Consider the following 57,671-nt stretch of genomic DNA (forward strand, 5'->3'; position numbering starts at 1 on the left):
GGGGCCTGTCCGTGACGTACGGGGCACCGGCCCCCAACGGGGAGACCGCCGGTCGACGCGGCGTACTGCAGCAGACGGGCACCCGACGGGCCTGACGTCGGCGTGACCGGTGACCGGCCGGCGTGACCGGTCGGGTCACCGGTCCGGCGCCGGCCGGCCCGTCGGGCGAGTGTCGATCTGTCGACTGTCCAGCCGTTCGGCGCACCGGCTGCAGCCGACCTGTACCTGGGCCCGGCCGCCGCAGCCGTGGTGCGTCAGCGCCCGGCCCGGCCCGTCGGCACCGAGCTGCTGCGTTCCCCAGTCCATCAACGACATGACCACCGGTGCCAGCGCGCGGCCCCGCTCGGTCAACTGGTACTCGTAGCGCGGTGGCCGTTGCTGATAGACGACCCGGTCGAGCACGTCCGCCTCGACGAGCGTCTGCAACCGGTTCGACAGCACGTTGCGCGCCACGCCGAGGTTGGCCCGGAAGTCGTCGAACCGCGTCGTGCCGAACAGCGCGTCCCGGACGATCAGGATCGTCCAACGCTCACCAACGACTTCCAGCGCTCTCGCTACCGGACAGGTCTGGTTGTCGTACATGCGGCCGAGCATCTGCCGATCGTACGAGGGCCGCCCCCGGCGGAGTTCGCTGAGACGAGGAGGTAGCACATGCGCGGCTGGCTCATCCGCAGCGGTGTCGAACGGTCGCTGGCCGAGGTGCGGTACGTGTCGCCCGTGGCCCGTACCGCCGCCCAGGGACTGGTCGCCGACACGTACCGCCAGATCGACCGGGAGTTCGGCATCCTGGCGCCACCACTGGTGCTGCACTCGCCGAACCCCACCGTACTGGCGGCGTCGTGGGCGATGCTGCAGGCCACCCTGGTACGGCCCGGGGTGGCGCCCCGGGCGGAGAAGGAGGCGGTGGCCGCCGCCGTCTCGCTCGGCAACCAGTGCCCGTACTGCGTCGAGGTGCACAGCTCGGTGCTCGGCGGGCTGGGCGGTGGCCGGGCCGCCATGTTGATCAGCCAGGGTCGGCTCGACGAGCTGCCACCGGGCCGGTTGCGCCGGCTCGCCCGCTGGGCACGGGACACCACCGGGCCCGGCGCGGCGTCGGCCCCGCTCCCGGTGCCCGCCGACGCCGCCGCCGAGTACGTCGGGGTGGTGGTGACCTTTCACCTGCTCAACCGGATGGTCAACATCTTCCTACGGGAGTCACCGATGCCCGTCGGCGCGCCGCCGATGGTGCGTCGAGCCATCCGGCGTGGGCTCGGCCAGGTCATGCGCCTTGCCGCGGCGCGCCTGCCCGGCGGTGCTGACGACGCGCTGCTGCCTGCGGCGGCGCCGCCGGCGGATCTTGCCTGGACGGCGGGTCGGGCCGACATCGCGGACGCGCTCGCCCGTGCCGTCGCCGCCATCGAGGACGCCGGCCGCCGCGCGGTGCCGGTCACCGTACGGGACCTGATCGTGGACCGGGTGTCCGGCTGGCACGGCCAGCACCCCGGCCTGAGCCGTCGGTGGATCCAGGACCTCGTCGCGGGGCTGCCGGCCGGTGACCGCCCGGCGGGCCGGCTCGCGGCGCTCGCCGCTTTCGCGTCGTACCAGGTCGACGACGAGGTCGTCGCGGCCTACCGCAGCTCGGGGGCCGACGACGCGGCTCTGATCGCGCTCACGTCGTGGGCCAGTCTGCAGGCCGCGCGTCGGGTCGGCGGCTGGGCCGCCACCTCGCTGCCGCCGCCGGCTGCGGTCTGAGCCGGCTGCGGTCTGTGCCGGCTGCGGTCTGTGCCGGCTGCGGTCTGTGCCGGCTGCGGTCTGTGCCGGCACCGGGCGGGCCGGGTCAACCTGCGGCCCGTCCGGCCTGCCGGGCGGTCAACCGGCCGGTCCGGTGCAGCCAGCGGACCGTGTCGGTCAGGGTACGGGCGAGGGGGATGCCGGGATCGCCGAGCAGGCTCTCGGCGGCCGTGTTGTCGACCTGGACGCCGCTGGCGATCCGACAGGTGTAGATCGCTCCGTACTCCGCCGGGATGTGCACGGGGACCATCCGCTGCGCGGCCGTGGCCAACCGTCCGACCGGCAGCATGCCGGCGGCGGGCAGGGTGATCGACGGTAGGCGTCGGCCGGTGACCGCGCGAAGTGCCGCCCGGTACTCCCGGGTGGACACGTAGCGCCCGCAGGCGAGCAACCGTCGGGGCGCGCTGTCTGCGGTGAGTACGGCGGCGTGCAGCCGGGCGACGTCCCGGACGTCGCCGATCGGGAACCCACCGTCGGGCCACATCGGCATCAGGCCGAGCAGCGTGGCACGTAGCCGGCCGACCTGGTCGCCGACGTGCGGATCGTACGGGCCGAGCGTGGCCAACGGATAGGTGATGATCACGGGAGCGCCGTCCGCCTGGTGGCTGCGGGCGATCGAGTCCGCCTCGGCCTTGCTCCGCAGGTACGTCTCCCGTGGGTGGCCAACCGGGGCGTCCGCGGAGATGGTCGCCGAGTCGGCGGGCAACAGCGCCCCGAACGTCGACACGTGGACGATCCGTTCCAGACCGGCCTTGCGGGCCTCGCCGAGGACGACGGCGGTGCCGGTCACATTGGCGGCCCGCATCGTCGCGTGACGTCGGCTGTCGAAGCTGTAGGAGCCGGCCGCGTGCAGCAACGCGTCGGCGCCGGTGACCGCTCGGCGTACGGCGCCGGGATCCGAGATGTCCCCGCTGACGTGTTCCACGTCCGCCGGGTCGACGCCGAGTGGCTGCAGCGCCGTCGCCAGCCGGGCCGGGTCGCGGACCAGCAGGCGTACCTGGTGACCGGCCCTTCGGACCGCCGCGACCGAGTGGGCGCCGAGATACCCGGTGCCGCCGGTGATCACCACCAACATGGCTGCTCCTCGCTCGCGTGCGGCCGAAGATTCAGGGACAGTCGTCCGTTTTGCTGGCTTCGTTGAGTCGAGTGGCGATGATGTGCTCATGTGCCATACCGCGAAGAGTGCACCAGGCGACCTCGAAGAGCACGGTCCGGGCGACCAGCATCACGGCGGCCTGCTCGTCGTCGGCGTCGACCGGGATGGTGTCGAGTTCCCGACTGGCGATCTGCGCGGCGGCCTGTTGGTACGGGGTGAACACGTCGACGTCGTCCTCCCAGCCGAGCAGGCGTAGCGCGGTCAGCACCTGAGTCAGGGTGGACCGACCTGGTGCGCCCGGCTCGACGCTCCAGTCCAGGCCGTCGACAAAGGCGTCGACTTGCTTGCGCGCTGTCGTTCCTATCGCGCCGGCCTTCTCCTCCTGGTCCAGTGGAACGAGCGCGTTGTTGATGACACGACACAGTCCATCGAGTTTGGTGCCCCGGTCATCGACGGCAGCGGTGATCTGCCGGACTGCGGAGAGGGGAAGTCGGCCCACAACCGTCAGCGTAGAAATGAGGTACAGCCGGCTGAGATGTTCGTTGCCATAGTCCGCCTGGTTGCGGGCCGTACGTTTGCCTGGCGGCAGCAGACCCTCCCGTAGGTAGAACTTGATGGTGGCGACCGGGAGCCCACTCTGCTGGCTCAGTTCTGAGATGCGCATCGCGCTCCGTGGCGTAGAGGGGCAGTGATATTGGTCAGTCTTCCATACGTCCGGACCAAGGGCCTACTTGTTGCATGCCTGGATTGGTTCCAGAAAGGCACTGCGCTAATCCGACTTAATATCTATATCCGTTAGCAGTGTCTAGCGGCTTATGTCGGCTATGGTGGCTATGGTACTGAGAAGGGCTTCTTCAGGATTGCCTTAAGTGTAACTTGCAGTTACTAAAGGTGACCTAAGGTTGATTTTAAGGTCGCTGCGGAGTGTGAAGACGGGGAGTGATCGATGCTGCTTCCGGGTGATGGCGGACCCTGCCGCGCTCGATCACTCCTTCCGTTCACTGGCCCTCGTTTGGAGATATTGGTGCCTGTCATGCTCTTTGGGCGGCGACCGAAGTCGTTCATTGCGTAAACATGAAGACGCTTTGTCCGATCGGTCCGGTATGAAACACTGGTTGCGAACCGTGCAATACGATTGTTTGCTCCGTCAATCTTTGATGGATAGTGGGGATATCCACCAGCTAGATCTGACCCGTTGTGAATGCGTCTGGTGACGTCGGCCTTTAGGTGCCTCGGTTACTCATTGTGATCGGTCGATCGGGTAATCGTTGCTCCGTTGCTGTTGATGGGCTAGCATCGATCTTGGCTGCGGTGACCGGCGGCCGAAATCGGACCAGTTACCCTTGTTTCTTCGGTGATGTTTCTGAAGTTCTCGTGGAAGGATGAGCCAGGAGCCATCTTTCCTGCGTCCTTCTTGGTCGTCATTCAGGATATTTTGTCGTCGCGGGCAGATGGGGAGTCGCGGTGGGAGAAGCAATCGAGAAGGCGGCAGAGCGGGTAATCGAGTACATGCAGGAGAATCTTGGTGAGCAACTGACGGTCGATGACATGGCGCGGGCTGCGCTGTTCAGCAAATTCCACTTCTCCAGAGCATTTCAACGGGTGACAGGTGTCTCGCCCGGGAGATTTCTGTCCGCGCTTCGCCTGCAACGCGCCAAGCATCTGCTCCTGTCGACCTCCCTCAAGGTCGCCGACATCAGCATTCAGGTCGGCTATGCCAGCGTCGGGACTTTCAGCTCCAGGTTCTCGCGTAGCGTCGGGCTGTCTCCGACCGCCTATCGCCGTCTCGGTGGCTTCACCACCGATGTGCCCACCGCTGATCGGTACATCCTGGCCCGCCGTTCCACCGGTTCGGTGTACGGCGAGATCCGCACCGAGGACCACGGCCGACAGGGCAAGGTCTTCGTGGGACTGTTTCCGGACCGGATACCGCAGGGTCGGCCAGCGCAGTGCGCGGTGCTCGACCGGCCCGGCCCCTACCGGCTCGAGCCGGTGCCCACCGGGGTCTGGTATCTCCTCGCGTACTGGGTGGCCGACGAGGATACCGGCGGCGACGGCCCCACCTGGGTCGGCAGTGGCGGGCCGGTCGTGGTGTACCCGGACGCGCCGGTTCCCGTCGACGCGACGCTCGCCCCGATGACCAGTCTCGACCCACCGGTCCTGCTCGCGTTGCTCGACGTCAGGCAGGCTGCGCTGACCGCCGTGGGTCTGCGCCGGGTTTCAGCCGGTGCCGGCCAGGCGAACTGACCGTCCCGTCAGCCGGAGCCGGGCCGCCCGCCTCGGCCGTAGCCGAGGTGGGCGACCTCAGGCGGGTAGCCGTTGGGGCAGGTGGAACGCGGCGAACATCGGCGGGTCTGCGAAGGCGGTGACGTGCGTGATGCTCGCCTGCGCCAGTGTCAGGACCTGGAGGTTCACCAGCCGGTAGCCACCGTGTGCCGGGTCGGGCAGGTAGGTGCCGAAGGCACGCTGTCCGTTGGCCGAGGCGGGCACCAGCCGTACCGGACCCGGCCCGGACAGGCAACGTGCCGCCAGATGCCGGACGATCTGGTCGCCGCCGCGGTACCAGCCGACGTACGGCGGCATCTCCCAGACCGCGTCGGCGGTGAACAACTCGACCAGGGCCGAGATGTCCTTGGACTCGAACGCGCGGACGTAGCGCTCGACCAGCTGGCGCTGTTCGGGTGCGCTCGGCTCGACGGTGGTGTCCGGCGAGGGTGCCAGCTGGTTGATGCTGGTCCGGGCACGCTGGAGCATGCTGTTGACGGCGGTGGTGGTGATGCCCAGCGATTCGGCGACCTCCGCCGCCCGCCACTGCAGGACGTCCCGCAGGATGAGAACCGCGCGTTGCCGCGGCGGCAGGTGCTGCAAGGCCGCGACGAAGGCGAGCCGGATGCTCTCCCGGCTCGTCACGATCGTCGCCGGATCGTTCCAGTCGGCCTGGAGCAGATGGTCCGGGACCGGTTCCAACCAGCTGAGGCCGGGGCGGCGGTCCAGGGAGTCGGCCGGGTCCGCCGCCGGCGAGCCCAGCCCGACCGGCAACGGTCGCCGTTCCCGGCTCTCCAACGCGGTCAGGCAGGCGGTGGTGGCGATGCGGTAGAGCCAGGTGCGCAGCGACGCGCGGCCCTCGAAGCCGGTCCAGCTCCGCCAGGCGCGCAGGTAGGTCTCCTGGACGAGATCCTCGGCGTCCTGCACGGAGCCGAGCATCCGGTAGCAGTGGACGAACAACTCACGGCGGAACGGAGCGGACAGGGATGGAAAGTCCGCCGGGACGGCGACCTTCGTCCCGGGGGTCTGGGTCACCGGGGCCTCGGTGACGAGGGCCTTCGTCATCGCCATGGCCATCCCTTCCCTGCTGACCACGTCGAGTGTAGGCGACCAAGGTCCACCAGCGCTCCCGATGGCGCGCCCAACCGCACGATCCCGACAGCCTTTCGCGGATTCACCCAGGATGACCGGCCGTTCACCGATGAGTTTGCCCCGGCCGGCTGGTCTGTACGGGTGACCAGATTCGACGTGGAGACCAAGATCGACGTGGAAGGATCTGCCATGCAGGACACCGCTACCAGCGGCCCTGGCCAGCGGGCGACCGGACGGGAGTGGCTCGGGCTCGCCGTGCTCGCGCTGCCGACGCTGCTGCTCTCACTGGACCAGAGCGTGCTGTACCTGGCCTTGCCGCACCTGAGCGCCGACCTCGGCGCGGACAGCACGCAGGCGCTGTGGATTCTCGACATCTACGGGTTCATGCTCGCGGGCTTCCTCATCACCATGGGTACGCTGGGGGACCGCATCGGGCGGCGCCGGCTCCTGATGATCGGCGCGGCGGCTTTCGGGGTCGCGACCGTCGTCGCGGCCTACTCACAGACGACGGAGATGTTGATCGCCACCCGGACCCTGATGGGGATCGCCGGCGCCACCCTCATGCCGTCCACTCTCGCGTTGATCAGCAACGTGTTTCACGACGCCAGGCAGCGCGGTGTCGCCATCGCCGTCTGGTTCAGCTGCCTGATGGTCGGCGGTGCGCTCGGCCCGGTGGTCGGCGGCGCGCTGCTGGAGGCCTTCTGGTGGGGCTCGGTGTTCCTGATGGGAGCCCCGGTGATGGTGTTGCTGCTCGTCCTCGGGCCGATCCTGCTGCCGGAGTACCGTGACCCGGACGCCGGCCGGCTCGACCTGCCGAGCGTACTGCTGTCGTTGGCCGCCATCCTGCCGGTGATCTACGGCGTCAAGGAGTTCGCGCAGCACGGCGCCGGCCTGGCGGCGGTCCTCGCCGTCGTGATCGGTGTCGTCTTCGGAACGATCTTCATCCTCCGCCAGGGTCGGGTCGCCAATCCGCTCGTCGACCTGCGACTGTTCCGCAGCCGCAGCTTCAGCGCGGCGCTGACCATTCTGATGTTCGGCTCGGTGACCACCGGTGGCATCTACCTCCTGGTCAGCCTCTACCTGCAGACGGTCGAGGGCCTCTCGCCGTTGCGTGCCGGCCTGTGGCTGGTGCCGTCCACGCTGGCGATCATCGTCGGCTCGATGATGGCACCGGCCCTGGCGCAGAAGGTCCGCCCGGCCTACCCGATCGCGGCCGGGCTGGTCGTGACGTCGATCGGTTACCTGTTGCTCACCCAGGTTGGCGCGAGCGGCGGCCTGCCGCTGCTGGTCGCCGGCTTCGTCCTGGCCTTCTTCGGTGCGGGCCCGATGGGCGCGCTCGGCACCGACCTGGTCGTCGGATCCGCGCCGCCGGAACGGGCCGGGTCGGCGGCGTCGTTGTCCGAGACCGCCAACCACCTGGGTATCGCGATCGGTATCGCGGTGATGGGCAGCATCGGTGCTGCCGTCTACCGCGACCGGATCAGCGACACCGTGCCCGCTGGCGTACCCGACGCTGCGGCGGACACCGCCCGGGAGAGCGTCACCGGTGCCGCCAGTGTGGCGAGCGAACTGCCGACCGGTGTGGCCGACCAGCTGCTCACCGCGGCCCACACCGCCTTCACCGCCGGCCTCAACGCCGCTGCGGTCGTCGGCTCCGCGCTGTTCCTGCTACTGGCGGTCGTCGCCCTGGTGGCCCTGCGCCACGCGAAGGCCGGTGGCGACGCCGCGGCACACGGCGCCGCGACGCCGGGCGGGCCGGGCGGGCCCGGGTCCGACGGCGGTGACCCGGTCGCCGTCTCCGTTCCCGCCACCGACGGCAGCCCCGCCGGGCGCGGCTGACCGGCCCGGGCACGGACGAGGGTGGGGTGGCGGCACGACCGTGCCGCCACCCCACCCTCGTCCAGCGACCGGTGGTCGGGTCGTCGCGTCGAGGCCGCCCCCGGGTCAGGCCTCGGGCAGTTCCGGGCCAGCCCTCGGGCCGACTCCGGTCAGGCCTCGGCCAGGTGGAGCGCTTCCTGCGCCAACCGCTTGCGGTCGACCTTGCCGTTGAGATTCAGCGGCAGCGTGGTCATCCAGCTCAGCCACCGGGGGATCATGTAGGGGGGCAGATGGGTTTCCAGGTGCGTCTGGAGCGCGTCCCGGCAGGGTCGCTCGCTGACGTAGAACCCGGCGAGTTCGACGGTGCCGTCATCCGCCGTGCAGGCGACCACGACGGCGTCGTCGACGCTCGCGCAGCGCCGCATCACCGCCTCGATCTCACCGGGCTCGATCCGGTAGCCGTTGACCTTGACCTGGTTGTCGAGCCGGCCCAGGTAGGCGTACCGACCGTGCTCGAGCCGGACCCGGTCACCGGTGCGGTACCAGTGCGCTGGCGTGAGGTTCGCGCTGGTGTCCGGCCGGAACGCCTGACCGTCCCAGACGACGAAGCGGCCGTCGTTGTCCGCCGGGTCGAGGTAACCGTCGAAACGTTGTGGGCCACGGACCAGCAGTTCGCCCTCGGCGTCGGGCCGGCCCAGGTCGTTCATGACCGCGCACTCCACGGTGGGGTACGACGGACCGAGCGGGACGGCGCCGAACGCCACGACCGGCCAGTCCGCCGGGTCGTCCGGCAACCGGTAGGTGAGGCAGGTGACGGTGGTCTCCGTGGGGCCGTAGACGTTGGCGATGGCGCTGTTCGGCGCCGCCTCCCGCCAGGCCTGCGCGTTGTCGACGGTGAGCGGCTCGCCACCGAACAGACTCCAGCGCAGCGAGGGCATGCGGCCCGGGACGAGGTCGCCGAGCCAGCGGGCCATGTTGATCGAGGCCGGTGTGGAGAACCAGTGGGTGATTCCGTCCTCGTTGATGTGCCGGGCCGGTGCCAGCAGGTCGGTCCGTGCCGGCACCACGACGGCGCCGCCGGAGCCCCAGGCGACGAAGACGTTGAAGACCGACAGGTCCCAGGACAGGTCCGACGTCTGCGAGATCCGGCAGTCCGGGCCGGCGTCGAAGTATTCGACTACGTAGGACAGCCAGGGGGCGACGTTGCGATGCCGGACTGGGACGCCCTTCGGGGTGCCGGTCGACCCCGAGGTGAACACGACGTAGGCGAGATCGTCGAGGCCGGGACCGGCCGTGGCGAGTTCGTCCGCGGTACGGATCGGCAGGTCCCGGGGATCGTCGTCGACCTGCCAGCTGCGGATCCGGCTGCGGCCCGCCAGCTGGCGGGCCTGGTCGTGGTCGCCGGGCGTGTGCAGCAGCAGGTCGACGCCGGCCATCGTGATGATGCGTTCGTGCCGGGCGGCCGGGGCCTCCGGGTTCAGCGGCACCACCGGTACGCCGAGTCGCATCGCGGCCAGGTATCCGATGTACGTCCCCGCCGTACGGGAGCCCAGCAGGCCGATCGCCCGGGGCGGCGCTGCGGCGTCGTGTCGGACGAGCCGCTCCGCCAGCGCGGCGACGGCTGTCGCGAGCTGGCCGTACGTCAGATCCACACCGTCCGCCCGCAGTGCCAGGTTCGTCGGATGACGACGCGCCGACGCGGCGAACCACTCGTACATGGTCTGGCCTGATGTCACGTCTCGGACTCCTTTGCCGTCGTGTCCGTCGCGACGAACAGTTGGTAGACGCCGGCGACCGTCTGTTCCTCGAACAGCCGTCCCACCGGTATCCGCCGCCCGGTCTCCTTCTCCAGGGCGGCGTAGAGGCGCACCCGCTGCACGCTCCGCCACCTGATCGGCTGGTCGAACGCCTGCTCAAGGTCGGGATCGGTCAGCGGCAGCTTGAGCTCGTCACGCACGATGGTGATGAACCGGTCACGGGTCAGCACGTCGGTCTCCCTTCTCGGCGCGGTTCCCGCGCCCGGTCAGCCGGCGCTTGCCGGCCACTGCGGCTGGGTGAGGATCTCCACCACGGCCGAGGTGAAGGTGAAGCCGGTGCCCGCGCCGTGCAGCAGGATCCGCTGACCGGGGCGGGTGGCGCCGGACTCGATCAGGTGGGCCAGCCCGGCGAACTGGTCGCCGGCACCGAGGTGACCGGTGCGCCGCCCCCATTCCCAGGTGCTGCGGGCCTGGTCGACCCCGATCGTCGCGCGGGCGTCCCAGTCGGTGAGCGACAGCCCCATGTTGGGAAAGACCCACCAGTCGATGTCGTCGGCCCCGAGCCCGGCTTGCGCCAACGCGCCGACGACCGACTCGCGCTCGGCGGTGAAGATCGATCGCACGAGTTCGACGAAGATCTCCGGGCCGTGCTGTTCGACGTATCCCGCGACGCGGGCGTCAGTGTCGATCGGCCAGCCGTTGCCCCCGTTGACGTTCGTCCACGGCTCGGCACCACGCTGCAGTCCCTCATGGGTGGTGTCGGCGACCGACACCGTGCTGAGCAGACGTGCCACACCGCCGCCCCGGGCCAGCACGAGGGCGGTGCCGCCGTCGCCGTTGAGCGTGCCGCTGGTGCCGTACCGGTCGTAGCCGGGGGGCGCGAACACGTCGCTGGTCGTCAGCAGCGCGGCCGCCGCCGGTGGGCCGGCGGACAGGTGGCCGGCGGCCAGTTCCAGTGCGGTGAGGCCCCCGTTGGACGCCTGCCGGATCTCCACCGCGTTGGTGCGCCCGCCGGTGGTCCGGCGTTGGACGTAGGCCGCCGGAGCGAAGTCGTCGAGGCCTTGAAACGCGACACTGGAATGGGTGACGATGGTGAATCGATCGGCCGGCAGGTCCGCCCTGTCCATTGCCAGCCGTCCCGCTTCGACCGCCAGATCGACCGGAGGAACGGTTTCCGAGACGCTGACGGAGAGGAATCCGCTCGCCTTCATCTCGTCTGCGTCGTAGCGGCCGTCAGCGACCGCCGCAGCGGTGCTCTCCCTACGTCCCAGAGACGCCGCAACCGCGTTGACGAATACATCGTCCCAGCGCACCGACGGTCCCCCTTCGTGGTTGCAGATCTGGCTTTCGAGGGTGCGGGCCCGATTCCCGACACCGATCGATTGTGGCGCGACATATGTTTCTGTCGCGACTCCGAGAATGCGCTTGTCCGGTGCCTCCGGGTCATCGTGGGTCGCGGTGGAACGCCGGCGCGGCGAACACATTGGCGTGGTACGTTAGGTCGTATACACGAGGTTGAGTCCTGGTTGACCGGTTAGAGCAACTATCTGGAGGTATCATGGGAAAAGTCATCCTCGACATGACGGTGTCGATCAATGGGTGTGTCGCCGGGGCCAACGATGAGCCCGGCGGCCTGCACGACTGGTTCTTCATCCCGTCCGAGGTGAACCAGGCGGTGATCGAGGAGCAGATCAAGAGCACCGGCGCACTCGTGATGGGGCGGCGCACCTACGACATGGGCGCAAGTCAGGACGGGTTCGCCGAGAACCCGTTCCAGGTCGATCACTTCATCGTCTCCCACAGCGAGCCGGACAGCCGGCCCAAGGGCGACACCAGCTTCACCTTTGTCTCGACCGGGGTGCCGGACGCGGTCCGGCTGGCCCGCGCCGCCGCAGGCGAGCGCAACGTCGTGGTCGGCGGTGGCGCCAGCATCGCCCAGCAGTGCCTTGCCGCAGACCTGGTCGACGAGATCCGGCTCGCGGTGCGTCCGGTGGTGCTCACCGGCGGCATCCCGCTCTTCGGCGGCGACGCCGGGATGATCGAGCTGGAGCGGCTCGCTGTCGTCGACACACCGGAGGTGACCCACTTCCGGTTCGCGGTCGTGCGGTAGCGGCAGCGCCGGTCCGGCCCGATCGCCGACGACCACCGGCCAGGCGACGGCCGTGCCATCCAAGGACGCTCGCGTCCTTGGTGGCACGGCCGTCGCCTTTCTGGTTTTCCCTGCCCATCCTGATTGGCCGGATGGTGGCGGCGCACGACGGGAGATGCCAGTCGGCAGAAGGGCGCGCACGATGGTGATGGCAATATGCGGCACGGGAGAGCTTGTCGGAGATGGAGAGATTCTATGGAGATCGAAGACGGCATCCGGCGGATCCTGAATTCCGAGATCATGGTCGAGTCGTCGCCCGACCAGATTGGCGTGGGGGACAGCCTGCGGGCCGTTCACGGTTTGGATTCTCTGGCGTTCGTGGAACTTCGTGTCCAGTGCGAGGACATGTTCGGCGTGAAGATATCCGATGAGGATTTCTCGCCGGAGAACTTCCACAGCGTGCAGTCGGTCGCGGCACTCGTCCGGCGGCTTGCGCAGGGGCAGTCGTGACCGGTGACCGGATCACCGCCGCGGAGCTGGAGCTCCTGCGCCGGGGACAGGACCTTCATCTCGACCACTACCAGGGCGGTCGGCTGCCGTACGCGGTGCTCAGCGGTGCCGGCAACCGGGCCCGGCTCGCGCTGCTCGACGGACCGGACGCCGGACGGGTCCACCCGGTGCTGGATGCCAGCGGCTCCTACGCCAGTGCCTGCCTGGGCGCCGGACACGAGGCCATCCGGGCGGCGCTCGACCACGGCGTCCGGCAGGCCGGTCAGGCGACGGACGAGATCGGCTCGCTCGAGCGGGCCCGCCTGCTGCAGGAGACGCTCGGCCCCGACGGGCTGTGGACCGACCACTTCCCGTACGGCGAGTACCACGTCAGCGCCCGCAACTCCGGCTCGGAAGGGATGGAACTGGCGCTGCGCCTGCTGCTCGAGTCCCGGTTCGACCGCCACACGTTGCGGCCGGCGCAGGGCCGGGCGCAGCGGGACCTGATCGTGGGGTTCCAAGGCGCCTGGCACGGCTGGACCAGCGGTCTGGTGCCGATGCTGAACCGCCGCCACTACCGCACCGGGCTGCCCCAACTGGACACCACCGGTCCGTACGGAGTCAGCGTCGTCCACCTGCCGTTCGGGGAGCCGGAGGCGCTCGCCGAGTTCTTCGACGCCAACGGCCACCGGATTCTGGGCGTCGTCGTGGAGCCGGTCCAGGGCGACGCGGGCATCCTCGTGCCGCCGCCGGGCTACCTGCGTGACCTGAGCGAACGCTGCCAGCGACACGGTGCGCTGCTGATCGCCGACGAAGTGCTCACCTTCGCCAAGACCGGCAGGTTCTTCGCCATGGCCGACGAACTCGGGCCGGTGCCGACCGATGTCACGGTCATCGGCAAGAGCATCGGCATGGGGGCGTTCTCCCTGTCCATGGTCATCGCCCGGCGCTCGCTGACCGTCCGGTCCTCCGGAGCGGTGGCGACCTCCGATCTGCGTCCACTGGCCTGCGCGGTGGTACGCGGCGGTCTCGAGGTGATGGCGGCCGAGAAGCTGGTGACGCACGCCGAGTCCCTGGGCCAGCAGCTCACCGCGCTGTTGCGCCGTGAGCTGCTGGATCAGTTCCCGGCGTTGTACCAGGACGTGCGGGGGACCGGCGTCATGCACGGCGTCGAACTGACCGAGCGGGCCGCGGCCCGGCTGCGTGAGCTGCGCGCACACGTCATCCAGGCGGGTGTGTACGTGGAGTTCATGGCCGGCGCCGGCCGGCGGACCAACGGTCTGCGCTACGTGTTCCCCACGATGCGCATAGCGCCGCCGCTGATCACCACCGCGCTCGACGTGGACGAGATGATCGGCCGCATCGCCGACGGGTCCCGTGCCTTCCTGAAGAGCCAGCCGTGACCGGGTTGCACGACGTCCGGCGCCGGGTCGAGCACGTCGACACCGACGCGGGCGGGGTCGTCCACTTCAGCCGCTATGCCTCGCTGCTGGAAACCGCGTTGCTCGACAACCTGGAGCGACTCGGTGTGGGCGTGGGCGCGCTGGTCGATGCGGGGCTGGATCTGACGGTGACCGAGCTGCAGGTGCGCTACCGGGCGCCGGCGAAGTTCCCCGACCCGTTGCGGATCGCCGTCCGGGTGCAGCGCCTCGGGGGCGCGTACTGCCAGATCGCCGGTGCCGTGCACCGGGAGTCGGGCGGCGTTCGCGGCGGGGACCTGCTCGCCGACGGCAGCCTGCGGATCTGTGTCACCCGTCGGAGCGACGGCGCTGCCACCGCTCTACCCGACCCGTTGCGCGCGGCGCTGCGGGACTGCCTGAACGGAGATCCAGATGGCTGATGAGCAGACCGACACCTCGTTGGGCTTCACCGAACTCAAGCAGTGGCTGCGGCACCGGCATCCGATGATCTACATCGACCGGGTGCTCGACTATCGGGCGGGTTCGCATCTGCGCAGCCTGATGTCGGTCTCCGGCACGATGGACAGCATCGCCGGGCACTTCCCGGAGCGGGCGGTGTTCCCCGGCAGCCACCTCATGCAGGCCTTCGCCCAGTCCGGCATCATCCTCTACCAGCTGAGCACCAGCCCGCTCGCCGACGACGAACTGACGCTGATCGGCAGCTCCCAGAGCCGGTTCATGCGGGTCGTCGTACCCGGCGACCAGGTGGTGTTCGACGTGCGGTGCGACCGGCTCTACGGCACCTCGTTCCACTTCTCCTGCCGGGCGTCGGTCGACCAACGGCCGGTAGCCGCGTTCCGCGGCTCGCTGGTGCGCACGAAGGTCGCCGAACTGGGGCGTCAACTGTGGTGAACCGCACCGTCGTGGTCACCGGCATGGCGTGGTCGACAGCGTTGGGCAGCGAACTCGACGCCGTCTGGCGGCGTCTGCTCGCCGGCGACAGCGGACTGCGGCCGGTGTCGTCGCCGTACCCGTTGCGCAACCTGCGGGCCGCGGCGCTACCTGGACCACCGGACGGTTCGCCGCCGGACCGACGCCAGGTACGACTCGCCGTGCGCACCGTCACCCGGGCGTTGACCGACGCCCGGCTCGACGCCGGCGAGCAGTTGCTGGTCGCCGGGACCAGCTACGGCGCCCACCTCGACGACGACGGCGTGCCGGGCCTGCACCAGTGGGCCGCCGAGACGGCGGCGCAGGTCGGGCTACGCCGGTCACCGGTCTCGCTGTCCACCGCGTGCTCGTCGGGCGCGGACGTGATCGCCGCCGGTGCCGCTCTCATCCAGGCCGGCGAGGCCGACACCTGCGTGTGTGCCGGCGTCGACATCCTGACCGAGGCCAAGCGGCTGGGTCACTCCGCGCTGGGCACCATGTCGCCCAGTACGCTGCGTCCCTTCGACCCCTCCTGCGACGGGACCCTGCTCGGCGAGGGCGCGGCGGCGGTCGTGCTGGAAACGGCGGCCGCCGCCCGGCGCCGTGGCGCCGAGGTCCACGCGACGTTCCGTGGCGCCGGTGCGGCCAACGACGCGGCCGGGCTGACCGCCCCCGACGTCTCCGGCGACGGTGTCGTCCTGGCGCTTTCCCGGTCGCTGGCGGCCGCCGGGGCGGACCCTGACGACGTTTCGGTGATCAACGCGCATGGTTCCGGCACCCCGGTCAACGACACGGTCGAGGCGGCCAGCCTGGACCGCGTCTTCGCCACGGGCGGCCGGCGGCCGGTCGTCTTCGCGACCAAGGGCGCCTTCGGACACACGCTCGGGGCGACCGGCGCGATCGAGGCGGTTGCGTTGATCAAGGCGTTGCAGAGCGGGCAGGTGCCGCCGGTCGTCGGGCTCGGTCAGGGCGTACCGCCGCTTTCGGTCCTGCCGGTGCCGGCCGGCGTGCCGCGCGGGATCGCCAGCGGGCTCGGCGTCAGCCTGACTCTCGGGTTCGGCGGCTTCAACACCAGTCTCGTGTTCGAAGGGACCACCGGTGCTGCGCACTGAGACCATCCCGCTCGAGGTCGTCGGCCACGGCGCGCACCGGGCGGTACCGCTGCCGACCGGGCCACGGCGGACCGCGTCCGGGTACGCCGACCCGGTGGCGTGGCTGGTCGCCGACACGGTCGCCGAGGCACTGCGCGACGCCGGCCGGGTGGTCGTCGGCAGCGGCCGGGACATCGGCGTGCTGGCGGTCAGCGAGTACGCCACCCGACCGACGATGGGGCTGGTCGCCGCCGGGGCGGGACGGGGACGGGTGTCGCCGATGCGGTTCGCGGCCGCCAACCCGGGCTCGATCGCCGGTCTGGCCTGCATCGAGCACCGGCTGCGTGGTCCGAGCCTGATGCTGTCCATGCCACCTGGCGCGGCCCGGCCGGTGGCGACCGCGTTGCTCTGCGGCTGGCTGTCCAGCGGTGCGTGCCGATATGCGGTCCTGAGCGAACACGAACGCCATCCAGCCGGGACACACAGCGTCCACAGCTGGGTCTTCCGGGATCGGTCCAGGTGAGGACGATGCCTGTCTCGTCAGCGTTTCCAGTGACCATCGACGACGTCCGGGCGCATCTGGCGCACGCGGTCGACCTGACGCCGGAGTACAGTGCCGAGCGGCTCGACGAGCTGATCGTGGACGGGCTCGAGCCGGCCGGCGTCGAACCCGGCGAGATCGTGCTGATCGAGAGCACGAACGGGACGGCCCTGCTGCGGTGCTTCTACGGAGTGCTGTTCGCCGGGGCCGTGCCCGCGCTGCTCGCCCCGGGCACGCCCGCTGCCCGGATCCGCGAGATCGCCGAGCGGTTCGGCGCCCGCACCCTGCTCACCCTCGCCCGGATTCCGCAACTCGAGTACACCGACGTGACCCGGCTCGGACCACTGTGTCTGCTGCGGCTGTCCGGGATCGAGCCGCACCGGCACAACCCCGGCGACGTGGTGATCCTGACCTCCGGCACCTCGGGCGCGGCCAGCGGGTGCCTGCACCGGTGGTCGTCGTTGCTGCGCAACGGAGCCCGGCACGCCGCCTCGGTCGGGCTGCGCGACAGCGACAGCGTGCTGGTCAACCTGCCGCTGAATTTCTCGTACGCGCTGGTGGCGCAGGCCATGGCGAGCCTGCAGACCGGAGCGCGGCTGGTGATCACCGGTCCGCCGTTCTCCCCGCGCGGCTACACCGAGGCGCTGGCGCGACACCAGATCACCAGCTCGTCGCTGACGCCGTTCATGGTGCGCCACCTGTTGCGGGGAGACTGGCGACCGCCGCCGACGCTGCGCATGCTCAGCGTCGGCGGCGAGTCCATCGAGCCGGCGGCGGCCGAGACCCTGCTCGGCCGGCGGGCAGGGCTCGAGCTCTACCTGACCTACGGGCTGACCGAGGCCGGGCCGCGGGTGAGCACCCTGGCCGCGCATCTGGAACCGGCGCACCGGCTCGCCTCGGTCGGTCGGGCGTTGTCCGGGGTACAGGTGTCGCTGCGCAACGTCGGCCCCGACGGAGTCGGTGAGCTACTGGTCACCTCCGACACCGTCCTGCGGCGCAAGATCGGCGTGGCGGAGGGCCGGGCGGGCGCGTGCCTGGTGGGTCCGGACCAGATCGCGACCGGGGATCTGTTCACTCTCGACGACGAGGGCTACCTCTTCTTCCGGGGCCGGCTGAGCGACTTCGTCATCAGCGGTGGGATGAAAGTGTCGCTGGCCTCGGTCCGGCGGATCGCGAACTCCCTGCCCAACGTCGTCACCTCGGTCACCCGCTCGTACGGCACCGAGCAGGGCACCCGCTTCGATCTGGATCTCTACCTGCGGGACACCGGAGCGGACGCCGTGGCGCAGGCGCGGCGCACGTTGCTCCGTCAGCTGGTCCGGGCCGAATGGCCGCACCGGATCCGTGCGCTGTCGATCCATCAGATGGGGCACAAGTAGATGAAGTTGCTCTGTCTGGGGCATGCCGGCGGATCCGGCAGCCGGCTGTCCCGCGCCCTGGCCCGGAAACTGGGCCGGGTCGGTGTCGTCGCGCTCGACCTGCCCGGCCGTGGCCGTCGCTGGCGGGAACCGACCCACGCCCGCTGGCCGGGGCTGCGCCGGGACCTGCTCGAGCAGGCCCGCCAGCACCTGGACGGAGAGCCGTACGCGGTTCTCGGACACAGCCTGGGAGCGTTGCTGGCGTACGAGCTGGCGATCGCCCTCGACGCGGCCGGCACCGTGCGGCGGCCCGAGATCGTGGTGGCCGCCGCACGGCACCCGCCGCACGCGCCGCCGGCCGGACCGCCGCTGGCCGATCTCGACGACGAGCAGTTGCTCGGCGTCATCGGCCAGCTCGGCGGGCTACCCGAGCGGGCCGGTGGCACGCTCCTGCGGCAGCAGTTCCTGCCTGCCCTACGCGCCGATCTGGCGCTGGCCGCGAGCTACCGGGCGCCGTCCGGACGGCACCCGCTGTCCGTCCCGCTGGCAGTGCTGATCGGCAGGTCCGATCCGCTGACCACGGAGCCGGTGGCGGCCGGCTGGCGGGAGTACACGCGGTCCACGTTCACGCTGCGCCCGATGGACGGCGGCCACTTCTTTCTCACCGACGACCCGGGCGCGACGGCTGCGGTGCTCGGCGAGCTCTTGACCGTGGCGATCACCGAACGCGACCGCTGACCGCGACCACCGAATGCGACCACTGACCGCAGACCGTGGCGGCACCGTGACCAGGGGGCGGAGATGGCAGACACCGGCTCGACCGGTACGGCGTCCAGACGTGCGTGGCTCGGGCTGGCGGTGCTCGCGTTGCCGACACTGCTGCTCGCGCTGGATCTGAGCGTGTTGTTCCTCGCCCTGCCGAGGATCAGCGTCGACCTCTCGGCAAGCGCCGAGCAGCAGCTGTGGATCGTCGACATCTACGGTTTCATGATCGCCGGGTTCCTGCTGACCATGGGCGCGATCGGTGACCGGGTGGGACGCCGCCGGCTGCTGCTGGTGGGGGCGGCCGTCTTCGCGGCCGCGTCGGTCGCCGCCGCGTTCGCCCCGAGCGCGGAATGGTTGATCGTCGCCCGGGCACTGCTGGGCGTGGCCGGGGCGACCCTGATGCCGTCGACGCTGGCGTTGCTGACCACCATGTTCCGCGACCCGGGCCAGCGGGCGTTGGCCGTCGCCGTCTGGATGAGCTGCTTCATCGCGGGTACCGCGTTGGGTCCGCTGGTCGGTGGCGTGCTGCTGGAGTTCTTCTGGTGGGGGTCGGTGTTCCTCATCGGCGTACCGGTGATGGCGATCCTGCTGGTCGCTGGCCCCGTCCTGCTGCCGGAGCAGCGTCACCCGCAGGCCGCGCGGCCGGACCCGCCGAGCGTGCTGCTGGCCCTGGCCGCGGTGCTGCTGGCGGTCTACGGCGGCAAGGAACTCGCGCGGACCGGGTCGTCGCTGGTGGCCTGGCTGGCGGTGGCGGCCGGGGTCGGGCTCGCCGTCGGCTTCGTGGCACGACAACGCCGTCGCGACGACGCGCTGCTCGACCTCGGCATCTTCCGGCACCGGGCGGTGCCGCCGGCGCTCGCCGTCCTGGTCGTCGGCGGAGTCGTGCTCGGCGGTACGACGTTGGCGGTGACGCAGTTCCTGCAACTGGTCCAAGGGCTGTCGCCGCTGTGGGCCGGCGTGTGGTTGATCCCGTCGACGGCGGCCATGATCGTCGGATCGCTGACGGCGCCGGTACTCGCGCGTCGGATCCGACCGGGATTCGTGATCGCGGGCGGGTTGGTGATCGCCGCGGCCGGCTACGCCCTGCTCACCCGACTCGACGGCACGGGCGCGCTGCCGGTTCTGGTGATCGGCTGGTCACTGGCCATGTTCGGCAACGGCCTGCCGGCCGGTCTCGGAGTGGACCTCGTGGTCGGGTCGGTGCCACCGAGACAGGCGGGGATCGCCTCCGGGACCTCCGAGACGGCGACGGAACTGGGTCTGGCGACCGGAATCGGCCTACTGGGCAGCGTCGTCACAGCCACGTACCGCGCCGAGTTGGCCCGTGACATGCCGGCAGCGGTGCCGTCCGACCTGCATGCGACGGTGCTGGACAGCGTGAACACCGCCCTGGTGACGTCCGGTTCCTTCCCGGATCTGCTCGCCCCGGCCCGCGACGCCTACGCCAGTGGCTTCGTCACCGTGTCCCTGCTCAGCGCGATTCTGTCGATCGGGCTGGCGGTTCTCGCCGCCGTCGCGCTACGCCACGTCCCACCGTACGGGGACACTCCGGCTGCTGCGATTCAGGATCCGGCAGAGTCCGCCGACGTCGGCCCGGCGGGATCCGCATCCGCTGGTTAGAGATGGTGAGCGCAATCCCAAAGATGATCTGATCCGGGGGGACCTGGATCATGGACTTACGCCGTCCTGGGAACAGCCCTGGCGTGCTTGTCGTCCGCCAACCTGAAATGAGGTGAAGTGGGTCTGTCATGAACGTCGAGAACGCGGGAAGTTGGGTCACCTGGTGCAGCAAGACGACGATTTGTCTGGAGGATTCATGCGCCGTTTCCGTGCGCTGACAGCATCGCTGATGACCCTTGCGGTCGCACTTTCACTGATTACTGCAGAGAGTCTCACCAGTGCGTCGGCAAGTGCACACGGAAGAACTACGGTCATCAAGGTGTGGCTGGCCGACTACCCATTCCCTGGATACCTCGATCAGCGGCTTCAGCTGGCGGAAGAGTTCAACCAGAAATACCCCAGGTACCAGGTGGAGATCGAGGCCGTCTACCACACGGAACTTCCTGCCGAGGTCTACCGTGCGGTCCAGGAGGGAAACCCGCCGGACGTAGCGAACTACTACTACAACGCTACTCAAATTGCTCGCGACATGCGGGCGAAGAACGGCAGACCGCTGTTCGTCTCGGTCGAGCAGGCCATCGGTAACCGGAAAAAGATCCTGGACGAAAAGGTCGTACTCAAGGATCTCGTACCGCATTTCGCCTCGTACTACGAGTACCGCGGCGACATGATGTCGATGCCGGTCACCGCGATGACCAGCCTGGTCTACGCCAACACCACGATCCTGGACGCGGCCGGCGTGTCGCAGGTGCCGCGTACCTGGCAGGAGCTGGAGCGGGCGTGCGCCGCGATCGCGGCCTTGCCGGACGGGCCGCAGCACTGTGTGACCTGGCCGAACCACAACTGGTTCTTCCAGCAGGCGGTGGCCCAGCAGGGCGGGCACCTGACCAACAACGGCAACGGCAGGTACGCGCGGGCCACTCGGACCAACCTGCTCTCCCGCGAGATGTTGGAGTACGTGACCTGGTGGCAGCGCATGCACGAGGTCGGCTACTACCAGTACTCCGGCGTGCCGGAGGACTGGGGGAGCTCCTTCGAGGCGTTCGTCGGGCAGCAGGTAGCGTTCACGTTCGACTCGGCGAACCAGGGCGACACCTTCGTCGAGTTCGGCCGGCAGTCGGGGTTCGAGGTGGCCGCCGGGGAACTGCCGTACAACGGCCAGGCCCGCCGTCACGGCAACGTGAACTCGGGTGACTCGCTCTTCCTGCGCGCCGGCCTCGACCGCCGGACCCAGGACGGCGCACTGGCCTTCATGCAGTTCGTCAACAGCCCGGAGAACTCGGCCGGGTGGCACCAGAGCAGCAGTTATCTTCCGATGAACCGGAAATCGGTCGACCTGCTGGAGCGTGCAGGTTGGTTCGCCGACCATCCTGCGCCGGGTGTGGCGCTGGACCAGATCGCGGCCAGTAGGAATTCGCCGGCCGGGCTCGGCGTGGTCACCGGTGCCTTCGACGCGATTCAGAACGAGATGGTCGTCGCCATGGACGATGTGCTGGTGCGGGGTGCGAATCCGTGGTGGCGGTTCAAGCAGGCCGACGCCAACGCCCAGCGCCTGCTGAACACCTACAACCGGGAATGTGTCGGACCTGGCCTGCGGGACGCGGAGTGCTTCCGGGTCGGCATGTGGGGTTGATGAGGCGTCGCGTGCACGGACAGCCGTAGCGACGGTTCCGGTGGGCTCGTTGTCCGTGGCCGATCCTGGCCACGGACAACGAGCCGCAACCACAAAGATGCCGGCGATTGCGATCGATGCGACGGTGGACAGGGCGCAACAACAGGAATTGGTCAGCCCTCGATTGTCTAGGAGGAGCCCATGTCCAATCCATTCGATGATGACGGGGCAGATTTTTCGGTGTTGTCGAACGCGGCGGGACAGCAGTGCCTGTGGCCGGCGAACCTCGCTGTTCCGGGCGGCTGGGAGGTCGTGCACGGGCCGACGTCCCGGGCCGAATGCCTGACGTACGTCGACGCCACCTGGACCGATCAGCGCCCTCGTGAACTGGCCGAGTACCTGAGCTCGGGCAACTGACCGGTCGACAGTGAGGAGTAGGGGACAGTGACCGCGCAGGACTGGGTCTTCGAGGACATCCAGGTCGACCACGTCGGGTTCTACGTCGACGACGTGGCGGCCAGCGCCAGCTGGCTCGTCGAGGGCTACGGCTTCGAGGTGTACGCCGAGAGCGTCACGGACACCACGGCCGAGGCCCGTTCCGTCGGGCTCGGCCGGGAGCAGATTCGGTTGGTCCTCACCGAGCCACTGGTGGGCGACCATCCCGCCGCCGCGTACGTGGACCGGCACGGCTGGGGGGTCGCCGACATCGCGCTCGGCGTACGGGACGTGCCGGCGGCGTTCGAGCGGGCGGTCCGGCGGGGTGCCCGGCCGGTGGCACCACCGGCGCGGGCCAACGGCGTGACCCACGCGACGATAATGGGCTTCGGCGACGTCGCGCACACCTTCGTGCAGCGACCGGCCGGGGTCGACGGGCGGGAACTGCCCGGGCTCACCGCAGTCACCGAGGTTCGGCCGTCCTGGGCGAGCGGCCTGCTGGGCGTCGACCACTTCGCGGTCTGCCTCGAGGCCGGCCAGCTGGAGCCGACGGTCGACTTCTACTGCGAGGTCCTCGACTTCAACATGATCTTCACCGAGCGGATCGTGGTCGGTAGCCAGGCGATGAACTCCAATGTCGTGCAGAGCCGGTCCGGTGCGGTCACCCTGACGCTGATCGAGCCCGACGTCTCGCTCAGCCCCGGACAGATCGACGATTTCCTCAAGAACCACGGTGGTGCCGGAGTCCAGCACATCGCGTTCACCGCGACCGACGTCATCGGATCGGTGGGCGCGATGCGTGACCACGGTGTCGACTTCCTGCGTACCCCGCCGGCCTACTACCGCCTGCTCGGCGAGCGGATCAACCCGATCGGGCACCCGGTCGAGCAGTTGCGTGACCTCAGCGTGCTGGTCGACGAGGACCATCACGGCCAGCTGTTCCAGATCTTCTCCCGATCGGTGCATCCGCGGCGGACGTTCTTCTTCGAGGTCATCGAACGGATGGGGGCGCGGACCTTCGGCAGCAGCAACATCAAGGCCCTTTACGAGGCCGTCGAACTCCAGCGGCAACAGGACCAGGCCGGTGGCTGAGCCGGGTCGGGCAGAGTAGGGAAGCAGCGAACATGTCACAGGTCTCCGCCGCTGGCGAGCTCGGCCGGGTCGATGTCAACCTGGCCGATCCAGCGACCTTCGCCGATCCGGGCATCGAGGACGTCTGGCGGCGGCTGCGCCGGGAACAACCGGTCTTCCGGCATCCGGCCACCCGGCACGGGCCGGCGTTCTGGGTGCTGACCAGGTACACCGACGTGCTGTCGGTGTACCGCGACGCCGAGACGTTCAGCTCGGCCCGGGGCAACATGTTGACCTCGCTGCTCGACGGTGGCGACAACGCCGGCGGCAAACTGCTGGCGGTCACCGACCCGCCCCGGCACACGGCGGTCCGGATGCTGCTGCTCCGCTCGTTCTCGCCGCGGGTGCTGAAACCGGTGCTGCAGGCGGTACGGCAGCGGGCCGACCGGCTGGTCGGCGCGGCGGTGGATGCTGGTCGTTGCGACTTCGCCCCGGCGGTCGCCGACCAGTTGCCGATCGGGACGATCTGCGACCTGCTCGGGGTGCCCCCGACCGACCACGCGGAGCTGTTGCGGCTGAGCAAGCAGGCGCTCAGTTCGGACGAGCCGGACGCACCCGCGCACGAGACCTGGCTGGCCCGCAACGAGATCCTGCTCTACTTCCGAGGGCTGATCGAGAAGCGTCGGGCCGATCCGCGCGAGGACGTGGTCAGCGCGCTGGCCCTCGGCGAGGTCGACGGCGCCCCGCTGAGCCTGGAGGAAGCGGTACTGAACTGCTACGGCCTCATCCTCGCCGGTGACGAGACCAGTCGCCTGGCCATGATCGGAGCGGTGTGGAACTTCATCCAGTTCCCGGACCAGTGGCGGGCGCTGCGCGACGGCGAGGTGGCGCTGGAGACGGCGGTCGAGGAGATCCTGCGGTGGAACTCGCCGGCGATGCACCTGGGGCGGACCGCCCGCCGGGACGTCACGATCCGCGGTGAGCTCATCCGGGCGGGCGAGCTGGTGACGGTGTGGAACGCGTCCGCCAACCGGGACGAGGAGGTCTTCGCCGATCCGGACACCTTCCAGCTGGCCCGGACACCGAACAAGCATCTGACCTTCGGCCATGGGCCGCACTTCTGCCTCGGTGCCTTTCTGGGGCGCGCCGAGGTGACCGCTGTCGTCGACGCTCTGCGCCGGCAGGTCGTGGAGATCGCAGCCGTGGGCGAGCCCCGACCGGTCTACTCGACCTTCCTGCGCGGCTTCAGCAGCCTGCCGGTCGCTTTCACCCCGAGCGGCTCCGGCACCGGCTGACCCCGTTGCCGGGCGTATCCGGTGCACCTGCTGCCGGCCGCGCCCGCCACCCGCCAGACGACCTGGCACAAGACCCCGCCCGTACCGGTCAGGAGTGATCATGGCTTTCTCCTCCATCCACGCGGCCTTCGCGCACCGGGCCGCCATCGATCCGGACGCTCCGGCGATCTCCGCCGGGACGGTTCGGCTGACCTACCGGCAGCTCGACGAACGCGCCAACCGGTTGGCGCACCGCCTGCTCGCACTCGGTGTGGGACCGGAGACCCCGGTCGGCATCCTGATGGAGCGGTCGATCGAGGTGGCCGTGTCGATGCTCGCCGTCCTCAAGACCGGCGGTTGCTACCTGCCTCTGCACAGCGCCTATCCGATGGACCGGTTGCAGTGGATCACCGATCGGCTCGGCGGCCCGGTGCTGCTGGTCGACGAGACGATGCGCCGGCGCGGGCTGCCGCGTAGCGGCCCGGTCGTGCAGGTCGAGACCGACGCGCAGCTGTCGATGATGCCGGTCACCGACCCGGCCGTCGAGGTGCATCCGCAGCAGGCGGCATACCTCATGTACACCTCGGGATCCACCGGGTTCCCCAAGGGAGTGGTCCTCACCCACGGCGGCGTCATGGGCCTGATCGGTGACCGGGCGTGGCAGGGCGACCAGCACCGGAAGGTCCTGATGCTCGCCCCGTACGCCTTCGGCGTGTCCACCTTCGAACTGTGGGTTCCGCTGCTGCACGGCGGAGAGGTGGTCGTCGCCCCGGGCGGCGATCTGGAGATCAGCACCCTGCGCCGGCTCATCGCCGAGGAGCGGATCACCGGCCTGCACCTGACCGCGGGGCTGTTCCGGGTGGTCGCGGACGAGGCACCGGACAGCCTCAAGGGCGTCCGGGAGGTGATGACCGGCGGCGACGTCATCGCGCCGACGGCGGTGCGTCGGGTGCTCGACGAGTGCCCGGGCATCACGGTCCGGGCCATGTACGGCTCGACCGAGTCGACGCTGTTCACGACGCACCATCCGATGGCCGAACTCGACCAGACGGCACCTGCGGTACCGGTGGGCCGGCCGATGGACGGGATCCGGGTGTACGTGCTGGACGAGCGGCTCCAGCCGGTCGCGCCGGGGACACCGGGCGAGCTGTACGTGGCCGGCAGCCGGCTCGCCCGCGAGTACGTGGGGCGGCCCGACCTGACCGCCGAACGGTTCGTCGCCGACCCGTTCGTCCCGAACGGCGAGCGGATGTACCGCACCGGAGACGTCGTGCGACTGACCCCGGACGGCCTGATCGACTTCCTGGGGCGGGCCGACGACCAGGTGAAGATCCGGGGCTTCCGGGTGGAGCTGGCCGAGGTGGAGGCGAAGCTGTCCGGGTTCGCCGGGGTGTCCGATGTCGCCGTCGTCGCCCGCGAGCTCGATGCGGGCAGCAAGTCGCTGGTCGCCTACGTCGTCGCCGGTCCGGACGGGGTCGATCTGGGCGCGCTGCGGGCCGCCGCCATCACCACCTTGCCGGACTTCATGGTGCCCGCCGCGTTCGTTCCGCTCGTCGCGCTGCCGCTGACGGCCAACGGCAAGCTCGACCGGCGCGCGCTGCCGGCACCGGACTTCGACAGCGTCGTGCCGTACCGGGCACCGCGCACGGTCACCGAGGAACTGCTCTGCGAGCTGTTCGCGGAGGTGCTGGGCATCACCCGGGTCGGCGTCGACGACGACTTCTTCGCGCTCAACGGCCAGTCGTTGCTGGCGATGCGGCTGATCAGCCGGGTGCACGCCGTGCTGGGGGTGGACCTGCCGTTGCGGCTGTTCTTCGACGCGCCGACGCCGGCGGGACTCGCCGTTCGGCTCGACCGGGCCGCCGACTCCGCGCCCACCACGTCCGGCTGAGGCGCCCTCGGGTGCCTCGGCTCAGCCAACCCGTGATGACCGAAAGGTGTGCAGCTCATGAGCATCTCTGAACTCGGGGCGGTGCCCGATGGCCGTGTCCGGCAGGCGCCGCTGTCGCTGAACCAGGAATTCCTGTGCATGTACGACCGCGGTGACCAGGAAGGTCCGTTCGGCCCGGCGTACCACATCGTGCACGGCTGGCGGGTCCGTGGCCGGATCGACGTCGACCTGCTGCGGGCGGCGTTGACCGACGTCGTGGCCCGGCACGAGGCGCTGCGGAGCCTGGTGGTCCGGGGCGAGCACGGCCATCAGGAGATCCACCCGCCGGCGCCGCCGGAGCTGGAGGTGCGCGACCTCGGCGCCGGGGCGCCGCAGGAGCGCGATCAGCGCGCGGAGGAGTTGCTGATCCAGATCGAACAGGACGACTTTCCGGTCCGCGTCCCGCTGCTGCGGGCGGTGCTCGGGCGGTTCGACGCCGATGACGCCGTCCTCGTCCTCGTCTCGCACCACTCCGCCACGGACGGTTGGTCGATGCGTCTGATCATCCGCGAGGTGGCCGCGCGGTACGCGGCGCGCGGCGGGCATCCGGTCGACGACCTCGACCCACCCCGGCAGTACGCGGAGTTCGCCCGCTGGCAACGGGACCTGGTGGCCGACGCCGGGGCGACGCGGACACAGCGGGCGTACTGGCGCGGTCAACTGGCTGGCGCCGAGGTCTTCACGATCGGCACGGACCGGCCCCGGTCCGCTGGCGTGGCCCAGTCCACCGGCGTGCACCGGTTCCTCATCGAGGCCGACGTCGTCGACGCCGCCCTGCGGGTCGGCAAGCGGACCCGTAGTTCGCCGTTCATGGTGTTCTACGCGGCCTTCGCGGTGCTCGCCCATCGGATGAGCGGCGACCCGGACGTGGTGGTGCCCACGTTCACTCCCGGTCGCGGCGGCGACCTGTTCGCAAACGCGGTCGGCTCGTTCTTCAACTTTCTTCCGCTGCGCACCGATCTGACCGTGTGCCGGACGTTCCGCGACGTCGTCGGACAGGTGCGGGACAACTGCGTGGACGCCTACTCGAACGACTTTCCGCAGATTCTCGCCGAGGCACCGGCTCTGATGATGCCGGCGATCTCGGACGACCGGGCGCCGTGCGTCTTCCAACTGTTTCCGTTTCCGTTCCTGATGGACGGGGAGAAGGTCGGTGACCTGGAGTATTCCGAGATCCGCCGTCGTCTGACGTCCCAGCAGCTCGGGTCCGACGTGCCGGATGGAGCACTATGGACGTTGAACCTGGACTCGGCTGGTGATGTGATCGGCAGTGTGTCCTACAAGAACAATCTCTTCGACGCGGACACCATCGCCGCGATGGTGCGGGAGTACCGCGAGGTCCTCGCCGAGGCGGTGGCAGTGCCGGACGCGCCGTTGCCGGTGCGCGACGCCCGTGGATGAGTCCTGGCTGTCGACGCCGCGACCACAGTCGGCCCAGGCGGTCCAGCTGGATGTTCGAAATCGACCAGGAGGTATGGATGGAGACCACCGCAGCGCCAGCCCGTGCGGAGCTCGTGCAGCGTGTCACGGAACTGCTGCCGACTCTGCGCAAGAACGCCCTGTGGGGTGAGGAGAACCGGCGGCTGTCGGACGAGACGATCGAGGCGCTCACCGCGTCGGGCATCCTGAAGATGCGGGTACCCCACCGGTACGGTGGCTACGAGTCCGACATGCGCAGCGTCGTCGACGTGGTGTCCCAGCTCGGCCGGGGTGACGGAGCGACCTCGTGGACCGTGGCGGTCTGGATGATCAGCGCCTGGATGGCCGGAATGTTCCCGGACGAGGTGCAGGACGAGATCTTCGCGACGCCGGACGTACGGATCAGTGGGATTCTCAGCCCGAGCGCTCTCGCCGTGCCCGCCGACGGCGGCGTGGTCCTCAACGGCAAGTGGTCGTTCAACACCGGTGCCCAGCAGAGCCACTGGAACACCAACGCGGCGGTGCTGGCCCAGCCGGACGGCACTCACGTCCCGATCATGGTGGCCATCCCGATCTCGGACCTGGCCGTCGTGGACGACTGGCACACCTCCGGGCTGCGTGGTTCGGGCAGCATCACCACGATCGCGGAGAACCTGTTCGTCCCGCAGGCCCGGGTGCTGCACATGGGTCCGGTCCTGCAGGGGCAGCACCAGTCGGTGGCCAACGCGGCCTCGGTGATCTACCGGGCGCCGTTCATGTCCACCGCCTGTACGACCGTGGGGGCGGTGTCGCTCGGGATGGCGCTCGCCGGTCGGGAGGCGTTCCTCGACCGGCTCCCCGGGCGGAAGATCACCTACACCGACTACGCCAACCAGGGTGAGGCGCCGGTGACCCACCTGCAGGTCGCCGAGGCGACCGTCAAGGTCGACGAGGCACGGTTCCACGCCTTCGGTGCCGCCGAGATGCTGGACACCAAGGCGGTCGCCGACGAGCCGTGGACGATCGAGGAACGGGCCCGGATCCGGCTGGCTCTCGGTGCCACGACCCAGCGAGCCAAGGAGGCGGTGGACATCCTCAACGCCGCCAGCGGCGGCTCGTCCATCTACCACGATGTGCCGATCCAGCGGATCTTCCGCGATGTGCAGACACTGAACCTGCACGCGATCATGAACCCTTCCACCAACCTGGAGCTGTACGGCCGGATCATCTGTGGTTTGGAGCCGAACACGCTCTACATCTGAATCGGAGTCCGGGTCGGACCCGGAGAACCCGCGACGGACGAGGTGCCATTCCTGGCGCCTCGTCCGTCGCGCATCTGGCGTACCTGATCTTTCTCGCACGATCAGAGATGCCCACCGTGCGTGACGCGGGAAAGAATCAGAGATGCGTGGCCTCCGCTTTCTGGTGTTCGTGCAGGCGGATCACGTCGTCGAAGGAATCGCATCGTACGGAGAGGAAGCATCATGACCAGTGAGGCGACCGTAACCATTTCCGCCGAAGACCAGGCAGCGGTTGCGGCTGTTCCGCAGCGCATCACCGCCGCGTGGGCCGAGCACGACGCCGCGGCGTTCGCGGCGGCGTTCGTCGAGGACGGCACCCTGATTCTGCCCGGTGTCTCGCTGGCCGGCCGGGCCGAGGTCGAGTCCTTCATGGCGCGCGGCTTCGCCGGGCCCTACAAGGGGACCCGGGTCACCGGCACCCCGTTTCGGATCACCGGGCTCGCCGACGGTGTCGTGCTGCTGCTGACCAAGGGCGGCGTACTGGCACCGGGGGAGTCCGAGGTCGCCCAGGAACGGGAGATCCGGGCCAGCTGGCTGCTGGTCAGGCGCAACGGTGAATGGCTGCTTGCCGCGTACCAGAACACTCCAGCCAACCTGGCCTGATCATTCGTACGTCGACGACGTCGGCCGAACGCGGGAGTGACCTATGAATCGTGCAGTCGTGCTGGGCGGAAGTATGGCCGGACTGCTGGCAACGAGAATTCTCGCGCAGCGATTCGACACGGTCGTGGTCATCGACCGTGACGAGCTGCGGGGGGTGTCCGGATATCGTCAGGGCGTGCCGCACGGACGGCATGCGCACGGGCTCGTCGCACGTGGCCACCAGATCCTGGAAAGGCTCTTTCCGGGGCTGACCGACGAACTGGTCTCCGCCGGCGTCAGGCCCGGCGACTTCAGCGGTGACATCCGCTGGTACTTCAACGGTGCGCGGATCCAACCGTCGCGGTCCGGGCTGATCTCGGTACCGGCCACCCGGCCGGTCCTCGAGGACCACGTCCGGCGGCGGGTGTTCGGCCTGCCGAACGTGGAGGTCCGGGACGGAACCGACATCCTCGACCTGGTCACCACCGACGACCGGCAGCGGGTCACCGGGGTACGGGTCCAGCGGCGCGCCGGCGGCGAGCCGGAGACGGTGCACGGCGACCTGGTCGTGGACACCACCGGCCGGGGCTCCCGTACCCCGGCCTGGCTCGACGGTCTCGGCTACTCCCGGCCCGGCGAGGACCGGGTGAAGATCGGGCTCACGTACACCACGCGGCACTACCGTCTCGACGCCGATCCGTTCGGCTCGGACCTGGCGATCATCCCCGCCGCCACCCCCGACGCACCCCGGGGTGCCTTCTTCTACCGGGTGCCCGGCGACGACGGCCGGGTGGAGCTCTCCCTGACCGGAATGCTGGGCGACCACGCGCCCACCGATCCCGAGGGCTTCCTCGCCTACGTCCGGTCCCTCCCGGTGCCGGACATCTACCGGGCGGTTCGCGACGCCGAACCCGTCGACGATCCGGTGATGTTCCGGTACCCGGCCAGTGTCTGGCGACGCTACGAGCGGCTCGACCGGTTCCCCGGCAACTTCCTGGTGATGGGCGACGCGGTCTGCAGCTTCAACCCCATCTACGCCCAGGGGATGACCTCCGCCGCGTTGCAGGCACTCGTGCTCGACCGGCATCTCGACGACGGCACGGTGCCGGACCCGCTGGCGTTCTTCCGCGACGTGGCGGCCGAGATCGAGACACCGTGGACGTTCTCGGCCACGGCGGATCTCGGATACGCCGGGGTGGCGGGCCGCCGCACGATGAAGATCCGTTTCATCAACGCGTACGTGGCGAGGCTGCAGGCGGCGGCGGTCCACGACGCGCGGCTCACCGACGCGTTCATCCGGGTGGCCGGACTCGTCGACGAGCCGACGGCGCTGCTGCGCCCGGCGAACGTGATCCGGGTGCTGCGCCAGCTTCGGCGCGGCACCGGCGCGCCCTCGACTGCACAGCGCGGCGAACTGCTCGGCGGTAGGTCCGAGTCACCGGCCAGGTAATCCACTCTCATCGGAGATGCCATGATCCGACCGTTTCGTATCGAGATACCGGACGCCGACCTCGAAGACCTGCGCCAGCGGCTCGCCGCTGTCCGGTGGCCGGCCGAACTGCCCGGGGTGGGCTGGCACCGCGGCGTGCCACTGGACTACCTGACCGAACTTGTCGAGTACTGGAAGGACGGGTTCAACTGGCGGGCCGCCGAACGGCGGCTCAACCAGTACCCGCAGTTCCTGACCGAGATCGACGGCACCCAGGTGCACTTCGTGCACGTGCGGTCGAAGGAGGCGTCCGCCCGGCCGATCATCCTCACCCACGGTTGGCCCGGCTCGTTCGTCGAGTTCGTCGACCTGATCGGGCCACTCACCGATCCGGTCGCGCACGGCGGTACGCCAGCGGACGCGTTCCACGTGGTCGTCCCGTCGATCCCCGGGTACGCCTTCTCCGGGCCGACGAACGACACCGGCTGGGACACCCGGCGGGTGGCGCGGGCCTGGGCGGAGCTCATGCGCCGGCTCGGCTACCACGACTACCTGGCCCAGGGCGGCGACTGGGGGTCGCCGATCTCGCTCGAGCTGGGGTTGGCCGCACCCGACGAGGTGGCCGGTGTGCACGTCAACATGCTCGCCACCTTCCCGCCCGAGGACCCGTCGCTCTTCGTCGACCTGCCGGAGGCCGACCTCGCCCGGTTGTCCTTCGCCGCCCAGTTCGAACAGGACGGTGCCGGCTGGCGGAAGATCCAGTCCACCCGCCCGCAGACCCTGGCGTACGCGCTGACCGACTCACCGGTAGGTCAGCTCGCCTGGGTGGTGGAGAAGTTCAAGGAGTGGACCGATTCCGGTAAGTCACCGGAGGACGCGGTCGACCGGGACGCGATCCTGACCAACGTCTCGATCTACTGGTTCACGGCCACCGCCGGGCCGAGCGCGCAGCTGTACTACGAGTCGAACCGCCTGGACGCCGACTTCGTGCGTACCTGGGCCGGCCCCTGGCCGCTGGCGATGCCGGTCGCGGTAGCGCTGTTCCCGGCCGACGCGGTACGACCGGTCCGGCGGTTCGCCGAGCGGATCCTGCCGACCCTGCACCGGTGGACCGAGTTCGACCGGGGCGGCCACTTCGCCGCGCTGGAGCAGCCGCGCCTGCTCGTCGACGACATCCGGGCATTCGCCCGCTCGCTGCCTCGTTAGCCGGCCAGCACACCTCGTCTGGGAGAACAATGCTGACTAGAAGGAATCTGTTCATCGCCGGCGCCGCCGCTGGCGGCTCCCTGCTGATCCCGGCCGGCAACGCGGTCCTCGCCGGCACCGCCCGAGGTGCCGAATCCGGTGTGCGGCCGGCGACCGGGCACGTCCACGGCTCCACCGGCGCCGGCCCGGCAACGGCGCCGGGCACGGCCCCGATGGTCGACCCGTTCACCGTACGGATGCCGATCCCGCCCGTGCTCGCTCCGGTGCGCTCGCTCGGCGCGACCCACTACTACCACATTCCCATCCGGCCAGCGAACGTCGAGATCTTCCCCGGGAGCCGCACCTCGGTCCTGTCCTACGGCGGCGGTTTCGTCGGGCCGACGATCCGGGTGCGCCGGGGCCGCGCCGCGAAGGTCAGATTCGTCAACGAACTCGGTATGCCGGCCAACGTCCACCTGCACGGTGGTCACGTCTCGCCGGACAACGACGGCCATCCGATGGACCTGATCGGGCCGGGACACAGCCGGGTGTACGAGTACCCGAACCAGCAGCACGCCACCACCCTGTGGTACCACGATCACAGCCACCACATGGAGGCCGAGCACGTCTACCGTGGGCTGCACGGCTTCTACCTGATCGAGGACGAGGCCGAACGCCGGCTACGGCTGCCGTCCGGCGCGTACGACGTCCCGATCATGCTCCGCGAGGCGCGCTTCGACGAGCAGGCGCAGCTGCACTTCGACCCGTTCGACTTCGAACGTCCGACGGTCCTGGTCAACGGCAGGCCACAGCCGTACTTCCCGGTCGCCGCCAGACGCTACCGGTTCCGCCTGCTCAACGCCTCCACCCATGGCAGCTACACCCTCTCCCTCGACGGGGCCAAGATGGTCCAGATCGGGTCGGACGGCGGGTTGTTGACCGAGCCGGTCGAGCTCGCCGAGCTGGTGCTCGGGCCCGCGGAGCGGGCCGACATCGTGATCGACTTCTCCCGGCTGCGTCCCGGCCAGCGGGCCATGCTGGCCAACGCGGCCGGCCCGGTCCTGCGCTTCGACGTGATCCGCCGGGCACGCGACGACAGCCGGGTCCCGGACCGGCTCAACTGGCTCGCGCCGCTGCCCCGGGCGAGCCGGCACCGTACCGTCACGTTCAGCACCGACTTCGAGAACATCCGCAGCCTGATCAACGGCAAGGAGTACGACCCGGAGCGGATCGACTTCCGGGTCAAGCACGGAACCTCGGAGATCTGGACCATCGAGAACGTCGACACCGACTTCGGCGGGGTCGACCACACCTTCCACATGCACCTGGTGCAGTTCCGGGTGCTGGAACGCAACGGGGCCCCGCCGGCACCGTCGGAGGCCGGTCTGAAGGACACCGTGTTGCTGCGTCCCGGCGAGCGGGTACGCATCATGGCCCACTTCCGCGGCCAGCTCGGCCGGTACGTCTACCACTGCCACATGCTCGAACACTCCGCGTTCGGCATGATGGCCCAGTTCGAGGTCGTCAGGTAACGACCGCAGGGCAGCCGGTGCGGCCGGTCGGGAAGCTTCCCGACCGGCCGCACCGCTGTCCGGTGGGGACGCCGGTCGGCATCCCCGCAACAGCAGGACGTCCCTACCCAGACGACCGGGCCGTTGGTCGACCGACTGGTCGACCAACGGCCCGGGGGCGTGCGGGTCAGGCGGCGGACTCGACGGACATCGGCAGCCCGCCCCGGATCCGCAGCGACAGCATCGGTTCGGGCACCACCCGGTACGACTCCGGCTTCACCAGCCGCAGTTCCCGGCTGACCATGGCGATCACGAACACCGCCTCCATCATCCCGAGGTGGTTGCCCACGCAGAAGCGTGGCCCGGCCCCGAACGGCACGTACGCGTACCGGGGTCGACTCACTGTCCGGGTCGGGTCGAACCGTTCCGGGTCGAAGCGGTCCGGGTCGGGCCAGAAGCCCGGATGCCGGTGCAGGGTGTACGGGCAGATCAGCACATGGGCCCCGGCGGGCACCGGGAACCCACCGATCTCGTCCGGCCCCTGCGCGATCCGCGAGAGCATCCAGACCGGCGGATACAGCCGCATGACCTCCTCGACCACCATCGAGGTGTAGGTCAGCCGGCGCAGGTCCTCGTAGGTCGGCAGCCGGTCACCGAGCACCGCCACGGCCTCGTCCCGGAGCCGCTCGCGGACCTGTGGATGCTGGTCGATCAGGTAGAAACTCCACCCCAACGTGCTCGCGGTGGTCTCGTGGCCGGCCAGCAGCAGGGTGACCAGCTCGTCACGCATCCGCTGCTGACCGCGCCGGGGGTCCGGCTCACGCCGGGTCGAGACGATCAGCCGGGACAGCGCGTCGTCGCCGGTCGCGTCGTCGCCGTCGCGGGCGGTCCGCTCGGCCACCATCCGGTCGACGATGACCTGAAGGTCCCGACGGGCCCGCCGGAACCGCAGCTGCTGCGGTAACGGCACCCACATCGGCACCATGCTCATCGACGCCAGCTCGAACATCGCCTGGTCCTGCATGACCTCGAACGAGTGCCCGATCGACTGGTACCGGCTCAGATCGGTGTCCAACAGGGTCCGGCCGAGCACCCCGAGGGTCAGCTCGGTCGCCTCCTGCAGCACGTCCACCGGTGCCCCGCCCCGGTGGCCGCGCAGCCGCTCGACCAGGCCGGCCGCCTCCTGTGCCACCGTGGCGGCCTGTCCGGCGATCCGCTTGGCCTGGAACACCGGCTGCATCGCCCGGCGCTGTTCCCGCCACAGCTCACCCTCACTGGTGAGCAGCCCGTCGCCGAGTGCCCGACGGGCATGCACCAGCCCGATGCCCTTGTGATAGTTGCGGCTGTTCTCCGCGAGCACGTACTTGGCGTGGTCCGGATGGTTGAAGAAGTAGAACGGCCACGGCCAGGTGGCCAACCGGACGGCGTCGCCGTGGCGGCGCGCCGCGGTGCTCATCACACCCAGCCGGTCCCGGCCGAACTTCCACAACGTACCCAGCGACGCCGGTCCGGTCGGGCCCGGCGGGGCCTGGCCGGTCCGGGCCGGCGTCACGTCGGCACCTCGTCGCGTCGCGGGTCGAGCTGGCGGAACCGTCCCCGCAGGAACAACACCGGCTCGTCGTCACCGTGACGCCTCGCCGACAGCAGGCGACCGGTGAAGATGGTGTGGTCACCGCCGTCGTAGGCGCGCCACAGCCCGCATTCCAGGTGGGCCAGCGCCCCGTCGATCAGCGGCGCCCCGCTGGCCGGCCCCGGCCGCCAGGCGACCGCGTCGAACTGGGCCTGGCCAAGTGGCCGCCACCGGTCGGCGAAGTGGCGGGCCACCGCCTCCTGGTCGGCGGCGAGCACCGACACCGCGAACGCGCCGGCGCTGACCAGACACTCGTGCATGACCGCCTGCCGGTCCACGCAGATCAGCACCAGCGGTGGGTCCAGGGACACCGAGGCGAAGGAGTTGGCGGTCATCCCGTGCGGTTGGCCGCCGCCGACGGTCACCACGGTGACGCCGGTGGCGAAGGTGCCGAACACCTGGCGTAGGGCGCCCGGGTCGAGTACCTCCCCGGGCGGTGGATGGTCGACGTTCATTTCGTCCTCCTCCTGCCGTGCTCAGGCACGCGCCAGCGCGGAGTACGGCGCCAACGCCCGTACCAGCGCCTCGGGGACCCGGGTCGGAACGGTCCTGGTGTTCGGCCCGCGCATGCAGGCCACCCGTTGCCGGCCCCGGGCCACCGGCAACTCGCCGTCGGCACCCAGCCGGATGTAGTCGAAACTGAACTCCAACTGGGTCTGCGCCAGATCCACCAGCCGCATCCGGATGGCGAGGTCGTCGAAGGCGGTGATCTCGGCGAAGAACTCGCAGTCCACCCGGAGGGTGAACAACTTGAGGTCGGCCTGCACCTCGGCGAGCACACTCGGCGCCCGTTCCTTGAGGAACATCTCCCGGCACCGCCCCTGCCAGCGCAGGTAGTTGACGTAGTAGACGTTGCCCACCACGTTGGTCTCCTCGAAGCCCACCGTGTGGCGGTACTCGTAGTAGTCCGACATCCGGCTCACCGCCCCTGCGCCAGGACGGCGACGACGACCGGGCCCGGGTGGTCACGCAACGTGGTCGCCATCGTGGCGATCCGTTGACTCCCGCTGGCCAGCACCACCCAGCCCGCCGGTCCGCCGGCGAGCTGGGACAGCGGCGTCGGCTGCGGCCGGCCGATCTTCTGCAGACACTCCACCGCGCTCCACACCCGGGTCGCGGCGACGTCGAGCGGCTCGGCGAGCTCGCGGGCCAGCAGTTGGGCCAGCGGCAGGTGGTTGCCGAGCAGGTCACGCCACTCGTCGTCGGAGCGGGCCGCCACCGCTTCGACGTCGCAGCCCAGGTCGCCCGTACCGGTCACACAGAGGGTCACCCCGGCGCTGTGCGCGGCCGAGACCGCCGTACCGGGCAGTTCGGGCCGACCGTCCGGGCGGTGGGTGACCGACACCGGCCGGCCGAGTGCCCGGCCGGCGGCGCGCCCGGTGCGCCCCCGCCGGGTCGTGGCCTCGTCCTCGTCCGGCAGCGCCGGTTCGACGACCACCGCGGTGTCGCTGCCGAGCAGGTCCTGCACGGTGCGCTCCAGGTACGGGCCGAGCAGCGGGGCGACCCACGGTCCGGCACCGCCCTTCTTGCGGACCGCGCGCAGCCGCAGCCCTTCCCACCGCTCGACGACTCTGCCGTCGCCGTCGCGTACCGCGATGTCGTAGTGGTAGGTGTCGCCGTCGCGGCTGCGTTCGACGGCGCAGAACCGGAAGTCGCCCGGACCGACCAGGTCGGCCCCGCCGGGGTGGACCCGGTCGATGCCCTGCGGCAGCAGCGTCGCGTCCGGTACGCACACCTGGTTGGCGTGCATCAGCGCGTCCCGCAGCCCGGGGTCGCCGAGCAGCAGGTCGCCCGGCAGGTACGGGGCGAACCACGCGATCTGCGGGTCGGCCGCGACCTCGGTGTCGATGTGCCGCGCGGCGGCCCGGTGGTAGCGGCGTACCCGCTGGAACCGGGCCCCCTGGAACATGGTGTCCACGTACAGGTCCCGGGCCGGGTCGAGGGCCACCGGCGGCAGTCCGTCGGCGACCTGGTCCGGTGGCCCGTCCGGGGCCGGGTCGGTGTCGAAGCGCAGCCTGGCCCGGAAGTGCTCGGCGGCGAAGGCGGTCTCCGCGCTGCGGATGGTGACGTCCACCGCCGCGTCGTCGACGACGGTCGCGGCGATCCGGACCGTGGTGCTGCCGTCCGGCGGCACCACGATCGGCCGCAGGAACTCGGCCTGCTCGATGCGGGGCACCGTCGACGCCCCGGTCACCGCGGTCGCCACCTGGGCCATCGCCTCCATGCCGAACACCGCCGGGAACAGCAGGTTGCCGTCCAACCGGTGATCGTCGAGGTAGAGGTCGCTGCCCGGGTGCAGGATGGTCTCGCAGACGAGTTCGACACCGTGGTAGCGCACCAACGGCTTGTCGACGAAGCGCAGCAGCGGCAGGTCGGGCAGGTCGTACGCGACCGTGTCGATGCCCGTGGTCCGTCCGCTGACCACCACCACCGGTGGGACGTCGGGATCGCCGACGAGCCGTCGCATCAGCGCCACCCCGTCGTCGAGGGAGATCGGGATCACCCCTTCACGCTGCAGCGACTCGACGACCGACAGCCGTTCGCCCATGCCCACCCCGGACCAGACCGACCACTCCATGCAGACGGCCCGGCACTGCGGATGTTCCCGCTGGAACCGGACGGTCCGTTCGGCGAGCCATTCGTTGGCGGTCGCGTAGTGCGCCTCGCCGCGCAGGCCGGCCCGGCCGATGATGCTGCCGAAGGTGACCAGCAGCCGCAGTTGGTCGGGGTCGACGGCGCCCAGCACCGCGTCCAGCCCGTCGACCTTCGGGGCGAAGGTCTGCCGGACCTGCGCCATGTCGAGGTTGGTCAGCGCCGTCGGCTCGTTGCGCCCGGCACCGTGCAGGACCGCGGTGACCGGCCCGAGAGCGTCCGTGACCTGCGCCACCGCCCGCTGGACCTGGTCGGCGTCGGTGACGTCGGCCCGGCCGTAGTGGACGGTGATCCCGGCGTCGGTCATCCGCCGCAGGTTGGCGGCCAGATCCGGGTCGTCGGCCGGGTCGGAGCGACCCAGTACGGCGAGCCGGGCACCGCTGTCGGCGGCCAGCGCCAGAGCACACTCGGCGGTGATGCCCTTGCCGCCGCCGGTGACCAGCAGGACGTCGTCACCGCCGAGGACCTGCGCGGTGCGTTCGGCCCGTACCGGCAGTGCCCGCAGCACCGGGACCCGCCGGCTGCCGTCGGGTTCGTAGTAGGACTCGACGAACCCGTCGGTCGCGGCGACCTCGGCGCAGACCCACGGCAGCGCCTCGCGGATCAGCGGCACGTGCACCACGGTCACCTTCAGCTGCGGTGCCTCCAGCCGGAGCGTCTTCGCCAGCCCGGCCGCGCCCCGGTCGGACTGGACCAGGACGAAGCGGTCGCCGCCACCGCCGGCGAGCAACTCGCGGGCGGCCCGCAGCGCGAGCTCCACCTCGTCGGCGGGGCACTGCGGGGAGAGGCAGACCAGCACCCCGCCGCCGAGCCCGGCCCGGTCCAGGGCCAGCCGCAGTGGCTCGGCCAGTGGATGGTCGTCGCGGGCGTACACCCGCCAGCCGCCACCGGCCGACGCGCCGCCGGCGGCGGCCACCGGCACCGGGGGACCGGCCGGGTCGAGGTCGATCCGGAAGGCCCGCGACCAGGGCGCGGCACCGTCGACCACGGCCGGCGCGTGGGCGTCGCCGTCGGTCGCCGTCGCGCTGAGCTGGTCGAGGGCGTCGGCGAGCTGACCGACGGTGGCGGTGGCGAAGTTCGTCGGGGTGGCGCTGGCCGCGATGCCGCGCCGGGCGGCCGCCTGGTTGACCAGCTGCCCGACGGTGATGGAGCTCAGGTGCAGGTCGTCGAGGAGTCGACTGTCGTCGCGGACCATCTCCATCGGAAGTTCGGCCCGGTCGGCGGCCATCCGCCGCAGCAGGTCCACGGTCGACTCGGTGTCGTCGACCGGGGTCGCCTCGGCAGCCGGTGCCGCCGCCATGGTCGCCGTCGTGGCGATCGTGACGGTCGGCGCCGCCTCACAGGGGCTGGCGAAGAACGTGAACTCGGCCCCGACCGCCAGGCTGCGGGTCAACCGGCCGTGGAACAGCCCGGAGTGGATGCCCGCGGCGCCGACCACGAACGCGCCCGCCACCACCCGTAGCAGCCCCACCAGGGACTGGCTGTCGGTGTCCAACGCCAGCGCGGGCACGTCGGTGATGGCGGCGGCCAGGCCGCTGAGCACCCGGCCCGGTCCGACCTCGACGAGCAGGTCGACGTCCTTGGCGGCGGCCGCCGCCGCCGGCGCGAACAGCACCGGGTCGACGATCTGCCGGTGCAGCAGGGCCGGCACGTCGGTCTCCGCCGGCAGGACCTCGCCGGTCACCGTCGACACGACCGTACGGTGCAGCTGCTGGAACCGTTCCCCGGTCAGCTGGTCGGCGAAGGCCCCGGCGGCGGGAGCGACCAGCGGCGAGTGGAACGCGTGGGACACCGCCAGCGGGGTCGCCGCCAGCGCGGCCTCCCTGGCCGCTTGGCAGACCCGCTCGACCTGGTCGACCGGGCCGGCGACGACGGTCTGCTGCGGCCCGTTGTATCCGGCGATCACCACGTCGGTGCCGGTGAGCAGCTCCAGCACGATGTCCGGGTCGGCACCGACACCGGCCATCGTGCCGGACGCGCTGTGCGCGGCCATGGTCTGGCCCCGCACCCGCGCGACCCGCAGCAGCGTCTCCTCGTCGATGGCACCGGCCCAGTGCAGCGCCGAGATCTCGCCGAGACTGTGGCCGACCGCGACGGTCGCCTCCACCCCGAGGTTCGCCAGCACGGTGAGGCCGGCCAGCGAACCGGTCACGATCCGGGGCTGGGCCACCGAGGTGGCGACGCCGTCGGCCGACTCCGGCAGGGCCGACCGGCGGTACACCTGGTCCGCCTCGGTGAACCGGCGGCGCAGCGCACCGCCGCTGGTGCCCCGCCCGGACCCCTGGCCGGGGAACAGGTAGCCGATCCGGCCGGGCCCGCTGGCGTAGCCGAGGAAGGCCCGGCCGTCCTCGGTCACCAGGCGGGTCTGGTCGGTGTCGAGCACGTCGAGGACCCGCTGCAGTTGCCGTACCGCGTCCTCCGGCGAGGTGACCACCACCGCCGCCCGGTACGGCAGGTCGCGCAACTCCCGGTGCAACGTGGCGGCGAGGTCGGCCAACTGCGCGTACGCCACCGTCGGCACGAACGAGACCAGCTGGTGCAGCCGTTCGCGCAGCTCGTCGCGGGACAGCGCGTCGACGGCCAGCAGTTCGGCGTCCTGCACCGACGTCGCCAGCGAGAAGGTCCGGCTGTCCAGCCGGCTGCGCCGCCGGGCGTCGCGTTTCTCCAGCACCACGTGGGTGTTGATGCCGCCGAAGCCCATCGCGGTCACACTGGCCCGCACCGGCACGTCGGCGGACCACGGTTCGGCCTGGCGCAGCACCCGCAGCGCGGCATCCGGGCGGGTCAGCTCGTCGTGCGGATCGACGCAGCCGATCGCCGGGGGCAGCACCTCGTGATGCACGGCCATCGCGGCCTTGATCAGGCCGGCCACCCCGGCCGCCGCCTTGGTGTGCCCGATCATGCCTTTGATCGAGCCGATCACCGCCGGTCGCCCGTCAGGATCGGCCGCCTGCCGGGCCAGGGTGAGCGCCTTCAGCTCGGTGCTGTCGCCGACCGCCGTACCGGTGCCGTGTCCCTCGAACAGGCCGACCGTGTCGATGCCGAAGCCGGCCCGCTCGTACGCCCGGTGCAGCGCCAGCTGGTAGCCGCTGACCTCGGGGCGGGTGATGCCGCCCTTGCCGTCGGAGGAGATGCCCCAGCCGGCGATGGTGGCGTAGCTGCGGTGTCCGGCCGCCGTAGCGTCCGGCTCGCGCATCAGCACGATCATCCCGCAGCCCTCACCGGGCCAGAACCCGTTGGAGCCCTTGTCGTACACCCGCATCTCGCCCCGGGCGAGCGCCCCGGTCTTGGCGAATCCGATGATCTCGAACGGGTCGATCGACAGGTCGACCCCGCCGGCGATGGCGACGTCGACCTCGCCGTCGAGCAGCGACTTGCAGGCGGTCGCCACCGACAGCAGCGACGACGAGCAGGCGCCGTCCACCGTGTAGCCGCCGCCCTTGAGATCGAAGTGGTTGCAGATCCGCCCGGCGATGGTGTTGGACAGACCGCCGGCGAGGGTGTCCTCGTCGATGGCCGGGAACGGAGCCTTGTAGCTGGTTTCCAGGTCGGCCAGGAACGCACCGAGCTGCTCGTCGTCCCAGTCCTGTTCCTTGAGCGCGGCGGCGACCATCCGGCGGACGTACGGCCAGCGCAGCCGCATCAGGTTGGCCCGGGAGAACTCGCCGGTGAGGCTGTTTCCGACGACCACGCTGGTCCGTTCGCGGGGCAGCCCTTCGGCCATCGGGAACCCGGCGTCGGCCAGGGCCGTCGCGGCGACGTCCAGGGCCAGCCAGTGGGTCAGGTCCGTCGACCGGTAGGTGCTTCCGGCGATCTTGTACGCGATCCGGTCGAACTCGTACCCCTCGATGACGGCGGCGTTGCGGGCGTAGAACCGGTCCGGAGCGGCCGGGTCGGCGTCCCAGTAGTCGGCCAGCCGCATCCGTACGTCCGGCAGTCGGCGGAACGCCCGCCGCCCGGCGAGGGCGTTGTCCCACAGCTCCCGCGGCGATGTGGCGTCCGGGTAGCGGCAGGCCATGCCGACGATGGAGATCCTGGTCACGCCACCACCACCTCCTTCGTGTTCGTCGGTGTGGTCAGCGGTGTCGCGGTCGGGTCGCCCGCTGCGGCAGCGGCGGCGCGGGCCTGGGCCTCGTTGGCCTCGCGGACCTTGTTGACGATGTGCACGGACCAGAGGAAGATGCCCCGGACGGCGCACACCGCCGCCGTGGCGAAGAACAGCCCGTACGCGATGCCGGCGCCGGTGAGCATGCCGTAGACCAGCGCCACGCTGCCGCCGAAGGCGACCTGCGAGGCCGGTTTGGACGGGCTGGTCCCCGGGTCGGTGATCATGTAGTTGGTGAACAGGACGAACGCCACGCCGGTCATGGTGGCCAGCCCACCCAGGATCGAGGTGTCGAGCAGGACGCCGCGCACGACCGACTGCAGCGCGAAGACCCCGAGCCAGGCACCGATCAGCCACATCCGGCCGGTCAGCTTGGCGTTGAGCATCGTCCCCAGGCCGAGAATGGCCAGTGGCAGGAACCAGTCGACGAAGCCGTCCACGTTCTCGGTGAAGTGGTACGGCGGCGCGATGCTGGCCCACGGGAAGACGACGAGGATCATCATGATCCCGAAGTTCGACGGGTTCATGTAGTGCCGCAGCCGGCCCCGTACCGGTGCCCGCAGCACCCACTTGGCGCCGATCGCCACCGCGACACCGAACATCATCGCGAGGATCTGGTCGTTGACGTAGGTCAGCATGTTCACCGCCAGCGCGGTGATGTGCGCCGGGTACAGGAACTCGGCGAGTCCGCGTACCCCGCCGCCGAGGAACCGTGGCGGGCGACCTTCGGTCCGGGCGCCGATGATCTCCAGGCCGATCTCGATCGTGTACGCCGTGGCGAGCGCGACGAACGGCCACAGCCACGGTTGCTCGAAGCCGAGCACGGTGTATCCCAGGATGTTGAACACCGTGATCGAGATGGCGAACCGGCGGAGCGCGGTGACGACTTTGGGGTCGTGCCGGGGGGCGGAACGGGCGGTCTGCGGGGTGGTCGTGGTCATCGGTTCACCTCACCGTGGCCTGGGACCCGAGCTGTACGGAGTGCCAGCCGGGGGTCATCTCAAGGGTCTGTTCGTGTGCCTGACCAGTGCGGTCCCGCCAGCTGATCTGCACCTGCACCGGCCCGGTCACCTCGCCGAGTCCGATGTGCACCTCGTGGCTGCGGTGGCCGGAGTGGCCGCTGCCGCCGTCGACCCGGGACAGGAAGACCCGCCCGTCGGCGGTGGTGGCGACGACCTGGGCACCGGTCGCCGGCGAACCGGCCTGCCCGGGGTCGGCGTCGTGCGGGTGGGTCAGGTGCAGGCCGAGGAAGGCACCGGCCGACGGGCTGTCGTTGTGGTAGTAGACCGGTTCGGCCCACTGCCGGGCGACCGCCCAGTCGAGCAGCCCGTCGCCGTCGGCGTCGCCGGTGGCGATGCCCCGGGTCGGCACCGGCACCGCCAGACCGAGTTCGGCAGCCACGTCGACGTAGCGTCCGGTCTCGTCGGGTACGAAGAACCGCAGGGTCTGCCCACCGGCGACGTCGTCACCGGCGCGTACGTTCGGCCACCAGGCCGGATCGGACAGCAGCAGGTCGTTCGCGGTCGCCAGTTCCTGCAGCTGCGGCCACCGGTTGACCTCGCCCTTGACGAATCCGAGCGCCTGGGTGACCACGGTCTGGCCGCTGTTGTTGAAGTCGGCCAGTTTGGTGTCCCAGCCCCAGCCGGACCAGGCCAGGCCCATCGGCGCGCTGCGGTCGGTGAAGGGCGCCTCACCGGCGGCGAGCCGGCGACGCATCTCCTCGGTGTCGGCGGCGTCGTTGATGAAGGCGTAGTTGCTCTCCACGATGCCGAACGACGTGGTGATGTTGCTGACGAACAGGTCGTAGTTGCCGTCCCCGTCGAGGTCACCGAAGTCGACGCCCATGCCCTTGAACGAGTCCACGCCGAGCTGCTTGGACTTCGGCACGGTGCCCTTGCGGACCGCCTCGACCATGGCGAAGTCGATGTTGCCCGGGGTGGACCGGTTGTGCAGCAGCCGGTCGGGGCCGAAGTCGTGCGCCAGGTACAGCTCCGGCAGCAGGTCGCCGTCGAGGTCGACCGCGCCCGAGGCCAGCGCCCAGCCGGTCGAGGCGTCGGCGGGGATGGCGTCGTCGACGCGTTCGTAGCGCACCGTCGGCGTGGCGCCGCTGGTCGCCCCGGCCCACCGGAAGATGTAGTCCGGGCCGCCGTTGAGCCCGTGGGACATCGAGTGGTTCATCTCCACCCCGCCGTACACCGTGTGGTCGAGCACCGGGCTGTGCGGGAAGTAGTTGCCGACGTGGATGTCCTCGTAGCCGTCGCCGTCGAAGTCGGCGACGGTGACCGTGTTGGTGTTCCAGTCAGGGCCGGTGTAGCCCGATCCGGACGGCCCCGGCATCAGTTCGGTCGGCTGGTAGCTGTCCGGGCCGAGTTCGTCGACGTCGGCTTTGGCCAGGTAGATGATCGGGGTGCGGCCCCACAGGTAGACCAGCAGGTCCATCCGGCCGTCGGCGTTGAAGTCACCGGGTGCGCAGCCCATCGGCGCCATCGCGAAGTGCATGGGCAGCGGGTCCGGGTCGAGCGCGAACGGTGCGTACCGGGCCGGACTGTCCGGCGTCGGGCTCACCACGACCTGGTCGATCCGGGGATCGGTGACGCACAGGTCGTTGGCCAGGCCGTCGCCGTCGAGGTCGTTCATGGCGATCGCGGCACCGACCGAGGAGATCCAGGCGTCGATGTGTTCGTACTCCTGGTTGACCTTGCGGATCGACTGCTGGGTGAAGCCACCCGGCATCGCGATCGACATCGGCGTGAAGGAGTAGCCGGCGGCCAGGCCCGCACGGGTGTCAGCGGCGTAGCCGGGCTGACGGGCGAGCACGAACAGGCTCACCATCAGCAGGACCGCGATGACCCCGGCGAGTTGCCGGCGAAGCAAGCCAACTGTCGACGACACGGACTAGCACCTCCCAAGAGAGACGAACTGGCTGGCGGCCCGCTCCCGCCACACCTCGTAGGCCGGCACCGGGCCGGTGGTCGCGGGGTCGGGCCGGGTCTGCCGGCTGACCGCCGCCGCGTCGGACACGGACATTCCGCAGAAGATCTCGGTGGCGAGCTCGTTGTGCGACACCACCAGGCCGGCCCGCACCCGTGCCTCGGCCGCGAAGGCGCTGGCCTGGGCGACCTGCGGCCGGGCGTCACCGGCGCGGTCCCACAACGTCCGGAGCTCGTCGGCGTCGGCGCCGCCGGCGTAGGTCGCCGCCAACGCGGCACCGCTGTACAGGTCGGCACGCCGGTGGGGAGCGAAGGCGTCGATCAGCTCGGCCACCCGCTGCGGGTCGCTGCCCCCGACGAACCAGCTGGCCCGGCCGACGCCCTGGTCGATCGCGCGGCTGGCGTACCAGCGTGGTCCGCTGATCGGCCACGGAAAGTCGGTTTCCTCGTGCTGCTGGTGGACGTACCGGTCGGTGTGGAAGTACGCCTGGTGGAATCCGTACCCGTCCAGGGCCAGCCAGCGCAGCAGCGGATCCGGCGCGGTCAGTGTCCGCCACCGGAATCTCGGCAACCGGGCCATTGCCCAGCCGATGCCGACGTAGGCCATGTAGACGTGTGCGTCTCCCGGACCGGCCAGGAAACGTGAAACGTGGTCGGAACGGCCGAACGGCAGTGCGTCGAGAATGGCGAAACCCATGGCTGCGCCCTCGTAGGCGAAACCTTGGTAGCGCACCGGCAGGTCGGCCAGTGGCGTGGCGACCTCCGCTGGTGTGCCCGCCTCCATGGCCGCCGCGTATCCGGCGATGAAGGACCGCCCGACGGTCTCCAGAACGTCGCGTGAGGTGGAGTTCTTGGCATGGAAGCCGCGGACTTCCAAGGTCGTCTCGGAAAGCTTCGGCGTCAGGAGCGCGCGTCTCGTCTTACGCCAGTACGTTGCCAACTCTCTCCCTCACTTGTCCTCGATGAATGGCAGTCGTCGCCCCGTATCATGGCCAGCAGGGCGACGGAATTCCTTCTTTGGAAATGCCACGTTGGGGAATTTCTCCGAAATTGCTCGATAATGCGGAACGGGCATGCGTGAACCGGCCGTCGACGGTGACAGCCGTTTCTTCGCGTTGCTCTGATTTCTGTTGTTCAGTGCTGGGTCGAATGCAGGCCAGGGGCGAATCTCTCCCGTATGCGTCGCCGCCATGTCTCGTAGGCCGGCGGGCCGTCAGGCCGGCCTGCGCCAGAACGGGTGTCGTCGGCGTCCGTACCGTCGGTGTCGGTCACCGCGACCTCGTCGGCGAGCGCGGCGGCGGCGGCGGCCGACGTCCCGGTCAGCACCTGGGTCGCGGTCTCCACGTGGGCCGGCACGAAGCCGGACTCGGCGCGGGCCTTGGCGGCGAACACCGCGCCCTGGGCGAGCTCCGCGCGGTACGGGCCGGCCAGCTCCGGTAGCAGGTCGAGCTCACCGCCGGCGAAGGTCGCCGCCAGCCCGACACCACTGAACAGGTCCGCCCGGCGGGCCGGTGCGAACTCTTCGACGGCGGCGGCGACCGCCCGTGGCTGACCGCCGTGGATGAACCACAACGCCCGGCCGATGCCCTGGTCGAAGGCGCGGCCGAAGTAGTCGGGCCGGCCGAGCCACGGGTAGGGCGCCGGCTGCCGCTGCTCGACGACCCAGCGTCGGGTGTGGAAGTACGCCCGGTCGAAGCCGAGCCCGTCGACCGCCAGCCACGACATGGTGGGGTGGTAGGGCAGCCCGGCCAGGTCGGGCAGCACCTTGCGCCACAGCGGCCGGGGCAGCCGGGCCATCGCGAACCCGATCCCGATGTACGCCAGCAGCAGGTGCGGCCGGCCGCTGCCGGTGAGCAGGTCGCGGGTGCGCCGGCCGCGCCGGGCGCCGGTGACGTCCCGTACGGTGAGTGCCATCGTCGCCCCTTCGTAGGCGAAGCCCCGCAGCTCCTGCTCGACCAGCTCCAGCCGGCGTTCCAGCTCCCACAGGTCGGTGCTGTCGATGGCCCACTCGAAGCCGCAGATCACCGCCTGGGGGACCGCCTCCAACCGGCGGGCGGCCGGTGCCGATGCGCCGGGAAAGCCCCGGCGCGCGAAGGTGACCTCGGCCAGCGGTGGCGCCAGGGCCAACCGCCGGACGGCGCCGATGACGCCTGCCATGCGTTTCTCCATTCCGGTACGGGTGCCTGCCGATGCCGGCACCGGCCGGCGCGGGCAGCCGGTGCCCCTTTGGGTCGGCTATCCGGTCCGGGCGTGCCGGCCCGACGGCGGCGCCTCGGGCAGGACCGGGTCGGTCGGGACGTGCCAGGCGCCGACCCGACGAGCCGCTGCGAAGCTGGCCCAGGCCGCGGCCTCGATCAGCGTCTGGTCGCCCGGGTGGTGCCGGCGGAATTCCGCGACCGTCTCGTTGTCCACCTGGTACGACGCCAGGGCGGTGAGCAGCGCCAACCGTGCGGCAGCCTGATCGGGTGGGCCCAGCGGGGCGACGAGGTCCTCACACCACTGCCGGGCCAGCCCTGTCTCCTCGCCGCGCCAGCTCGCCAGCCGCTCCTCGACCAACTGCCGGACCGGCGCGGACAGGCAGCGTTCGCCGGCGGCGGCCAGTGCCGCGTACGACCGGGCCGTCGCCTGGGCGACCGTCGGGTCACCGGCCGCCCAGCCGGCGTCGGCCGGCAGCGCCGCCGCCGGCAGCAGCGGCAGCGACCGCCCCGGTACGGGTGCCGCCCGCAGCGTCGGGTCGAGCTGCCGGCCGACGACGTGCTTGAACCGTCGCCGTGCCGCCGGGGTGAGTCCGGGTGGCAGCAGGAAGCTGGTCAGGAAGACGTTGACCATCCGGTTCAGGTAGTGGAAGGCGACGACGACGCCGACCAGCTCCGGCCGTTGCGCTTCGGTGAACGGCACCGGTGTCGGGTCGTCCGGCAGATGGGCGCTGCGGGCCCATTCGACCAGCGCCCGTAGCCGCGGGTCCGTCATCGTCTGTGGCCGGTCGGCGACGACCGCCTCGGCGTCGTGCTCGCCGGCCTGCGGGTACAGCCCGGTGCTGTGCATGTCCACGCAGTACGGGCAGATGTTGGCGACCGACACTCCGGCGGCGACCGCCTCCTTGGCGACGCGGTCCACCGCGCCCACCACCAGCAGCGGTTCGCGCATCAGCATCCAGAAGGCGCTGAGTGTCTCCGGTGCCGGCGAGTGGAGCAGGACCGGTGGGATGACCAGCCGCATCTCCTCGGCGCACTGGGCGTACACGGTCGCGACCGTGCCGAGCGCCGACTGCTCGGACACCGGACGGACGTGTCGCACCTGGCGTTGGGCGACCGACGCGACGACCCGTCGGATGACCATCGTGGCTCCCTCATGGTGCGGCGATCGGATGATGCGGCGATCGGATGATGCGGCGTACGGATGATGCGGTGTCAGTCCGATCACTGAAGGTGATCGCATGTTCATCAGAATGCCGACCGGTGGACGTCTGAGGGAACTTCCATATTGCCGAGGTGCCCTGGTCACGGGGCCGGATAGCGGCGCTGCCCGATCGCCGGGGCGCTGATTGTCGGACCCTGCGGCTAGGGTGGGATGAACTGTTGTCACAACGTCACATACGGTGACAATTGGAGGGGTGGGAGTGCAGCACCTGCACCTGTCCGACGCCGTGCGGCCGGCCGACGGCGACGAGGTCATCGCCGACGTCGCCGCCGCCGTCGGCCACATCGGGCGGATCTGCTTCAAGACCGGACCACCACGGCGGGTCGGTGTCGAACTCGAATGGACCGTGCACCACGTGGACGACCCTGCCCGTCCACTCGACCCGGAGATCCTCGGCCGGGCGCTCGGCGACCACGCCCCACCCACCCTGCGCCGCGACAGCCCGCACCGACCCCTGCCGCACGGCGGGCAGGTCACCGTCGAGCCCGGCGGCCAGGTGGAGATCTCCAGCCTGCCGGTCGACTCCGTCGTCGACCTGCACCGGCGCACCGTCGCCGACACCGCCGCCCTCGACGCCCGGCTCGCCCGGGCCGGCCTGCGGCTCGGCTCCCACGGCTGCGACCCGCACCGGCCGCCCCGGCGCATCCTGCACAACCGCCGGTACACCGCGATGGCCGACGCCTTCGGCCGGTACGGCGCGGCCGGAGCGACCATGATGTGCGCCACCGCCGGCCTGCAGGTGTGCCTCGACGCCGGGACCCCCGCCCAACTGCCGCTGCGCTGGGCGGCCGCGCACGCACTCGGGCCGGTGCTGCTGGCGACCTTCGCCAACTCGGCACGGTACGCCGACCGGGACACCGGCTGGGTGTCGCACCGGATGCGGACCTGGCTCACCCTCGACCCGGCCCGCACCGCCCCGCCGACCGCCGTCGCGCCGGGGCAGCCGCGGGGAGAGCCGGCGGGACAACCGCCGACGGACCCGGTGGCGGCCTGGACCCGCCGGGTCCTGGACACCCCGCCGCTGTTCATCGCCGACGGGCGGCACGGCTGGTCCCGGTCCGGCGCCGTCGGGTTCGGCGACTGGATCCGCAGCGGGCTGCCCCGCCCACCCACCTACGCCGACCTGTCGCTGCACCTGAGCACGCTCTTCCCCCCGGTACGCCCGCAGGGCCACCTGGAGATCCGCTACCTCGACGCCCAACCGGCCGACGACTGGCTGGCGCCGGTCGCCGTACTGGCCAGCCTGTTCGCCCGCGACGAGACGCTGCGTACCGCGTGGCGCCACGCCGCCCCGGTCGCCGACCGGTGGGCCGACGCCGCCCGCGTCGGTCTGGCCGACCCGGCGTTGGCCGCCGCCGCACGGGCCGTCGTCGGCCTCGCCTGCGACCACCTCGCCGACACCGGCCTGCCGGCGACGACCGCCACCACGATCCGGCACTCGCTGCGTCGCCGGCTGCCGAAGGAGGACCTGTGACCGGACCGACCGACCTACGCGCCGTACTCGCCGACGACCTCGACCGCGCCCGACGACGCAGCAGCGCCCTCACCGACGCCGTCGACGACGCCGACCTGGTCCGCCAGCATTCGCGGCTGATGTCGCCGCTGGTCTGGGACCTGGCCCACATCGGCAACCAGGAGGAACTCTGGCTGGTCCGCGACGTCGGCGGCCGGGATCCGGTCCGCGCCGACATCGACCACCTGTACGACGCGTTCAAGCACGCCCGCGCCGACCGCCCCGCGCTGCCGCTGCTGGACCCGACCGAGGCGCGCGCCTACACCCGTACCGTCCGGGACAAGGTCCTCGACCTGCTCGACACGGTGGCGTTCGACGGCCGACCACTGGTCGAGCAGGGCTTCGCCTTCGGGATGATCGTCCAGCACGAGCAGCAGCACGACGAGACGATGCTCGCCACCCACCAGTTGCGGACCGGGCCGCCGGTGCTCACCGCCGCGCCCACCCCGCCGTCGGCCGGGCCGGTCGACGGCGAGGTGCTCATCCCCGCCGGGCCGTTCACCATGGGCACCTCCACCGAGCCGTGGGCGCTGGACAACGAACGCCCCGCGCACCCGGTCGACGTGCCGGCGTTCCTCATCGACCGCGCGCCGGTGACCAACGCCCGCTACCAGCGTTTCATCGACGACGGCGGCTACCACGACGAGCGATGGTGGAGCCCGCAGGGCTGGGCCCACCGGCTGCGGGCCGCGCTCGCCGGGCCGGCCCACTGGCACGGCGACGGCAGCGCCACCCGGTTCGGCCGACGGTCGGCGATCGTGCCCGACGAGCCGGTGGTGCACGTCGGCTGGTACGAGGCGCAGGCGTACGCGAACTGGGCCGGCCGTCGGCTGCCCACCGAGGCCGAATGGGAGAAGGCCGCCCGGTACGACCCGTCGACCGGCCGGTCCCGCCGCTACCCGTGGGGCGACGACGATCCGCGACCCGAGCACGCCAACCTGGGCCAGCGGCACCTGTCCCCGGCCCCGGTGGGCGCCTACCCGGCCGGTGCCTCACCGGCCGGGGTGCACCAGCTGATCGGCGACGTGTGGGAGTGGACCGACACCTGGTTCGACGGCTACCCCGGCTTCACCGCCTTCCCGTACCGGGAGTATTCGCAGGTCTTCTTCGGCCGCGACCACCGGGTGCTGCGCGGCGGCTCGTTCGGCACCGACCGGTCCGCCTGCCGGGGCACCTTCCGCAACTGGGACTATCCGATCCGGCGGCAGATCTTCAGCGGCTTCCGGACCGCCCGCGACCCGCTGCCCGGCGAGGTCGCCTAGTGTGCCGCCACCAGCTGTACCTGGGCCCACCCACGAGCCTGGCGACGCTGCTGATCGATCCGGCGCACAGCCTGTACCGCCAGTCCTGGGCACCCCGGCAGATGCGGGGCGGCGGCACGGTCAACGCCGACGGGTTCGGCATCGGCTGGTACACCGGCACCGGCACCGGGTCCGCAACCGGCGCAGGTCCGGTCCGGTACCGCCGGGCCGTACCGATCTGGGCCGACCAGAGCCTGCCCGAACTGGCCCGGGCCACCGTCACCGGCGCGCTGCTCGCCGCCGTCCGCTCGGCCACCCCCGGGATGCCGGTGGTCGAGACGGCCTGCGCCCCGCACGCCGAGGGCCGCTGGTTGTTCAGCCACAACGGGGTGGTGGCCGGCTGGCCGGGCAGCGTCGCCGACCTCGCCGCCACCCTGCCGGTGACCGACCTGCTCACCCTCGACGCACCGACCGACGCCGCGCTGCTGTGGGCGCTGGTGCGCCACCGGCTGCGGGCCGGCGTCCCACCCGCCGCCGCGATCGCCGACACCGTCACCAGCGTGCTCGCGGTGGCCCCGGCGTCCCGGCTCAACCTGCTGCTCACCGACGGCGAACAGGGCTGGGCCAGCACCGTCGGCCACAGCCTGGCCGTCCGGGCCGCCCCGGACCGGATCGTCGTCGCCTCCGAACCCACCGACGACGATCCGGGGTGGACCGCCGTACCGGACCACCGACTCGTCGTCGTGACCCCGACCGCCTACACCGTGGAGGAACTGTGCGGATCGACATCGCACTGACCGAGGCCGACCAGCTGCAGGCGTTGCGCGCCGACGTCCGGCTGGGGCTGACCGCCGAGGCGAAGTGGCTGCCGCCGAAGTGGTTCTACGACAAGTACGGCAGCGAACTGTTCGACCGCATCACCACCCTGGCCGAGTACTACCCGACCCGGGCCGAACGCGCCGCGCTGACCGCGCACGCCGCCGACATCGCCGCCGCCACCCGGGCGGTCACCCTGGTGGAGCTGGGCAGCGGATCGTCGGAGAAGACCCGGCTGCTGCTCGACGCGCTGGGCCGGGCCGGCAGTCTGGACCGGTTCGTGGCACTGGACGTCTCCGAATCGGCGCTGCGCGACGCCGCCACCGCGCTGCACCACGACTACCCGCAGCTGACGGTCCACGCGATCGTCGGTGACTTCACCCGGCACCTGGACCGGATTCCGGCTGACGACCACCGGCTGGTCGCCTTCCTCGGCGGCACCATCGGCAACCTGGTGCCGGCCGAACGGGCCGAGTTCCTGGCGGCGGTGCGCGCGGTGCTGCGGCCCGGTGAATGGCTGCTGCTCGGCACCGACCTGGTCAAGGCGGAGTCGACCCTGGTCGCCGCCTACGACGACGCCCAGGGGGTGACCGCCGAGTTCAACCGCAACGTGCTGCACGTGGTCAACCGCCAGCTCGGCGCCGACTTCGACCCGACGGCGTTCCGGCACGTTGCCCGTTGGGACGCCGGGCACGAATGGATCGAGATGCGGTTGCGGGCCGAGCGGGCCATGACGGTCGAGGTCGCCGACCTGGACCTGACGGTGCCGTTCGCCGCCGGGGAGGAGCTGCGGACCGAGGTGTCGGCGAAGTTCCGCCGGGCCGGCGTGACCGCCGAGCTGGCCGCTGCCGGGTTCGAGCTGACCCACTGGTGGACCGACCCGGCCGGCCGCTTCGCGATCAGCCTGTCCCATTGCCGCTGACAGTCAGTCCGCCTGGGTGCGGGTGAGCCGGCGCAGGAACTGCCGGGTGCGCGGGTGCTCGGGGCTGTCGAGCACCCGCTGCGCCGGCCCCTGCTCGTAGATGGCACCGTCCGCGAGGAAGCAGACCCGGTCGGCGACCTCGCGGGCGAACCCCATCTCGTGGGTGGCGATCAGCATGGTCATCCCGTCGGTCTTCAGCTCCCGGATCAACGCCAGCACCTCACCGACCAGTTCCGGATCCAGCGCCGAGGTGACCTCGTCGAGCAGCAGCAGCCGGGGCGCGTTGATCAAGGTCCGGGCGATCGCCGCCCGCTGCTGCTGGCCGCCGGAGAGCCGGTCCGGGTACTGCTTCGCCTGATCGGCCAGCCCGACGCGGTCCAGCAGCTCCATCGCCCGCCGCTGCGCCTGCGCCCGCCCGACCCGGTGCACCCGGCGCGGCGCCAACGTGACGTTGTCCAGCACGGTCAGGTGCGGAAACAGGTTGTACGACTGGAACACCAACCCGACGCGCTGGCGTACCTGATCGGGGTCGACCCGTGGGTCGGTGATGTCCCGACCGTCCAGGTGGATCGTGCCGTCGTCGACGGTCTCCAGCAGGTTGACGCACCGCAGCAGGGTCGACTTGCCGGAGCCACTGCCGCCGATCAGCGCCACCACCTCGTGCTCGGCCACCTCCAGACACAGATCGCGCAGCACGACCCGGTCACCGAAGACCTTGCGGACCCCGGCACAGACCAGCACCGGCGGCCCACCGCGCCCGCCCGGGTCCGCCGTCGCTGTCACGCCGTACCGGCCCAGGTCTGCCGCCGGGCGGCCCGCATGGTCACCTGGTCGGTGACCGCCACCAGCGGGATCGCCAGCAGGATGAACAGCACCCCGGCCACCACGTACGGGGTGAAGTTGTAGCTGGTCGCGGTCTCGATCTGGGCGGCGCGGATCGCATCGATCGGCCCGGCCAACGAGATCAGGCCGACGTCCTTCTGCAGCGCCACCAGGTCGTTGAGCAGCGGTGGCGCGACCCGCCGGACCGCCTGCGGCAGCACCACGTACCGCATCGTCTGCGCGTGGCTGAGCCCCAGCGACCGGGCGGCGGCCCGCTGCGCCGGATGCACCGACTCGATGCCGGCCCGGAACACCTCCGCCAGGTAGGCGCCGTAGGTGACGACCAGCGCGCAGCCGCCGAGGACCAGCACCGACGGCGTGCCGGCCAGCCGCAGCCCCGGCACCCCGAAGGTGAACAGGTACAGCACGATGATCAGCGGGGCGCCCCGGAACACGTACGTGTAGGACGTCGCGGCGGCCCGCAGCGGAAAGAACACCGCCGGGCGCAGGGTCCGGGCCAGCGCGACCGCCAACCCCAGCGCCAACGCCCCGGCGGCGCAGAACACCAGCAGCCGTACGTTGAGCCAGAGCCCGCGCAGCACCGCCGGCAGCGCGTCGGCCGCCACCGCCGGGTCGAAGAAGGACTGCTGGACCCGGGGCCAGCCAGGGGAGTTGCGGACCGCCACCACCAGCAGGGTGCCGAGCACCGCCGTGGAGGCGGCGGCGATCAGCACCGACCGGACGCTTTGCCGGCGGCGGTACGCGTCCCGCCCTCGCTGCAGCTCACTGGGCTGATAGCCGGCGGACGGCAGAGCGCTGCCGGCCGGTGCCGTGGAACCGCGCACTGGTCAGGACAGGACCGGCGCGCCGGCCACGTCGGCCAGCCACTCGGCCTGCAGGCTGTCCAGGGTGCCGTTGCCGCGTAGCTCGTCGACGGCGGCGCTGACGCACGCCGTCAACGACGATCCCTTGTCGAGCACCAGGCCGAACTGTTCCGGCTGGCCGGACGGCTGCGCCAGCTGCCCGACGATCGTGGCGTCGTCGATCTCGGCGGCGGTGACGTAGAACGCGGTCGGCAGGTCCAGCACCAGCGCGTCGATGGTGCCGTTGCGCAGCGCCGCCTTGGCGTCGTCGTTGTTGTTGAACACCGCCGGCTCGGCCGTCGGCGCGATCACTTCGGTGATCGCCCGGTAGCTGGTCGTGCCGACCTGTGCGCCGAGCTTGACCTCGCGCAACTCGGCCAGGGTCGTCGCGGCGGCCGCCGGCGTACCCTCCAGCGCGATCACCGCCTGGGTGACGTCGTAGTACGGGCTGGAGAAGTCGACCGCAGCCCGGCGCTCCTCGGTGATGGAGAACTGGTTGATGTCGACGTCGAACTCCTTGGGTCCGGGAGCGATCGCGGTGGCGAACGGCACCCGTACCCAGGCAACCTTGTCCGGCTCGTAGCCGAGCTGGTTGGCGACCGCGTACGCCACCGCCCCCTCGAAGCCGGAACCGTTCTCCGGGGCGTCGTCGACGAACCACGGTGGGTACGCCGGCTGGTCGGTGCCGACGGTCAACGTTCCAGGCACGACGGTCTCCAGCCGCTGCGGTTCGCAGGCGTCCGCCGTCGGCGGATCCACCGGCGGGTCGTCCGCCTGTGGCGAGCAGCCGGCGAGCGCGACGGCCACCGCACCGGCGGTGAGTACGCCGAGCAGGCCGTTCGTCCGATGTGACCTCAGCATGACCGCTCCTCGATGTCCGGTGGATGCGCCGGGCCGGCGGTTACATTCGATCAGCCGCCGGCCCGACGATCAACGGGCGTCGCCCCGCTCCGGATGATCGCCGTCATCGACAGCCGTGCCGGGTGGCTCGATCACCGGCAGCCCGGCGGCCCGCCAGGCCGCGAAGCCGCCGTCGAGGTCGGTGGCCAGCGGCAGACCGGTGTCCTGAAGCGACGCGGCGGCCAGCGACGACGCGTATCCCTCCTGGCAGACGACGATCGGCCACAGTCGAGGGCTGTCGGCGACGTCGAGCCGCGCCGCGCTGTGCGGGTCGAGCCGCCACTCCAGCACGTTGCGTTCGATCACGTACGCCCCGGGGATCTCGCCGTGCGCCGCGCGTTGAGCGGCCGGACGGATGTCGACCAGCACCGCTTCGCCGTCCTGCTGAGCCTGGTAGGCGGTCCGGGCGTCGACCCGGTCGAGGCGGCCGCGGACCTTGTCCAGCAGCCGGTCGATGCCGGGTTCCGGGGTGCCGGGTTCCGGGGTCACCATGGTTCCTCCGTGATCATGTCCGTCCTCCTTGCCCCAACGCCCGCCGACGCGCCAGCCGCCCGGCGACCAGTTCGGCGACCGCAGTCCCCGCCAGATGCAACGGTGCCGCCGTGATCCCCACCGCCCGCGCCGCCGACCAGTACGCCGCCGCCAACTCCGTCTCCACCAGACCGTGCACCAGCGGCAGATCCGGCCGCGCTGCCTGCAACAACGACTCCACCTGGCAGGACGCCACCGCGTCCGGCAACGCGCCACGGGCGGCGTACCCGGCCACCGCGACCGGCGGTAGCCCGGCGGGCAGCAGCCGGCGCACCGTACCGCAGTCGAGCAGGCCACCACCGACCACCAGCACGTCGCCGTCGCGGCGCATCCGGTCCAGCGCCGCGCCCGGGTCGACACAGTACGGGAACGAGTCGTCGACCAGCACCGTACCCGGCCGCAGCCGGTCGACGTCGACGATCGCCGACGAGGCACTCACCGCCGCCACGATCGTCGCCGCCGCGTACACCGCCGGCGCGACGGCCGGGGTCGAGTCGGCCCAGACCAGCTTGCCACGGAACCCCAGCCGGCGCAGCCGCTGCGGGTAGTCGACCAGCCGCTGCCGGCTGCCCGGCAGGTCCGCCAGCACGATCCGGGGCGGGTGCGGCCCACCGTGGCGCAGCAGCAGCTCCACCGCCGACCGGCCGATCGACCCCAGCCCGACGACGGCCAACGGGCCGGCGGTCAGGTCACGGCCGGCAGCCGCCAGCGCGGCGAGCGTGGTCAGCACCACCGAGGTGGCGGTGGCCGCGTGCCCGGTCGTCACCCGTACCGCCGGGTCGACCTGCCGGACCATGTCGAAGTCGACCTGCCGGACCACGTCGAAGCCGTAGCCGGTGACCGACGGCAGCATGCCGGCCATCGACACGCAGCGGGCACCGGCCCGCGCGGCGAGCCGGACCGCGTCGGCGGTCACCGCCGCCAGACCGGGCCCGAGTTCGTCGGCGAAGACCGGCAGGCAGACGAACCCGGACCGGCCGAACGGGGTGACCAGCTCCTCCAGCAGCCGGGGTGCCCCGGTCGGGAACAGCAGTTCCCGGATGCGTTCCCGGGGCAGCTCGACCGCTGACATCCCGGCCAGCGCCGCCAGCTGCGTCGGTGCCGGAAGGTAGCCGACGATCGCCGCGTCCAACGCGGTGCCGACAGCGGCGCCGACCAGGTCGGTCCCGGCTGCGGCGGTGACCCGGTCGGTGTCCGTCGTCGCCGCACCGACCAGGTCGGCTTCGATCGCCGCGACGAAGCCGGCGAATCGGTCGGCGTCCATCGCCGCAGCTGCGGCCCGTACGGCGACGCGCAGCCCGTCGCCGACCGGCCGGACGGTCAGCAGGACGTCGGTGCCGACCGGTGGCGGCTCCAGCTCACTGTCGGTGTCGTCCGGCTCGACGGTCAGCCCGCCGGTGGCCGTCGGTCCGAGCCCGGTGAAGTCCAACGAGCTGAAAATGAACTGCGCCCCGAGCAGCGCCAACGGTCCATCGTCGGTACCGGCGCTGTCGGGCCCGTGCCGGCGGCCGGCGGCG

The 57,671-nt window shown here is 70.9% G+C and carries 50 protein-coding genes (2 of these 50 only partly in view); 29 read left to right on the forward strand and 21 right to left on the reverse strand.

What is annotated here, in order from left to right:
- On the forward strand, positions 1-95 hold the final stretch of the coding sequence (locus ACN28F_RS24485) for an FAD-dependent oxidoreductase (RefSeq protein WP_421359865.1). 1,558 nt of this gene lie to the left of the window's left edge; only the last 95 of its 1,653 coding nucleotides appear in the window; its start codon lies beyond the left edge, outside the window; the stop codon is at positions 93-95.
- Between the two features lie 40 nt (positions 96-135).
- On the opposite strand, the gene ACN28F_RS24490 is transcribed toward ACN28F_RS24485, so the two are convergent.
- On the reverse strand, positions 136-594 hold the full coding sequence (locus ACN28F_RS24490; protein ID WP_421359867.1) for a winged helix-turn-helix transcriptional regulator: 459 nt from the start codon (positions 592-594) through the stop codon (positions 136-138).
- 57 nt (positions 595-651) lie between these two features.
- Here ACN28F_RS24490 and ACN28F_RS24495 point away from each other — a divergent pair, with 57 nt between their 5' ends.
- Complete coding sequence (locus tag ACN28F_RS24495) at positions 652-1,731, forward strand: carboxymuconolactone decarboxylase family protein (RefSeq protein ID WP_421359869.1); 1,080 nt, start codon at positions 652-654, stop codon at positions 1,729-1,731.
- Between the two features lie 85 nt (positions 1,732-1,816).
- Here the strand turns inward: ACN28F_RS24495 and ACN28F_RS24500 are convergent, their stop codons facing one another.
- Positions 1,817-2,845: an NAD-dependent epimerase/dehydratase family protein gene (locus ACN28F_RS24500; RefSeq protein WP_421359870.1), complete on the reverse strand. Its 1,029-nt coding sequence runs from the start codon at positions 2,843-2,845 to the stop codon at positions 1,817-1,819.
- Positions 2,846-2,876: 31 nt separating this feature from the next.
- The gene (locus tag ACN28F_RS24505) at positions 2,877-3,530 is read right to left on the reverse strand and encodes a MerR family transcriptional regulator (protein WP_421359871.1); all 654 of its coding nucleotides are present in this window, start codon (positions 3,528-3,530) and stop codon (positions 2,877-2,879) included.
- Positions 3,531-4,330: 800 nt separating this feature from the next.
- Here ACN28F_RS24505 and ACN28F_RS24510 point away from each other — a divergent pair.
- A complete protein-coding gene (locus ACN28F_RS24510) occupies positions 4,331-5,113 on the forward strand; it encodes a helix-turn-helix domain-containing protein (protein ID WP_421359872.1) in 783 nt (260 codons plus the stop codon).
- Positions 5,114-5,170: 57 nt separating this feature from the next.
- On the opposite strand, the gene ACN28F_RS24515 is transcribed toward ACN28F_RS24510, so the two are convergent.
- Positions 5,171-6,196, reverse strand: a complete 1,026-nt coding sequence (locus ACN28F_RS24515; protein WP_421361493.1) for a sigma-70 family RNA polymerase sigma factor — start codon at positions 6,194-6,196, stop codon at positions 5,171-5,173.
- Between the two features lie 216 nt (positions 6,197-6,412).
- On the opposite strand from ACN28F_RS24515, the gene ACN28F_RS24520 reads away from it, so the two are divergent.
- On the forward strand, positions 6,413-8,062 hold the full coding sequence (locus ACN28F_RS24520; RefSeq protein ID WP_421359873.1) for an MFS transporter: 1,650 nt from the start codon (positions 6,413-6,415) through the stop codon (positions 8,060-8,062).
- A gap of 149 nt (positions 8,063-8,211) precedes the next feature.
- On the opposite strand, the gene ACN28F_RS24525 is transcribed toward ACN28F_RS24520, so the two are convergent.
- Genes ACN28F_RS24525 through ACN28F_RS24535 form a run of 3 tightly spaced genes read right to left on the reverse strand, consistent with a single transcriptional unit; the run spans position 8,212 to position 11,282 of the window.
- Positions 8,212-9,777, reverse strand: a complete 1,566-nt coding sequence (locus ACN28F_RS24525; RefSeq protein WP_421359875.1) for an amino acid adenylation domain-containing protein — start codon at positions 9,775-9,777, stop codon at positions 8,212-8,214.
- On the reverse strand, positions 9,774-10,028 hold the full coding sequence (locus tag ACN28F_RS24530; RefSeq protein ID WP_421359876.1) for an acyl carrier protein: 255 nt from the start codon (positions 10,026-10,028) through the stop codon (positions 9,774-9,776). The genes ACN28F_RS24525 and ACN28F_RS24530 overlap by 4 nt, the downstream gene beginning before the upstream one ends.
- Before the next feature lie 36 nt (positions 10,029-10,064).
- Positions 10,065-11,282 (reverse strand): ketoacyl-ACP synthase III family protein, encoded by a 1,218-nt coding sequence (locus ACN28F_RS24535; RefSeq protein ID WP_421359878.1) that lies wholly within the window; start codon positions 11,280-11,282, stop codon positions 10,065-10,067.
- Between the two features lie 74 nt (positions 11,283-11,356).
- Here ACN28F_RS24535 and ACN28F_RS24540 point away from each other — a divergent pair, with 74 nt between their 5' ends.
- From ACN28F_RS24540 to ACN28F_RS24640, 21 genes are all read left to right on the forward strand, one after another.
- Positions 11,357-11,908: a dihydrofolate reductase family protein gene (locus tag ACN28F_RS24540; protein WP_416552636.1), complete on the forward strand. Its 552-nt coding sequence runs from the start codon at positions 11,357-11,359 to the stop codon at positions 11,906-11,908.
- A gap of 234 nt (positions 11,909-12,142) precedes the next feature.
- Entirely contained in the window at positions 12,143-12,397 is a 255-nt protein-coding gene (locus ACN28F_RS24545) for an acyl carrier protein (RefSeq protein ID WP_416552638.1), read from the forward strand.
- Positions 12,394-13,779, forward strand: coding sequence for an aminotransferase class III-fold pyridoxal phosphate-dependent enzyme (locus ACN28F_RS24550; RefSeq protein ID WP_421359880.1), 1,386 nt, complete (start codon positions 12,394-12,396; stop codon positions 13,777-13,779). The genes ACN28F_RS24545 and ACN28F_RS24550 overlap by 4 nt, the downstream gene beginning before the upstream one ends.
- Positions 13,776-14,216 (forward strand): acyl-CoA thioesterase, encoded by a 441-nt coding sequence (locus ACN28F_RS24555; RefSeq protein WP_421359882.1) that lies wholly within the window; start codon positions 13,776-13,778, stop codon positions 14,214-14,216. The genes ACN28F_RS24550 and ACN28F_RS24555 overlap by 4 nt, the downstream gene beginning before the upstream one ends.
- Positions 14,209-14,688, forward strand: coding sequence for a 3-hydroxyacyl-ACP dehydratase FabZ family protein (locus ACN28F_RS24560; RefSeq protein ID WP_416552644.1), 480 nt, complete (start codon positions 14,209-14,211; stop codon positions 14,686-14,688). The genes ACN28F_RS24555 and ACN28F_RS24560 overlap by 8 nt, the downstream gene beginning before the upstream one ends.
- A complete protein-coding gene (locus tag ACN28F_RS24565) occupies positions 14,682-15,818 on the forward strand; it encodes a beta-ketoacyl synthase N-terminal-like domain-containing protein (RefSeq protein WP_421359884.1) in 1,137 nt (378 codons plus the stop codon). Before ACN28F_RS24560 ends, ACN28F_RS24565 begins: the two co-directional genes overlap by 7 nt.
- Positions 15,805-16,320, forward strand: a complete 516-nt coding sequence (locus tag ACN28F_RS24570; RefSeq protein ID WP_421359885.1) for a beta-ketoacyl synthase N-terminal-like domain-containing protein — start codon at positions 15,805-15,807, stop codon at positions 16,318-16,320. The genes ACN28F_RS24565 and ACN28F_RS24570 overlap by 14 nt, the downstream gene beginning before the upstream one ends.
- A 5-nt stretch (positions 16,321-16,325) precedes the next feature.
- Positions 16,326-17,717: a class I adenylate-forming enzyme family protein gene (locus ACN28F_RS24575; RefSeq protein ID WP_421359887.1), complete on the forward strand. Its 1,392-nt coding sequence runs from the start codon at positions 16,326-16,328 to the stop codon at positions 17,715-17,717.
- The gene (locus tag ACN28F_RS24580) at positions 17,718-18,434 is read left to right on the forward strand and encodes a thioesterase II family protein (protein WP_421359888.1); all 717 of its coding nucleotides are present in this window, start codon (positions 17,718-17,720) and stop codon (positions 18,432-18,434) included.
- Positions 18,435-18,497: 63 nt separating this feature from the next.
- The gene (locus ACN28F_RS24585; protein ID WP_421359889.1) at positions 18,498-20,081 is read left to right on the forward strand and encodes an MFS transporter; all 1,584 of its coding nucleotides are present in this window, start codon (positions 18,498-18,500) and stop codon (positions 20,079-20,081) included.
- Between the two features lie 151 nt (positions 20,082-20,232).
- Positions 20,233-21,714, forward strand: a complete 1,482-nt coding sequence (locus ACN28F_RS24590) for an extracellular solute-binding protein (protein WP_421359891.1) — start codon at positions 20,233-20,235, stop codon at positions 21,712-21,714.
- 180 nt (positions 21,715-21,894) lie between these two features.
- Positions 21,895-22,110, forward strand: coding sequence for an MbtH family protein (locus ACN28F_RS24595; protein ID WP_421359892.1), 216 nt, complete (start codon positions 21,895-21,897; stop codon positions 22,108-22,110).
- Between the two features lie 27 nt (positions 22,111-22,137).
- The gene (gene hppD / locus ACN28F_RS24600; protein ID WP_421359893.1) at positions 22,138-23,220 is read left to right on the forward strand and encodes a 4-hydroxyphenylpyruvate dioxygenase; all 1,083 of its coding nucleotides are present in this window, start codon (positions 22,138-22,140) and stop codon (positions 23,218-23,220) included.
- Positions 23,221-23,252: 32 nt separating this feature from the next.
- On the forward strand, positions 23,253-24,494 hold the full coding sequence (locus ACN28F_RS24605) for a cytochrome P450 (RefSeq protein WP_421359895.1): 1,242 nt from the start codon (positions 23,253-23,255) through the stop codon (positions 24,492-24,494).
- A gap of 100 nt (positions 24,495-24,594) precedes the next feature.
- Complete coding sequence (locus tag ACN28F_RS24610) at positions 24,595-26,364, forward strand: amino acid adenylation domain-containing protein (RefSeq protein ID WP_421359897.1); 1,770 nt, start codon at positions 24,595-24,597, stop codon at positions 26,362-26,364.
- 57 nt (positions 26,365-26,421) lie between these two features.
- Positions 26,422-27,804 (forward strand): condensation domain-containing protein, encoded by a 1,383-nt coding sequence (locus ACN28F_RS24615; protein WP_421359898.1) that lies wholly within the window; start codon positions 26,422-26,424, stop codon positions 27,802-27,804.
- A 77-nt stretch (positions 27,805-27,881) separates the two neighbouring features.
- The gene (locus ACN28F_RS24620; RefSeq protein WP_421359900.1) at positions 27,882-29,063 is read left to right on the forward strand and encodes an acyl-CoA dehydrogenase family protein; all 1,182 of its coding nucleotides are present in this window, start codon (positions 27,882-27,884) and stop codon (positions 29,061-29,063) included.
- Positions 29,064-29,285: 222 nt separating this feature from the next.
- Positions 29,286-29,705, forward strand: coding sequence for an SgcJ/EcaC family oxidoreductase (locus ACN28F_RS24625; protein ID WP_421359901.1), 420 nt, complete (start codon positions 29,286-29,288; stop codon positions 29,703-29,705).
- Between the two features lie 43 nt (positions 29,706-29,748).
- On the forward strand, positions 29,749-31,134 hold the full coding sequence (locus tag ACN28F_RS24630) for an FAD-dependent oxidoreductase (protein WP_421359903.1): 1,386 nt from the start codon (positions 29,749-29,751) through the stop codon (positions 31,132-31,134).
- A gap of 24 nt (positions 31,135-31,158) precedes the next feature.
- Positions 31,159-32,319: an epoxide hydrolase family protein gene (locus tag ACN28F_RS24635; RefSeq protein WP_421361495.1), complete on the forward strand. Its 1,161-nt coding sequence runs from the start codon at positions 31,159-31,161 to the stop codon at positions 32,317-32,319.
- Positions 32,320-32,348: 29 nt separating this feature from the next.
- Positions 32,349-33,830, forward strand: coding sequence for a multicopper oxidase family protein (locus ACN28F_RS24640; protein WP_421359904.1), 1,482 nt, complete (start codon positions 32,349-32,351; stop codon positions 33,828-33,830).
- A 166-nt stretch (positions 33,831-33,996) separates the two neighbouring features.
- On the opposite strand, the gene ACN28F_RS24645 is transcribed toward ACN28F_RS24640, so the two are convergent.
- From ACN28F_RS24645 to ACN28F_RS24685, 9 genes are all read right to left on the reverse strand, one after another.
- Complete coding sequence (locus ACN28F_RS24645) at positions 33,997-35,361, reverse strand: cytochrome P450 (RefSeq protein ID WP_421359905.1); 1,365 nt, start codon at positions 35,359-35,361, stop codon at positions 33,997-33,999.
- A complete protein-coding gene (locus tag ACN28F_RS24650) occupies positions 35,358-35,894 on the reverse strand; it encodes a flavin reductase family protein (RefSeq protein WP_421359907.1) in 537 nt (178 codons plus the stop codon). The genes ACN28F_RS24645 and ACN28F_RS24650 overlap by 4 nt, the downstream gene beginning before the upstream one ends.
- Before the next feature lie 21 nt (positions 35,895-35,915).
- Positions 35,916-36,353: an acyl-CoA thioesterase gene (locus tag ACN28F_RS24655; protein ID WP_282228748.1), complete on the reverse strand. Its 438-nt coding sequence runs from the start codon at positions 36,351-36,353 to the stop codon at positions 35,916-35,918.
- A 5-nt stretch (positions 36,354-36,358) separates the two neighbouring features.
- Complete coding sequence (locus ACN28F_RS24660) at positions 36,359-42,133, reverse strand: SDR family NAD(P)-dependent oxidoreductase (RefSeq protein ID WP_421359908.1); 5,775 nt, start codon at positions 42,131-42,133, stop codon at positions 36,359-36,361.
- Positions 42,130-43,137: an enediyne biosynthesis protein gene (locus ACN28F_RS24665; RefSeq protein ID WP_421359909.1), complete on the reverse strand. Its 1,008-nt coding sequence runs from the start codon at positions 43,135-43,137 to the stop codon at positions 42,130-42,132. Before ACN28F_RS24665 ends, ACN28F_RS24660 begins: the two co-directional genes overlap by 4 nt.
- A gap of 4 nt (positions 43,138-43,141) precedes the next feature.
- Complete coding sequence (locus tag ACN28F_RS24670) at positions 43,142-45,088, reverse strand: CRTAC1 family protein (RefSeq protein WP_421359910.1); 1,947 nt, start codon at positions 45,086-45,088, stop codon at positions 43,142-43,144.
- A gap of 3 nt (positions 45,089-45,091) precedes the next feature.
- On the reverse strand, positions 45,092-46,066 hold the full coding sequence (locus ACN28F_RS24675; RefSeq protein WP_289210232.1) for a DUF1702 family protein: 975 nt from the start codon (positions 46,064-46,066) through the stop codon (positions 45,092-45,094).
- 194 nt (positions 46,067-46,260) lie between these two features.
- A complete protein-coding gene (locus ACN28F_RS24680; protein WP_421359912.1) occupies positions 46,261-47,283 on the reverse strand; it encodes a DUF1702 family protein in 1,023 nt (340 codons plus the stop codon).
- Between the two features lie 78 nt (positions 47,284-47,361).
- On the reverse strand, positions 47,362-48,465 hold the full coding sequence (locus ACN28F_RS24685; RefSeq protein WP_421359913.1) for a carboxymuconolactone decarboxylase family protein: 1,104 nt from the start codon (positions 48,463-48,465) through the stop codon (positions 47,362-47,364).
- A gap of 274 nt (positions 48,466-48,739) precedes the next feature.
- Here ACN28F_RS24685 and egtA point away from each other — a divergent pair, with 274 nt between their 5' ends.
- From egtA to egtD, 4 genes are read left to right on the forward strand one after another with little or no spacing between them, the layout of a single operon-like run.
- Positions 48,740-50,020, forward strand: coding sequence for an ergothioneine biosynthesis glutamate--cysteine ligase EgtA (gene egtA, locus ACN28F_RS24690; protein WP_421359915.1), 1,281 nt, complete (start codon positions 48,740-48,742; stop codon positions 50,018-50,020).
- Positions 50,017-51,321: an ergothioneine biosynthesis protein EgtB gene (gene egtB, locus ACN28F_RS24695; protein ID WP_289210236.1), complete on the forward strand. Its 1,305-nt coding sequence runs from the start codon at positions 50,017-50,019 to the stop codon at positions 51,319-51,321. Before egtA ends, egtB begins: the two co-directional genes overlap by 4 nt.
- Positions 51,321-52,097, forward strand: a complete 777-nt coding sequence (gene egtC, locus ACN28F_RS24700; RefSeq protein WP_421359917.1) for an ergothioneine biosynthesis protein EgtC — start codon at positions 51,321-51,323, stop codon at positions 52,095-52,097. Before egtB ends, egtC begins: the two co-directional genes overlap by 1 nt.
- Positions 52,076-53,038, forward strand: a complete 963-nt coding sequence (egtD, locus tag ACN28F_RS24705; protein WP_421359919.1) for an L-histidine N(alpha)-methyltransferase — start codon at positions 52,076-52,078, stop codon at positions 53,036-53,038. The genes egtC and egtD overlap by 22 nt, the downstream gene beginning before the upstream one ends.
- A 3-nt stretch (positions 53,039-53,041) precedes the next feature.
- Here egtD and ACN28F_RS24710 read toward each other — a convergent pair whose 3' ends face one another.
- The 5 genes from ACN28F_RS24710 to ACN28F_RS24730 form a co-directional block, all read right to left on the reverse strand.
- Positions 53,042-53,821 carry an amino acid ABC transporter ATP-binding protein gene (locus ACN28F_RS24710; RefSeq protein ID WP_421359921.1) on the reverse strand — a complete coding sequence of 260 codons (780 nt, stop codon included), beginning with the start codon at positions 53,819-53,821 and terminating at the stop codon, positions 53,042-53,044.
- Positions 53,818-54,705 carry an amino acid ABC transporter permease gene (locus ACN28F_RS24715; protein WP_421359922.1) on the reverse strand — a complete coding sequence of 296 codons (888 nt, stop codon included), beginning with the start codon at positions 54,703-54,705 and terminating at the stop codon, positions 53,818-53,820. The genes ACN28F_RS24710 and ACN28F_RS24715 overlap by 4 nt, the downstream gene beginning before the upstream one ends.
- Before the next feature lie 3 nt (positions 54,706-54,708).
- The gene (locus ACN28F_RS24720; RefSeq protein WP_421359923.1) at positions 54,709-55,584 is read right to left on the reverse strand and encodes an ABC transporter substrate-binding protein; all 876 of its coding nucleotides are present in this window, start codon (positions 55,582-55,584) and stop codon (positions 54,709-54,711) included.
- Between the two features lie 69 nt (positions 55,585-55,653).
- Positions 55,654-56,115: a rhodanese-like domain-containing protein gene (locus ACN28F_RS24725; protein WP_289210241.1), complete on the reverse strand. Its 462-nt coding sequence runs from the start codon at positions 56,113-56,115 to the stop codon at positions 55,654-55,656.
- Between the two features lie 13 nt (positions 56,116-56,128).
- Positions 56,129-57,671, reverse strand: partial view of an amino acid adenylation domain-containing protein gene (locus ACN28F_RS24730; protein ID WP_421359925.1) — the 3' portion only. Its footprint extends 9,902 nt past the window's final position; only the last 1,543 of its 11,445 coding nucleotides appear in the window; its start codon lies off the right edge, out of view — the gene reads right to left on this strand; its stop codon occupies positions 56,129-56,131.

The organism is Solwaraspora sp. WMMA2101, from assembly GCF_049179175.1.
Classification (GTDB): Bacteria; Actinomycetota; Actinomycetes; order Mycobacteriales; family Micromonosporaceae; genus Micromonospora_E.

What these genes read in the sequence shown, in the direction of transcription:
- ACN28F_RS24595 (WP_421359892.1), top strand. Translation starts at nt 21,895, where the DNA reads ATGTCCAATCCATTCGATGATGACGGGGCAGATTTTTCGGTGTTGTCG.
- ACN28F_RS24650 (WP_421359907.1), bottom strand. Translation starts at nt 35,894, where the DNA reads ATGAACGTCGACCATCCACCGCCCGGGGAGGTACTCGACCCGGGCGCC.
- ACN28F_RS24685 (WP_421359913.1), bottom strand. Translation starts at nt 48,465, where the DNA reads ATGGTCATCCGACGGGTCGTCGCGTCGGTCGCCCAACGCCAGGTGCGA.
- ACN28F_RS24625 (WP_421359901.1), top strand. Translation starts at nt 29,286, where the DNA reads ATGACCAGTGAGGCGACCGTAACCATTTCCGCCGAAGACCAGGCAGCG.
- ACN28F_RS24720 (WP_421359923.1), bottom strand. Translation starts at nt 55,584, where the DNA reads ATGCTGAGGTCACATCGGACGAACGGCCTGCTCGGCGTACTCACCGCC.
- ACN28F_RS24545 (WP_416552638.1), top strand. Translation starts at nt 12,143, where the DNA reads ATGGAGATCGAAGACGGCATCCGGCGGATCCTGAATTCCGAGATCATG.
- ACN28F_RS24575 (WP_421359887.1), top strand. Translation starts at nt 16,326, where the DNA reads ATGCCTGTCTCGTCAGCGTTTCCAGTGACCATCGACGACGTCCGGGCG.
- ACN28F_RS24540 (WP_416552636.1), top strand. Translation starts at nt 11,357, where the DNA reads ATGGGAAAAGTCATCCTCGACATGACGGTGTCGATCAATGGGTGTGTC.
- ACN28F_RS24680 (WP_421359912.1), bottom strand. Translation starts at nt 47,283, where the DNA reads ATGGCAGGCGTCATCGGCGCCGTCCGGCGGTTGGCCCTGGCGCCACCG.
- ACN28F_RS24580 (WP_421359888.1), top strand. Translation starts at nt 17,718, where the DNA reads ATGAAGTTGCTCTGTCTGGGGCATGCCGGCGGATCCGGCAGCCGGCTG.
- ACN28F_RS24490 (WP_421359867.1), bottom strand. Translation starts at nt 594, where the DNA reads ATGCTCGGCCGCATGTACGACAACCAGACCTGTCCGGTAGCGAGAGCG.
- ACN28F_RS24495 (WP_421359869.1), top strand. Translation starts at nt 652, where the DNA reads ATGCGCGGCTGGCTCATCCGCAGCGGTGTCGAACGGTCGCTGGCCGAG.
- ACN28F_RS24560 (WP_416552644.1), top strand. Translation starts at nt 14,209, where the DNA reads ATGGCTGATGAGCAGACCGACACCTCGTTGGGCTTCACCGAACTCAAG.
- ACN28F_RS24615 (WP_421359898.1), top strand. Translation starts at nt 26,422, where the DNA reads ATGAGCATCTCTGAACTCGGGGCGGTGCCCGATGGCCGTGTCCGGCAG.
- ACN28F_RS24500 (WP_421359870.1), bottom strand. Translation starts at nt 2,845, where the DNA reads ATGTTGGTGGTGATCACCGGCGGCACCGGGTATCTCGGCGCCCACTCG.
- ACN28F_RS24585 (WP_421359889.1), top strand. Translation starts at nt 18,498, where the DNA reads ATGGCAGACACCGGCTCGACCGGTACGGCGTCCAGACGTGCGTGGCTC.
- ACN28F_RS24520 (WP_421359873.1), top strand. Translation starts at nt 6,413, where the DNA reads ATGCAGGACACCGCTACCAGCGGCCCTGGCCAGCGGGCGACCGGACGG.
- ACN28F_RS24640 (WP_421359904.1), top strand. Translation starts at nt 32,349, where the DNA reads ATGCTGACTAGAAGGAATCTGTTCATCGCCGGCGCCGCCGCTGGCGGC.
- ACN28F_RS24605 (WP_421359895.1), top strand. Translation starts at nt 23,253, where the DNA reads ATGTCACAGGTCTCCGCCGCTGGCGAGCTCGGCCGGGTCGATGTCAAC.
- ACN28F_RS24515 (WP_421361493.1), bottom strand. Translation starts at nt 6,196, where the DNA reads ATGACGAAGGCCCTCGTCACCGAGGCCCCGGTGACCCAGACCCCCGGG.
- ACN28F_RS24665 (WP_421359909.1), bottom strand. Translation starts at nt 43,137, where the DNA reads ATGACCACGACCACCCCGCAGACCGCCCGTTCCGCCCCCCGGCACGAC.
- ACN28F_RS24535 (WP_421359878.1), bottom strand. Translation starts at nt 11,282, where the DNA reads ATGTGTTCGCCGCGCCGGCGTTCCACCGCGACCCACGATGACCCGGAG.
- ACN28F_RS24725 (WP_289210241.1), bottom strand. Translation starts at nt 56,115, where the DNA reads ATGGTGACCCCGGAACCCGGCACCCCGGAACCCGGCATCGACCGGCTG.
- ACN28F_RS24505 (WP_421359871.1), bottom strand. Translation starts at nt 3,530, where the DNA reads ATGCGCATCTCAGAACTGAGCCAGCAGAGTGGGCTCCCGGTCGCCACC.
- ACN28F_RS24630 (WP_421359903.1), top strand. Translation starts at nt 29,749, where the DNA reads ATGAATCGTGCAGTCGTGCTGGGCGGAAGTATGGCCGGACTGCTGGCA.
- ACN28F_RS24610 (WP_421359897.1), top strand. Translation starts at nt 24,595, where the DNA reads ATGGCTTTCTCCTCCATCCACGCGGCCTTCGCGCACCGGGCCGCCATC.
- ACN28F_RS24655 (WP_282228748.1), bottom strand. Translation starts at nt 36,353, where the DNA reads ATGTCGGACTACTACGAGTACCGCCACACGGTGGGCTTCGAGGAGACC.
- ACN28F_RS24620 (WP_421359900.1), top strand. Translation starts at nt 27,882, where the DNA reads ATGGAGACCACCGCAGCGCCAGCCCGTGCGGAGCTCGTGCAGCGTGTC.